The 57,671-nt window shown below is 60.2% G+C and carries 42 protein-coding genes and 1 pseudogene (1 of these 43 running past the window's edge); 11 read left to right on the top strand and 32 right to left on the bottom strand.

What is annotated here, in order from left to right; all coding sequences use genetic code 11:
* From C2E25_RS08255 to C2E25_RS08230, 6 genes are all read right to left on the bottom strand, one after another.
* A protein-coding gene (locus tag C2E25_RS08255; protein WP_158247193.1) for a capsule assembly Wzi family protein crosses the window boundary here: on the bottom strand, positions 1-437 show its beginning. 739 nt of this gene lie to the left of the window's left edge; the window shows 437 of its 1,176 coding nt (coding positions 1-437); it begins with the start codon at positions 435-437; its stop codon lies off the left edge, out of view.
* Between the two features lie 348 nt (positions 438-785).
* Complete coding sequence (locus C2E25_RS08250; protein WP_103115283.1) at positions 786-1,832, bottom strand: glycosyltransferase family 4 protein; 1,047 nt, start codon at positions 1,830-1,832, stop codon at positions 786-788.
* A gap of 164 nt (positions 1,833-1,996) precedes the next feature.
* Positions 1,997-4,198, bottom strand: a complete 2,202-nt coding sequence (locus C2E25_RS08245; protein ID WP_103115282.1) for a hypothetical protein — start codon at positions 4,196-4,198, stop codon at positions 1,997-1,999.
* A 17-nt stretch (positions 4,199-4,215) separates the two neighbouring features.
* Positions 4,216-5,541, bottom strand: a complete 1,326-nt coding sequence (locus C2E25_RS08240) for a multicopper oxidase domain-containing protein (protein ID WP_103115281.1) — start codon at positions 5,539-5,541, stop codon at positions 4,216-4,218.
* Between the two features lie 27 nt (positions 5,542-5,568).
* On the bottom strand, positions 5,569-6,852 hold the full coding sequence (locus C2E25_RS08235) for a multicopper oxidase domain-containing protein (protein WP_103115280.1): 1,284 nt from the start codon (positions 6,850-6,852) through the stop codon (positions 5,569-5,571).
* A gap of 61 nt (positions 6,853-6,913) precedes the next feature.
* Positions 6,914-12,967, bottom strand: coding sequence for a right-handed parallel beta-helix repeat-containing protein (locus C2E25_RS08230; protein ID WP_158247192.1), 6,054 nt, complete (start codon positions 12,965-12,967; stop codon positions 6,914-6,916).
* Between the two features lie 625 nt (positions 12,968-13,592).
* Between C2E25_RS08230 and C2E25_RS08220 the strand changes: the two genes are divergently transcribed.
* Both C2E25_RS08220 and C2E25_RS08215 read left to right on the top strand, forming a co-directional pair.
* Positions 13,593-14,177 (top strand): SCO family protein, encoded by a 585-nt coding sequence (locus tag C2E25_RS08220; RefSeq protein ID WP_199177384.1) that lies wholly within the window; start codon positions 13,593-13,595, stop codon positions 14,175-14,177.
* Positions 14,178-14,179: 2 nt separating this feature from the next.
* Positions 14,180-15,868, top strand: coding sequence for an ABC transporter substrate-binding protein (locus C2E25_RS08215; protein ID WP_103115276.1), 1,689 nt, complete (start codon positions 14,180-14,182; stop codon positions 15,866-15,868).
* Between the two features lie 163 nt (positions 15,869-16,031).
* On the opposite strand, the gene groL is transcribed toward C2E25_RS08215, so the two are convergent.
* From groL to glmU, 9 genes and pseudogenes are all read right to left on the bottom strand, one after another.
* Positions 16,032-17,681, bottom strand: a complete 1,650-nt coding sequence (groL, locus tag C2E25_RS08210; protein WP_103115275.1) for a chaperonin GroEL — start codon at positions 17,679-17,681, stop codon at positions 16,032-16,034.
* A gap of 48 nt (positions 17,682-17,729) precedes the next feature.
* A complete protein-coding gene (gene groES / locus C2E25_RS08205; protein WP_103115274.1) occupies positions 17,730-18,017 on the bottom strand; it encodes a co-chaperone GroES in 288 nt (95 codons plus the stop codon).
* 181 nt (positions 18,018-18,198) lie between these two features.
* Positions 18,199-18,726: a hypothetical protein gene (locus tag C2E25_RS08200; RefSeq protein ID WP_146032930.1), complete on the bottom strand. Its 528-nt coding sequence runs from the start codon at positions 18,724-18,726 to the stop codon at positions 18,199-18,201.
* 29 nt (positions 18,727-18,755) lie between these two features.
* The gene (gene arsS / locus C2E25_RS08195) at positions 18,756-19,712 is read right to left on the bottom strand and encodes an arsenosugar biosynthesis radical SAM (seleno)protein ArsS (protein WP_103115272.1); all 957 of its coding nucleotides are present in this window, start codon (positions 19,710-19,712) and stop codon (positions 18,756-18,758) included.
* 133 nt (positions 19,713-19,845) lie between these two features.
* Positions 19,846-20,163 (bottom strand): annotated as a pseudogene (locus C2E25_RS18105) (response regulator); the annotation flags it as partial.
* Positions 20,164-20,505: 342 nt separating this feature from the next.
* The gene (locus C2E25_RS08185; protein WP_103115271.1) at positions 20,506-22,695 is read right to left on the bottom strand and encodes an ATP-dependent helicase; all 2,190 of its coding nucleotides are present in this window, start codon (positions 22,693-22,695) and stop codon (positions 20,506-20,508) included.
* A complete protein-coding gene (locus C2E25_RS08180; RefSeq protein WP_233189378.1) occupies positions 22,688-24,481 on the bottom strand; it encodes a chloride channel protein in 1,794 nt (597 codons plus the stop codon). The genes C2E25_RS08185 and C2E25_RS08180 overlap by 8 nt, the downstream gene beginning before the upstream one ends.
* Before the next feature lie 8 nt (positions 24,482-24,489).
* A complete protein-coding gene (glmS, locus tag C2E25_RS08175; protein ID WP_103115270.1) occupies positions 24,490-26,319 on the bottom strand; it encodes a glutamine--fructose-6-phosphate transaminase (isomerizing) in 1,830 nt (609 codons plus the stop codon).
* 72 nt (positions 26,320-26,391) lie between these two features.
* Positions 26,392-27,774 (bottom strand): bifunctional UDP-N-acetylglucosamine diphosphorylase/glucosamine-1-phosphate N-acetyltransferase GlmU, encoded by a 1,383-nt coding sequence (glmU, locus tag C2E25_RS08170; RefSeq protein WP_103115269.1) that lies wholly within the window; start codon positions 27,772-27,774, stop codon positions 26,392-26,394.
* Between the two features lie 342 nt (positions 27,775-28,116).
* Between glmU and C2E25_RS08165 the strand changes: the two genes are divergently transcribed.
* From C2E25_RS08165 to C2E25_RS08155, 3 genes are read left to right on the top strand one after another with little or no spacing between them, the layout of a single operon-like run.
* The gene (locus C2E25_RS08165) at positions 28,117-28,653 is read left to right on the top strand and encodes an MXAN_5187 C-terminal domain-containing protein (RefSeq protein ID WP_103115268.1); all 537 of its coding nucleotides are present in this window, start codon (positions 28,117-28,119) and stop codon (positions 28,651-28,653) included.
* Between the two features lie 6 nt (positions 28,654-28,659).
* Positions 28,660-29,820: a patatin-like phospholipase family protein gene (locus C2E25_RS08160; RefSeq protein ID WP_103115267.1), complete on the top strand. Its 1,161-nt coding sequence runs from the start codon at positions 28,660-28,662 to the stop codon at positions 29,818-29,820.
* Entirely contained in the window at positions 29,810-31,699 is a 1,890-nt protein-coding gene (locus tag C2E25_RS08155; RefSeq protein ID WP_103115266.1) for a B12-binding domain-containing radical SAM protein, read from the top strand. Before C2E25_RS08160 ends, C2E25_RS08155 begins: the two co-directional genes overlap by 11 nt.
* On the opposite strand, the gene C2E25_RS08150 is transcribed toward C2E25_RS08155, so the two are convergent.
* The 12 genes from C2E25_RS08150 to pstS all read right to left on the bottom strand — a co-directional run bounded on the left by C2E25_RS08150 (position 31,692) and on the right by pstS (position 45,359).
* On the bottom strand, positions 31,692-33,053 hold the full coding sequence (locus C2E25_RS08150) for a response regulator (RefSeq protein WP_158247191.1): 1,362 nt from the start codon (positions 33,051-33,053) through the stop codon (positions 31,692-31,694). The two genes, C2E25_RS08155 and C2E25_RS08150, sit on opposite strands and share 8 nt — an antisense overlap.
* A gap of 154 nt (positions 33,054-33,207) precedes the next feature.
* Positions 33,208-33,483 (bottom strand): thioredoxin family protein, encoded by a 276-nt coding sequence (locus C2E25_RS08145; protein ID WP_085011710.1) that lies wholly within the window; start codon positions 33,481-33,483, stop codon positions 33,208-33,210.
* A gap of 87 nt (positions 33,484-33,570) precedes the next feature.
* Positions 33,571-34,425: a response regulator gene (locus C2E25_RS08140; RefSeq protein WP_158247190.1), complete on the bottom strand. Its 855-nt coding sequence runs from the start codon at positions 34,423-34,425 to the stop codon at positions 33,571-33,573.
* A 277-nt stretch (positions 34,426-34,702) separates the two neighbouring features.
* On the bottom strand, positions 34,703-37,300 hold the full coding sequence (gene clpB / locus C2E25_RS08135) for an ATP-dependent chaperone ClpB (protein ID WP_103115263.1): 2,598 nt from the start codon (positions 37,298-37,300) through the stop codon (positions 34,703-34,705).
* Positions 37,301-37,420: 120 nt separating this feature from the next.
* Positions 37,421-37,813, bottom strand: a complete 393-nt coding sequence (locus C2E25_RS08130; protein ID WP_103115262.1) for an Hsp20/alpha crystallin family protein — start codon at positions 37,811-37,813, stop codon at positions 37,421-37,423.
* Positions 37,814-37,864: 51 nt separating this feature from the next.
* Positions 37,865-38,314, bottom strand: a complete 450-nt coding sequence (locus C2E25_RS08125; RefSeq protein WP_158247189.1) for an Hsp20/alpha crystallin family protein — start codon at positions 38,312-38,314, stop codon at positions 37,865-37,867.
* Between the two features lie 394 nt (positions 38,315-38,708).
* A complete protein-coding gene (locus C2E25_RS08120; protein WP_233189377.1) occupies positions 38,709-40,088 on the bottom strand; it encodes a sigma-54 interaction domain-containing protein in 1,380 nt (459 codons plus the stop codon).
* A gap of 815 nt (positions 40,089-40,903) precedes the next feature.
* Positions 40,904-41,563 carry a phosphate signaling complex protein PhoU gene (phoU, locus tag C2E25_RS08115; RefSeq protein WP_103115259.1) on the bottom strand — a complete coding sequence of 220 codons (660 nt, stop codon included), beginning with the start codon at positions 41,561-41,563 and terminating at the stop codon, positions 40,904-40,906.
* Between the two features lie 10 nt (positions 41,564-41,573).
* A complete protein-coding gene (gene pstB, locus C2E25_RS08110) occupies positions 41,574-42,368 on the bottom strand; it encodes a phosphate ABC transporter ATP-binding protein PstB (RefSeq protein WP_103115296.1) in 795 nt (264 codons plus the stop codon).
* Between the two features lie 63 nt (positions 42,369-42,431).
* Entirely contained in the window at positions 42,432-43,277 is an 846-nt protein-coding gene (gene pstA, locus C2E25_RS08105) for a phosphate ABC transporter permease PstA (RefSeq protein WP_103115258.1), read from the bottom strand.
* Positions 43,274-44,197, bottom strand: a complete 924-nt coding sequence (gene pstC / locus C2E25_RS08100; RefSeq protein ID WP_103115295.1) for a phosphate ABC transporter permease subunit PstC — start codon at positions 44,195-44,197, stop codon at positions 43,274-43,276. The genes pstA and pstC overlap by 4 nt, the downstream gene beginning before the upstream one ends.
* A gap of 109 nt (positions 44,198-44,306) precedes the next feature.
* Positions 44,307-45,359 carry a phosphate ABC transporter substrate-binding protein PstS gene (pstS, locus tag C2E25_RS08095; RefSeq protein ID WP_420094622.1) on the bottom strand — a complete coding sequence of 351 codons (1,053 nt, stop codon included), beginning with the start codon at positions 45,357-45,359 and terminating at the stop codon, positions 44,307-44,309.
* Between the two features lie 270 nt (positions 45,360-45,629).
* Here pstS and tsaA point away from each other — a divergent pair, with 270 nt between their 5' ends.
* The gene (gene tsaA / locus C2E25_RS08090; RefSeq protein WP_103115256.1) at positions 45,630-46,352 is read left to right on the top strand and encodes a tRNA (N6-threonylcarbamoyladenosine(37)-N6)-methyltransferase TrmO; all 723 of its coding nucleotides are present in this window, start codon (positions 45,630-45,632) and stop codon (positions 46,350-46,352) included.
* A 110-nt stretch (positions 46,353-46,462) separates the two neighbouring features.
* On the opposite strand, the gene C2E25_RS17960 is transcribed toward tsaA, so the two are convergent.
* Complete coding sequence (locus C2E25_RS17960) at positions 46,463-46,729, bottom strand: GSU3128 family (seleno)protein (RefSeq protein ID WP_269845101.1); 267 nt, start codon at positions 46,727-46,729, stop codon at positions 46,463-46,465.
* Between the two features lie 189 nt (positions 46,730-46,918).
* Here C2E25_RS17960 and C2E25_RS08080 point away from each other — a divergent pair, with 189 nt between their 5' ends.
* The 5 genes from C2E25_RS08080 to C2E25_RS08060 all read left to right on the top strand — a co-directional run bounded on the left by C2E25_RS08080 (position 46,919) and on the right by C2E25_RS08060 (position 52,718).
* Positions 46,919-48,598, top strand: a complete 1,680-nt coding sequence (locus C2E25_RS08080) for a sensor histidine kinase (RefSeq protein ID WP_103115254.1) — start codon at positions 46,919-46,921, stop codon at positions 48,596-48,598.
* The gene (btsR, locus tag C2E25_RS08075; RefSeq protein ID WP_103115253.1) at positions 48,595-49,305 is read left to right on the top strand and encodes a two-component system response regulator BtsR; all 711 of its coding nucleotides are present in this window, start codon (positions 48,595-48,597) and stop codon (positions 49,303-49,305) included. The genes C2E25_RS08080 and btsR overlap by 4 nt, the downstream gene beginning before the upstream one ends.
* 210 nt (positions 49,306-49,515) lie before the next feature.
* Positions 49,516-50,937, top strand: coding sequence for a carbon starvation protein A (locus C2E25_RS08070; protein ID WP_103115252.1), 1,422 nt, complete (start codon positions 49,516-49,518; stop codon positions 50,935-50,937).
* 268 nt (positions 50,938-51,205) lie between these two features.
* Complete coding sequence (locus tag C2E25_RS08065; protein WP_103115251.1) at positions 51,206-52,276, top strand: type IV pilus twitching motility protein PilT; 1,071 nt, start codon at positions 51,206-51,208, stop codon at positions 52,274-52,276.
* Positions 52,269-52,718, top strand: a complete 450-nt coding sequence (locus C2E25_RS08060) for a hypothetical protein (protein ID WP_103115250.1) — start codon at positions 52,269-52,271, stop codon at positions 52,716-52,718. Before C2E25_RS08065 ends, C2E25_RS08060 begins: the two co-directional genes overlap by 8 nt.
* A 4-nt stretch (positions 52,719-52,722) precedes the next feature.
* On the opposite strand, the gene C2E25_RS08055 is transcribed toward C2E25_RS08060, so the two are convergent.
* The 4 genes from C2E25_RS08055 to C2E25_RS08040 form a co-directional block, all read right to left on the bottom strand.
* The gene (locus C2E25_RS08055; protein ID WP_103115249.1) at positions 52,723-53,418 is read right to left on the bottom strand and encodes an SDR family oxidoreductase; all 696 of its coding nucleotides are present in this window, start codon (positions 53,416-53,418) and stop codon (positions 52,723-52,725) included.
* Between the two features lie 62 nt (positions 53,419-53,480).
* Positions 53,481-54,563 carry a chorismate synthase gene (gene aroC / locus C2E25_RS08050; protein WP_103115248.1) on the bottom strand — a complete coding sequence of 361 codons (1,083 nt, stop codon included), beginning with the start codon at positions 54,561-54,563 and terminating at the stop codon, positions 53,481-53,483.
* Between the two features lie 238 nt (positions 54,564-54,801).
* Positions 54,802-56,586, bottom strand: a complete 1,785-nt coding sequence (locus tag C2E25_RS08045) for a sensor histidine kinase (RefSeq protein WP_158247188.1) — start codon at positions 56,584-56,586, stop codon at positions 54,802-54,804.
* A complete protein-coding gene (locus tag C2E25_RS08040; RefSeq protein WP_103115246.1) occupies positions 56,576-57,301 on the bottom strand; it encodes a response regulator in 726 nt (241 codons plus the stop codon). Before C2E25_RS08040 ends, C2E25_RS08045 begins: the two co-directional genes overlap by 11 nt.
* Between the last annotated feature and the right edge of the window lie 370 nt (positions 57,302-57,671).

Genomic DNA, 57,671 nt, shown 5'->3' with positions numbered 1-57,671 from the left:
TTCGGACGGAAGCTGAACCGGGCCCCCAGCAACTTGGCATGGGAGACAAACCTGCTGTTTTCCAGGCGCCCCGCAAACCCTTCCAGTTTCCAGGGTCCGAGCCAGTTCAGAATCGGCCACGAGAAGGGCACAGACTGCTTGCGCTGGAAGCTGAATCCGGGAACGGGCCTGGCACTGGTGGACAATATCAGGCTGCCGTCCCAACCGGGCCCCCACCAGCGATCCTGGGCACCGAATGAAAAGATCCAGTTGCCGAATGTTGCCGCGATGTAGGAACCGTCAAAACGTACGGCATTCCCGTCCGCGGGATCATCCAGGGCCTTTACCTCAAGCCGCGCGGCAAATCTTTTCCCCAACCATTCAATTGCGCTGCCGGCCTCGACCCGCTCCCGTGGTGTCGCCTGAAAAGATCGAAAAACAAGGGGGTTGTCTGCCACGGAAAAGAAGCTTTCCCGGGTAGTTATACCGGGACGACGAACCTTCCGAAACTGCTGACGTAGACGCATCGCCGCACTGTCGACCCAGGGCACGTTCGTTTTAATCTCGGCATTCCGGACAGAGGTGAAATCTGCCAGAGAAACCGGCCAGGAATTTAACGGAGCGTTGGTGGCACCTTCATCCGACAGCAGTTGCAGGTCATGCCGAGCCAGAAGGTCACCGGGAGGTTGCCAGGGCGCGGCCAGCAGAGAAGATGAAAAAAAGAAACCCCCACAAAAAAAAAGCAATAAACGCCAGCCAAACATCAAACCTCGCCAGCAGCAGAAGACGCGGGAAAGACGAACAGGTCAACCCTGCATTCTGTCCCACAAAAGAGTTGATTTACTACGGACCCAACCAATGCACAGGTACGAAACAATACACACCGACAAAAAACAGAAGAACAATACATGTTGCGGAAAAGGCGAGAGAAGAGTAGCACAGAGAAGAGCAACCCCGCACCAGAAAAAGGCAATCAGACAGATAACAACAACGGTCAGGGGGTGAGGAATGCCAAAATCCTGAAAAATATAATGCAGGTGCGTACGGTCCGGAGAGAGGGGATTTTTACCCTTTGCAATCCGTCGAAACATGACAACAAGAGTATCAATAATGGGAACTCCGAGAATAATCAGAGGCAAAATTGGTTGAATCGGTTTTCCTCCACACCCCTGGCTCAGAACAACAGCAATGATCCCCAGAGAATAACCCAGGAAAAGCGACCCGCTGTCTCCCATAAAAATCTTCGCGGGATGAATATTGTAGCGAATAAATCCAACCACCCCCCCGCCAACGGCAAGACAATAAATCACAACCGTCTCATTCCCGCACCCTATCCCCAGGACCAGGAAGGCAAACAGGGCAATCAGACCGAAGCCGGCAGCCAGGGCATCCAGGCCATCCAGCATATTGACAGCATTGATGACTCCGACAATGGCAAATACCGTAAAAACCCTGCCGCAATCAGCAGAAAGGAGAACATCCCCGCCACCGAAAAGATTTCCAAGGTTGGCAATATGAATTCCTCCCCAGAAAACGGCGACGGAAACACCCAGAATCTGCCCCATCAGCTTGACCGCCGGACGAATTTCCATCCCGTCATCGATCACGCCGGTCAGCCAGATCAGGAATCCACCTGCCAAAATTGCCACCATCTCCCTGGAGAGAGTACCGACACACAGGATCCCCAGTGAAGCCCCCAGGAAAATCGCGATACCACCCAACCGGGGAACCCCGGTCGAATGCTTTTTACGCCCCCCGGGCTGATCCAGAATCCCTCGGGAATGAGCCCATCGTATAAGGCAGGGGGTCAAAAGAGTACTGGCGATGACTGCTATAAAAAAAGAAAACAACATCAAAAAACAATCCTCCCGGAAAAACTGCACAACGGTAGAAAAATAACACTTATCCCCCGAGTATCAACAGGGGGGAAGAAAAAAAAGCATCGGCGGTCTGCGGAGTCCCGGTCTTTTCAGACCGAGGCTCCGCAGACCTTATCTATTCGGATATGTTTGTGCCGTCAGGGAACAACAATTGTGAAGGGGTTGTCGGACCAGTCGTTACTGATAAAGCTTCCGGCGAAATCCCTGGCATTGACCCGAACCAGCCCCTGGACAGTGGCCGCGGCAGGAACCGTCCAGGTAAAACTGGTGCCGGTGACTCCATTGCGCAGCCATTGCCAGGTCGAACCACCGTCAGTGGAATAACGGAGCAGGTAACTGCTGGCATTGGGCAACGCCTCCCAGGTAATGGTTGTTGTCGTTCCGGCCGTCAGGGTTTCCCCACCATTGGGGGCCAGGATCCTGGCAACCTGCCTGATAGTGAACGGGCCATCCGACTGGTCGCTACTGAGGAGAGTTCCCCCCGCATCCCTGGCCTCGACTTTGACCAGTGCTGCGGCAGTCCCGTTATTGGGAACCGTCACGGAGGATGATGTACCGGTCACTCCGGTCACAATAGACGACCAGGTTGCTCCTCCATCTGTCGACAGGCTGACATCATAACTGCTGGCCGCGGCGACAGCCTCCCACTGGACGGTTTCCTGGGTGCCGCCGAAGACGGTTTCCCCCCCATTGGGAACCAACACCCTGGGGGTCTGCACGATGGTAAAGGTTGCATCGGAAAAATCATTGCCGATGAAATTGCCTGCCGTATTTTTGGCATTCACTCTTATCAGAGCCAGGCCGCTGTCAACATTCGGCACCCGCCAGTCAAAACTGGTTCCCGTGACATTGTTGCGCAGCCACTGCCACGTGCCGCCATTATCCGTCGAGTAACGCAACAGGTAACTGGCCGCTCCGGGATGCGCCTGCCAGCTGATTGTGACAATCGAGCCGCCATTGAGAGTCTCGCCGCCATTGGGAGAAAGAACCTGCGGTGCGCCGACAATGGTAAAGGGAGCATCTGAGAAATCGTTGGCAAAGAAGTTTCCGGCAGAATCCTTGGCATTAACGCGGACCAGCGCCTGAGAACTGGGTTGGTTGGGAACTGTCCAGGTATAACTGGTTCCGGTCACCCCGTTTTGGATCCACGACCAGTTTACGCCATTGTCCAGCGAATACCGCAACAGATAACTGGCTGCACCTGTCTTCGCCGTCCACTGGATGGTCGTGTCCGCCCCACCCAGCAGGCTTTCGCCGCCATTGGGAGAGATGATGGTCATATTGGCGAAACTGACCAGCAGATCCGCCAGCAATCCGCCACCGGCCGCCCCGGTTGCCGAAATCGACATCCGCGAATCATAGAACTTGACGACCGGAGTATTCGGCTTGCTGAGAATGACATCCTTGGTCTTGCCGGGAGTCAATTCCACCGAATACTGCATGTGGGTGTAGGGGGCGAGGAACCCATCCTGCCCCAGCAACCGGATATCCTGTCCCTGGAAGGTCGGAATCTTGGTCTGGTAGCCGGTGTTGACCAGGCGCAGCAGAATATCGTCGGTATTGGAGCCGATGGGGATCTGCTGGGCGCCGAGCGCAACGGGCTGACCGTTGATCAGATAATAGGACGGGTGGTAGTTCATGGTGCTGGTATAGAGCTTGCCGGGGCCATAGTCGTCAGCAGACACCGCGTCGTGCAGCGCCTTGTCGACCTCACTGAAAACGAGGACATGCTCAGTGGTATAGGTCACCTCCGCGGCCGGTACCGTGGCCGTCGGTACATAGGCCTGGCCGGCGGTCGCCGGATGAACAACCAGTACCGCGTAGAGGCCCATCTGCACCTGCAGGGCCTGGTGGGTGGCGCTCTGGATGATGAAGGTGCCGGGACGCAGGCTGCTCCAGGTGTAAGTCTGGCTGCCGCCGCCGTTGCCCGCTTCCCGGTTGAGGGAACGGACCCGCTGCGAGACGCTGGTGCGGGCCCCGCTGCTGCCGTCGGTCCAGACCGGCGACATGGCGTCCTCCCGCAGGCCGGGGATCATCAGCGAGGTCGGCTTGACCAGGCTGGCCGTATCGGCGGGAAGGTTGTTGGTCAGGTTGATGGTCAACGTATCCGGCAGGGTGATATTGAACACCGGGATTTTCCAGTCCCCCGCCACATGGGTCGCATCCGCCGTGTCGCGCAGACCCCACATGGTGATGGTATTGCCATCGGCCATGGTGACGGTCGCCTGCTCGGCGACCAGGTTGAGAGTGAGCCCCAGCGCGGTCCCCGCCCAGCAGATGCTGAACAGCAGCGTGGCAAGAATGAGGCTGAACACCTTGTTCCTCTTGGATTGTTTCATACCGTGTTCCCCCTTTCCTACTGAATGGCCACGCCGGGCGGCTCAACGATCATGAAGGTGAGCATCCCGCCAGGGAAGATATTGTTGTTGGTCAGCTCTTTCTCATTGTGCGAATGCCACATGTAGTAATAGCCGCCATGCTGGTTGAATCCGCCCTCTCCGGGCGGCAGGAAAGCGCCGCCGCCGAGGTAGGGGCTGCCGCTGTAGAAGGGGCTGAAGGTCAGCTCCTGAATACCCGGCAGGGTCACCGGCATCGGCTTTTCATGGTCGGCGACATACTCATAGGTGTTGTCGTCGAACCCGTCAGGACCGGCGGCACCGGTTTCATTATTGACGAGATCGGTCAGGGTGATGTTGTCCGCCGCGGTATGACCGTACATGTCCCAGTCCATCGCGGCGCCGGTCCAGGTGAAGATCCCCTCGTAGGTTTCTCCGGGGTTGACGGTCTGGGTGTAGTCGGAGACCGCCAGGTCGGCACCGTTGCCGGAGCCGCTCGACAACAGCCGGCCATCTTTGGCAATCAGTCTGAAATTGTTGCCGTGAGTATGCAGTGGATGGGCATCGCGACTCGCCCCGACCCAGCGGATCAGGATCTTGTCTCCGGGATGAATCCGCGGCAGACAGTTGTAGGGCTGAGTCGGCAGCCAGCTGACATTGTCGGGAAGCAGTGTGTCAGGACCGTTGCGGCCGTTGAGGAACCAGTAGGTGGCATGGAAATCGTTGAGGTTGATTTCCGCGCTGCGACCGAACTCGACCAGCTCGTTGTAGGTTGAATCCATGTCGGTCTGCAGGAAAAGCACTTCGTAATCATAGGCCGTTGAAGCGTCTCCATAGGCGGTCGGTGCCGCCGGATCAAACCCTGTCGGCCGGACGATAATCGCCCCGACCAGCCCCATGTTCATCTGCAGGGCCGGATTGGTACCGCTTTGATAGAGATAGGTTCCGGGCTGATCGGCGACAAAGGAATAGGTCACAACCCCGCCGGGAGCAGCCTCCCGGGTCAGGATACCCGCCGTTCCCCCGGAAGCGACCGCTTTATGCCCGGGGAAAATGATCGAAGTCGACACCGGCAGGTTGTTGGTCAGGCGGATCGTTATGGTATCTCCCTGGTTGACGATCAGGGTCGGCCCGGGATACTGGGCGCGACTGCCGGCAATGCTGTAGCCGTAAATAAGCAGGCTGTTCCCCTCGCCGGTACTGATATGGTCAGTCTTGGCGGTAAAATCGAAAAAGGTTCCTGAAATTCCCGTCACCTTGGCCTGGGCCGTGCCGGCAACCCACAGCAGCAACAAACCCGCCACCAGCAGCAGCCTGCTCCAGTTTGTTCTTGTTGGTCTATGCATCACATCCTCCAATCGGGCAGTCTGTTATCACTGAATGATGATTTCGGTCATCATGCCGCCGAAATCTTCCTGGTTGTTGCTGAGCTGTTCGAGGTTGCGGGAGTAGACGAAGTAGGTCCCTGGCGCCACCCCGGTGGTGTCAAGAATGACGTCCGTCGCCTCACCGCCGCCCAGACGGATGGAATTGGTCATGTAGAAGAGGTCGGTCCCGGTCGGGTCACCGTTGGTGCGCATGATCTGAGCCCCGTTGCCGACCACCTTCATCGGAATACTGGGAGAAATAACGGTGAAATGCTCGGTGGTTGACAGGCTGGACAAGCGGAGCAGCACCCTGTCTCCGGAAGTCGCCTTGATCAGTGACGGCATCCCTTGGGCAAAGTGACCTTCCTTGTTCAGGATCAGGTCGGGGTCGCCCGGATTGGCGGCCGGAGTGAGTTCATTGACCGTATCCGGGTATCCCCGTCCGTTGAACATCGGGTAGACATCACGCATGGTGGAAAAGGACAGAGGCTGAACGGTTTCATCCTCGGTGTGAAAAACCGGATCGAACGAGTGAATCTGCAGGGGCATCATCACATCGTAACTGGTCTCCCCGTCGATATCGTTGTAGGCGAACTTGTTGTACGTCTTCCCGTTCACGGTAATCGGGGGCCCGTTGTCCTGGATCGGATCGACGTAGAAGTTGCCGAGCATCCCCATCTGCATGTGTTCGGTCGCCTCGACATGGCAATGGTACATGTAGGTGCCGGGCTCGACGAGGTTGTAGAAGTAGGTCATGCTCGACCCCATATTGATGGCAATTGCCGAATCGGGCAGGCCGTCAAAAACAGACGCCACGTTCGGGAACCCGTGATAATGAACCGTATGCGGGTCGAACAGGTCGGGACGAATCAGCATGCCGACATTGTGCAGGGTGAGAAAGACCTTCTGCCCCTGCCTGAAGTGCATGGTCGGCGCCGGGAAATTGGCCCCCAGAACCAGCCCGGGATTGGTCGCGTCACTCCACATGTTGCCGGCATCGGCCGGATCAGGTGCGGTGCCGCTGACGACATCACCCGGGGTGTAGGGGCCACCGAAAGCCGAAAATCCGAAGGTATAGAGATGTCGTCCATCACCCATGACGGCATAGCCATCACCGCCGCCGATCTGGACGCAGATATTGTCATTGTCAACAATGCCGTCACCGTCAGTATCGACCCCGTCGGTATCGGGCGGACACTGCTGGCGATAAACCGCCTGTGAAGACCCCACCCCGACCAGGAGCAGGAGGGCGATCAGCGGCAGGACTGTCAGAAATCGTTTGCAACTCATCTGGAACTCCTTTCAATTGCCCTGCCGGGTTATCCCCGGCAGGGCTCTGCCTTAGTCAGGGTTATTGAATCGTGAAGGTGGCATCGGAGAAGTCATTGCCGATGAATGCTCCGGTCCCGTCTTTCGCGTTCACCCGGAACAGCGCCTGGCTGGTCGTCACGCTGGGAACCGTCCAGTTGTAGCTGGTCCCGACGACGTTATCCTGCACCCAGAGCCAGGTCGTGCCGCCGTCGGTCGAATAGCGCAGCAGGTAACTCGCCGCGGCATCCACCGCCTGCCAGCTCAATGTCACCTGGCTGCCGGCGATCAGAGTCTCGCCACCGTTGGGATAGACCACCAGCGGCGCCTGCCTGATCGTGAAGGTGGCATCGGAGAAGTCATTGCCGATGAAATTCCCTGCAACATCCCGGGCGTTGACACGTATCAAGGCCTGGCTGGTCGCCACATTGGGAACCACCCAATTGAAACTGGTGCCTGTTACATTTTGGAGGAAAGTCCAGGTAACTCCGTTGTCGGTGGAATAGCGCACCAGGTAGTCCACGGCAGCATCCACCGCCTGCCAGCTCAATGTCACCTGGCTGCCGGCTGTCAGGGTCTCGCCACCGTTGGGATAGACCACCAGCGGCGCCTGCCTGATCGTGAAGGTGGCATCGGAGAAGTCATTACCGATAAACGCTCCGGTCCCGTCTTTCGCGTTCACCCGAAACAGCGCCTGACTGGTCGCCACGTTGGGAATCGTCCAGTTGTAGCTGGTCCCGACGACGTTATTCTGCAGCCAGACCCAGGTCGTGCCACCGTCGGTCGAGTAACGCAGCAGGTAGCTCGCCGCGGTAGCCAGAGGGGTCCAACTCACGGTGACAACACTTCCCGCGGCCAACACTTCCCCACCATTCGGTGAAACAACCCTGAAGCTGGAGTTCTCATCCGCTCCGAGATCCTCGGCCGGACCGGTCGGTCTGACATCGCCGTCATAATCAAAAGACAACTCAGTCGGCGTTACCGTCTGCCCCGCATCAACGGCAGGAGAAGTCAGCGTGATGTGATAATCACCCAGCCCGATATTCAGCTCGGCAAACCTTACTGAAATATTGTTGCCGCCCTCATCGAGGGTTGCCGCGCTCTGCAGGGTGTTCTGGTAGGAGAGTACGAACTGCGGGTCGCCGATGATATTGCCACCGGCGCTATAGTCTTCACCGTTGAAACCGGTGGAACTGGTCAACAGCGAACGGGTCGGGTTGAGGGCGCTGGTTCCCGGAACCGCCTCGCCGGTGATGCCGAGGTCCCAGACGCCATCCAGGGTGATGGCTGCGCCGCCGACATTGATCCCCTGGTGGTGATAGGCCCGGTTCTGATAGATGATATTGTTGACCAGTGTCGGGTTGGGAATCGCCGTTCCGGCAGCAGTCGCCAGGGCGCCACTGTGAACATTGGCCTGAATCCCCGCCGGCATCGGCGTGGAGGGATCCAGGTTGCCGGTGGGGAAGGCTGCCAGAGCGGTTGCCGTGCTGTCATTGTTGGCGATGGTGTTGTTACTGATATCAACGTTGATCGCATCCTGCAGCGAAATCCCGCCGCCGCCCATGGCGGCAACATTGTTGACGATCATGTTGTTGTAAATCTTGGCGGTAGCACCGAGATCCGCCGCTGTATTGAGCCCGGAAATGCGGATTCCGCCACCGTAACCGGCCCCTGACATGTTGCTCTGGATCAGGTTGGCATTGATAACCACCGACCCGCTGCCGGTGCCGCCGGTCTCGTTGCCGACAAAGATGCCGCCACCGTCACCACCGCCGGGAGCGAAGTAGAAGACCTCGTTGAGGGCGATGATATTGTCCTGGATCCTGCCGCCACCACTGGTACCGATGTGGCTGATACCGGCGCCGAACCAGCGACTGAAGTTGCCCTCGACCAGGTTGTTGGCGACAAGGTAGTTGGTGGAACCGGAGTAGAGACTGATACCGCCGCCGCCATTGACACCGGAATTCTTCAACACCAGGTTGTCATGGATAAAGACGTCCGGGTTGTTCTTGACCTGCTGCGGGACGCCGACGGTAATACCTCCGCCGTACTGGCCCTGGTTGCCGGTGATCTCATTGTTGCTGATTTCAACCTGGGAACCGCCGTCGATAATGTAAAGGCCGCCACCGACCGTCGACCCTGTCAGGTAGAAACCATCCACCTTGGCATGATCACCGCCGGCGACAAAAGCGTTACCGGTGGCATTGCCCATCACCAGGATAACCGGTACCTCGTTGGCGGCATTGACGTTTCCGCCGAGGCCGGTCAGTTTGTCCCGCCAGTTCTGAATAATCGCCTGCGAGGAGGGCCGGCCATTGATGATGGTCCCCCGACCCGAGCCCTGAAGAGTCACCTCTTTGTAAAGAATCACGTTCTCGTTGTAGGTGCCGGCCGCAACCAGGATCCGATCGCCGGCAACGGTATTGGCATCATCAATGGCCGCCTGGATGGAGCCGAAGGGATTGGCCGAACTGCCGTCAGGAGTAGCACTGCCGGTTTCGGTGACGAAGATGTCTTTGCCGGCGGTGCAGCCGCCGAAAACAACCGATACGGCCAGCCGGTTCTTGTTGCCGTTATCACCACGGGTCACGTAAAGAGGCCCGCCCGGCGTAAGATCGCTCGGGATCGTTGCCGTGATTGTCGAATCGCTCCAGCTGGTAACGGTCAGCGCTACCCCATTGAGGGTTACGCCGCCCTGGGTTGCTCCGAAACCGAAATCACGGGTGATGACCGCCGAGCTGCCGGAGACGGCCGGATCATAATCAGGATTGGGTACCTGCGTCGGACCGGCAGAGGTGATGGTCAGGGTATCGCCGATCGCACAGGCCAGCGCTCCCGGCCCATTGTTGCTGGACACCGCATCGATCACCGGAACACCATCGGCCGGATTGACATCGAGCGAGGTGCTCGGATAGCCGACAAAGGCCGCGGTTGGGACGATCGGCGAGTCGATGTAGCTGGTGCGCCCCGGTTCAAACTGGAACACCCAGGGGGTAATCGCGTAGTTCGGATCGAAGTGCGGGTCACTGATGCGCGGTCCGGTCGGGTTGGCCGGATCCTGCATCAGGGGGTCATTGAGGATGATGTTGAGCATCGACAGGGTCACCCCTGAGGGCGATGCCTGGTCAACGGAATAGGTTCCCGGCGCGAGGAACTCATAGGTGCCGAATTCATCACTGTAGGTATGAGCCACTTCATGCCCGGCCCAGTCCCGCAACGAGACCGGCAGCCAGGATGGCGACATTTTCTCACCGAAGGCGGGACTGGCGGCATTGAATTCAGGTGCCACATCGTTGTTGATGAAGCCGACGCCGCGGGCCGCCTTGGGCACCTCGGTCAAAAGGAAGAAGTTGGCCGCGGCGTTCACCGAAGAGACAACCGCCACCTGTTTGCGATCACAGAGCGGCCGTGTCGTGCCGGCATAAGGAGCGGCAATCAGGTCGGCCGAGTCAACTCCTGGGAGAGCCGTCGTTCCATCTGAGTTGAATGTCAGATAAGTCGGAACCGTGTGCGGGTCACCGACGCAGACCGGGGGAAGAATCTTGATACTGGGAATGTACTGCTCGCCGAAATCAACATTCTTGTTTTCTTCCTTGAGCAACTCATAGCCGGGCGGGGTGGCTGCCTCGACAATATAGGTACCCGAGGTGAGAGGAATGGGAGTATCCGTGCCGAAACCGGCCCCCAGGCTGCGTTCATAATGGTCGAAGAAGGCGTAACCGCCGTCGAAAACGCCGGGACGCACCTGGTTCCAGGTCCCATAGCCGTCATAGCATTCGGCAACCGTCGATCCATGCACCACCGGCAGGCTCTGGTGGATGCAGCCGGTCGGCTTGTTGTCGTTCCAGCTGTCGGTATAGACGATCTGAACGGCGTCACCGAAATCGAAGGTGCCGTTGTTGTTGCGGTCCACATCCTCCGGCCCCCTGGTGTAAGTCGGTCCCGGAGCGACCATGGGGTTCCAGTTGAAGGGGTAGTTGTCGACATCAGCCGGCCGGGGTTGGCCGCCGCCCAGCGCGCAGGTCGGGTCAATGGCGCCCGCGGCGTCGAAACAATCGATAACCTGGTCGCCGTTACTGTCGTCATAGAGAGCAACCTGGACATCCGGAATTCCCGGTTCCCAGATTTCGGCAACAGCGATACGGGGGTCATCCTCGGCACGGGTTACGGCGTAATGGACGATGCCGGCAATGCCGCCGTTCTCATCGTCAGGAGTACCATACTGGCCATCCGGGCCCGGTCCGTAGAGATCCTTGCCCCAGTCGATGACGTTGGTCTGGTTGAGGTAGAGCTGCATCGCCTGGAGCAGCACCGGACCGGTCTCGGTACGGGAAAGGTTGTTGCCGGTGTTGGAATTGACGGTCGCCTGGCTCTGCGGCGCCAACTGGTCAAAGGATGGGATCGTCCACCCGCTGGCAGCCGGAATCGTCCCGCCTTTGTCAACGGCCGTGGTCATGCCGGTCGCCTTGTAGCGCAGGAAATCAATCTCGGTGACCAGCCACTTGAAGAACGGGAAAACCTCGGGGAGGGAATAATCCCCCTCCGGATCGGTCACTGTCGCCTGGTAAATGGTGCCGTCACGGAAACGGATGTTGACCGCCTGGCTCATGATGCCGACTTCGCCGGGATCGCGGAAACCGTTGTGCGCCTTGGCCGGGTTGCTTCCACCATCATCCTTGAAGACGTTGCCGACCAGGGTGCCGAACCAGCGGTTCGACATCCAGGTGCGGTTGATGTCACGTGATCCGTTGACCGGGTCGGGAACCTGCACCGGATGAAAACCGAACAGGGCGTCGAGCGGCTTGTCCCAGGTCACCAGCTGGTAGCTGTTGTCGGGAACATTGTTGATAGCAAAGTTGCTGGTTGCGTCGCAGGGCGCCGCGTAGAGACCCTGTCCGGTGATACCGTCGTTAATACCGACCCAGCAGTCGGCAACCGGCGGACCGATGTCAAATGTCATGTTGTTCGGCGGAGCGGCGTAGTGATTGAAACGGTTCTGCCCGCGAATAACACCGGTTGCGGTCGTGCGATCGACATAATGCGGATCATTGGTATCAGTGATATTCCACGGCAGCTCCGCCGGAACGACAAAACCATAAAACATGTGCCAGGGAGAGGCGGCACCGAACTGCTCGATGAAGAAACGCGGTTCATCGGCCATCACCCAGGCGTCAACCGTCGGCGTCCCCTCGATGGTCGAAGTCAGGATGTACGCCTTGCCGTCATGCGGCGGGTAGACGATAACCCCGTACTTGCCGGGACGCAGGTACTTGATCAGCGCTTCGCCGGGCATAAGGTTCCACGGGTTGAGACTCGGATCAGCCGTAACTGGTGTGTTGGTATCGCAGATGCTCTGTCGTTCGGGCACCGGGGTGGAGTCGACGGCAAACCCCTGGGCCTTGCAGTAGTCGGCCTCGGTCAGGGTCGTAACCGTGCCGGTGCCATAGGCGACCACGATCGGGTTGCCGGCGGTATCGAGCGTCGGTGCGCCGGTCACGGCATCGAACTGGTAGGTGGTGCCGAGCGGATTACCGAAGGCATCCGTCCACAGGGGACCGCCCCAGGCATCGCTGATCACCACCGAAGCTCCGCCGATACCGGGTTCCTGCTGGAGGTTGTCCGGAGCATTGTTGATCGGCCAGTGGTCACGAAACACGAAGACCGAAATCTGGGCGGTCGGCAGAGGCATCTGGTTGACCACCACCGTCACGCTGCCGGCATTCGCCGGCACCTGGGTGCCGCTCAGAGCATATCCCGAGTTCGGCATGACCGAAACATAGTAGCGTTTGGCCGGATCCACATCGATGGCAACCGGACCGGTTGCCATCCCCTGGGCCGGCTGGGCCGGATCGGTATTCTGCAGCATGGCCAGCGGCGCATAGCTGTTGTGGATGGCAAAGGAGGCCTGATTCGCTGTGGGCGTAACCTTATCCACCGTCGGATCTGTATCGAAGGTATTGTCCACTTCGACCAGGTAGCGGAACGGGGTGGTGATGGGGGTTCCGTTGCCGTCAACCACGTTGAGGGTGAAGGCCCCCGCCTGAAGTGCCGCCAGGCCAAGAAGTGCGGCCGTGATGACCAGAGTTCTCGTACTCACTGCACGTCTGAAAAATTGCTGCATCCCCAATGTCCACATATGCTGCCTCCTTGCCTGAGACGCGTTAAGCTGTTTGGCCATCAAGCTGTTGTTTGTTCCGGGATGGCTCGATATTGAGAGCTTGAAACCAAAAAAATCGCGACAAAATCCGCGTTGAGGGAGATATCGAAAACCTGTCGCCCGCTGGTCCTGCCATAGCTGAAAAGATCAGTTCATGCTTGAGAGGATAACCCTGTCTCATGAGAGCCAATCGACAGTTCCGGAAGTGCTTCACCCCGGTTCGAAACTGTGCAAATGCCCACTTGGGGTAGAAAAACTCTAAATTGAAAACCAAAAAGGTCAAGTTTTTTTCCTGTTATTTTTTGCTAACATGCGCAAAGAGAGGACCAGATAAAACGAATGGTCAGAGGAGAGTAAAACGTATCTTCAAGAAAAGTCTATGGGGAGAAATCCCCGTTTTTAAGGTAGGATTTTCCTACCCGACCGCCCCGATCATCGTTCGATTCGTCCGACAATCCTCGGGGAAACTGCTAGTATGTTTCAGACTCGAATCCATCGGTTCATGCCCGCGAACCGGGCAGATGCCGCAGAAACACGACTTAATTCCTTGAACTGGATGAATGCCATGTCTCTCCGACACCCGTCTCCGCCCGGCTTCTTTTTTCTCGTCCTACTGCTCACCTTCGTCAGCGGAACTTCGGCCTCGGCCAAATATGAACGCAGCCTCGAAACCTATCTGGCGCCCGACGTCACCCTGGTCAACCAGGACCGGCAGCCGGTCCCGCTGAGACAACTCCTCAATAGCGGCAAGCCGGTCCTGCTCGATTTCATTTATGCCACCTGCACCACGATCTGCCCGGTCCTCTCCGCCGGATTTTCCAACCTGCAGAAAAAGCTTGGGGATGAAGCCTCCGGAGTCCAGTTTGTCTCGGTTTCCATCGACCCCGAGCATGATCGGCCGGAAATCATGAAAGCCTACCTCACCCGCTACCGTGCCCGGCCCGGCTGGGACTACCTGACCGGGACACGGACCGACATCGACCAGGTCATGCACGCCTTTGACGCCTATGTCTCAGATAAGATGTCTCACTATCCCCTGACCCTGATCAAGGTGCCGGGCAAGGATCAATGGCTGCGCATCTACGGCCTGACCAGTACCCGTGATCTCCTCAGGGAATATCGGCAGCTCTACCCCGGGAAAGCAAAATAGGTATGCGATTGTTCTATAGCTTCCTGCTGTCGGTTTTGTTACTGCTCGGACCCGCGACAACCGGGCAGACGGAAAACCTTGTCGGCGGACTGACGCCGGATCAGGCCCTCAAGGCCGGAGAGCGCATGTACCGCGAAGGAATTCTCCCTTCCGGCAAACCGATGCAGGCCCTGGTGCAGGGCGACATCCCGGTCGACGGGCGCATGTTCACCTGCCGGAACTGCCACCTGCGCAGCGGCCTCGGGACGGCGGAAGGGACAATCATTTCCCTGCCGACCAACGGTCGCAAACTGTTCCGCACTCTGCATCGGGGGGCAGAAATTGAAACCAACCCGCCGCGGCACCTGCTGGCCAAGCCCTTTCAAAGCGAGGATATCCGTCCAACCTACACCGACGAAAGCCTGGCCGATGCCATCTGGACCGGGAGAACACCGAGCGGCCGCGAGCTGGGCGCGGCAATGCCGCGCTACCTGCTCGCCCCACCGGACATGGATATCCTGGTTTATTATCTGAAGCATCTTTCGACCGACTTCTCTCCAGGAGTCGACAAACAGACGCTCTTTTTCGCCACCGTCATCACTGACGAAGTCCCTGCAAAAGATCGTCGCTCCATGCTCGGCGTTCTACAGGCCTACATCCGGGACCACAACGCCCGCTCCCGACATGACGAAAAACGTGCCCGCCACGGCCCTTTCTATCGTCAGGACCGCTTCGCCCCCTACCGACGCTTTGATCTCAGCATCTGGGAACTGCATGGCCCGCCCTCAACCTGGGAAAAACAACTTACGGATTACGCGGCCCGCAAACCGGTCTTTGCCCTGCTGGGAGGAATCTCAACCCGGGACTGGACCCCGATTGACAACTTCTGCAACAAAAATAAAATTCCGTGCATCTTCCCGGTGACCGACCACCCCGGGCTGAACCCCGACAACTGGTACACTCTCTATTTTTCCCGGGGTCTGGTTGAAGAAGCAGAAACTGCGGCCCGCTATCTGGCCAACAACAGAACGGAAACAGTTCCCCCGTTGCTGGTGTACGACAACGATGCACGCAGCCGAACCCTGACTGAAGCATTCATCCGCCAGTGGACGACCTTGGGACAACAGCCGATCCGAACCCTGCAGTTGCCGACCGGCACTCAGGCACGCCTGGCGTTCTGGCAAAGAATCCTCTCGTCAGGACAACAGGCGTCGCTGGTTCTCTGGCTGCAGCGGAACGCGATGAAGGAACTCTTCACCCTGGCCCCGCAACATAGCGCTCTGCAATCCCTGTTGCTCTCCTGGAGGATGCTTGACAGCAGCAGCGCCGGACTGCCGAAAGCCTGGCGCGACAAGATCCGCCTGACCTATCCCTATCGGTTGCCGGGGCAATTGAACAGCCGCCTCAGCTTTGTCAAATCATGGCTCAAGTTGAAAAAACTGCCGATAGAGAATCTGCACATCCAGGCCCAGACCTATTTTCTCGGCTGGGTTCTTACCGGCAGCACGCGAATGATGGGAGATGATTTCTACCGGGACTACTTCCTCGATGTCATCGACATGATGAACGATGAAGTCTATGCCATTGCGACCGTCCCGAGGGCCAGCTTCGGCGCCGGACAGCGTTATGCCGTCAAGGGTTGCTACATTGTCGGGCTGGATGAAAAGGACCCGGCAAAGCTGGTGCCGCTGACGCCCTGGGTGGTTTATTGAGGTGAGATATCACCCCCTCAATCCCCCCTGTAAAACAGGGGGGAAGCATGCGAACAAACAAGGGGGCGCTCCGATAAAGTCAGGCTATTTCCAGCAACAGAAAAAGCCCCCGACCGAAAACCGGTCGGGGGCTTTTTTGCGCGTTAAACGGGATTTAAGCAGCTTACATCATGCCGCCCATGCCGCCCATGCCGCCCATACCGCCCATGTCGGGCATGCCGGGGGCCGCAGCTTCATCCTTCGGCAGGTCGGCGATGCAGGCCTCTGTGGTCAGCATCAGGCCGGCGACCGAAGCGGCGTTCTGCAGCGCCGAACGGGTCACCTTGGTCGGGTCGATGATACCGGCGTCGATCATGTCGCCATACTCGCCGCTGGCGGCATTGAAACCGAAGGCGCCTTTGCCGTTGAGAACCTTGTCGACCACAATGGAGCCTTCAACACCGGCATTGGCGGCAATCTGCCGCAGCGGCTCTTCGAGGGCGCGACGGACGATGGCGACACCGAACTTCTGCTCGCCTTCAGCCTCGACCTTGTCCAGCTCGGCAACGGCACGCAGCAGGGCGACACCGCCGCCGGGGACGATGCCCTCTTCCACCGCGGCACGGGTGGCGTGCAGGGCGTCTTCGACGCGGGCCTTCTTCTCCTTCATTTCGGTCTCGGTGGCGGCACCGACCTTGACCACGGCAACCCCGCCGACCAGCTTGGCGAGACGTTCCTGCAGCTTCTCACGATCGTAGTCGCTGCTGGTCTCCTCGATCTGGGCGCGGATCTGCTTGACGCGGCCCTCGATGTCGGCTTCGCTGCCGGCACCGTCGATGATGGTGGTGTTGTCCTTGTCGATGACGATCCGCTTGGCGGTACCGAGCATGTCAAGGGTAGCGGCCTCGAGGCTGAAACCGACTTCTTCGGAGATCACCCGGCCACCGGTGAGGATGGCGATATCTTCGAGCATCGCCTTACGACGGTCACCGAAACCGGGGGCCTTGACGGCGGCGACATTGAGAGTGCCGCGCAGCTTGTTGACCACCAGGGTCGCCAGCGCCTCGCCCTCAACGTCCTCGGCGATAATCACCAGCGGCCGACCCTGCTTGGCGACCGGCTCAAGGATCGGCAGCAGGTCCTTCATGTTGCTGATCTTCTTGTCGTGGATCAGGATCAGGGCGTCTTCCATCACCGTTTCCATGCGCTCGGCATCAGTGACAAAGTAGGGGGAAAGGTAACCGCGATCGAACTGCATCCCTTCGACGGTCTCCAGGGTGGTCTCCATCGACTTGGCTTCCTCGACGGTGATGACCCCTTCCTTGCCGACCTTCTCCATCGCCTCGGCGAGAATGGTGCCGATGGTCTCGTCAGAGTTGGCCGAGATGGTGCCGACCTGGGCGATCTCGGTGTGATCCTTGATCGGCTTGGAAAGCTCTTTCAGGGACGCGACCGCCACTTCAACCGCCTTGTCGATGCCGCGCTTGATTTCCATCGGGTTGTGCCCGGCGGTCACCAGCTTGACGCCCTCGCGATAGATGCCCTGGGCAAGCACGGTGGCGGTGGTGGTGCCGTCACCGGCGATATCGGACGTCTTGGAAGCAACTTCCTTGACCAGCTGGGCGCCCATGTTCTCGAACTTGTCTTCGAGCTCGATTTCCTTGGCGACGGTCACACCGTCCTTGGTGATCAGCGGAGCACCGAAGGATTTTTCGATCACGACATTGCGGCCCTTGGGACCGAGAGTCACTTTGACGGCATTGGCCAGGCTGTTGACACCGACCAGAATTTTCGCGCGGGCGTCCTGCCCGAATTTGATTTCTTTTGCAGCCATGTTGGTGAATCCTCCTCGTTATGTGTTCGTGCAGCGCGGCGCGCTGTGTTATTCGACGATCCCCATGACGTCGTCTTCACGCATCATCAGGTATTCCTTGCCGTCAACCTTGACTTCGGTGCCCGCGTACTTGCCGAACAGCACCGTGTCACCGGCCTTGACATCAAGCGGCAGAACCTTGCCGTCCTCGGTCTTCTTGCCGTTGCCGACGGCGACAACCTTGCCCTGCTGCGGTTTTTCCTTGGCGGTATCGGGAATGATCAACCCGGAGGCGGTGGTGGTTTCCTCTTCAAGGCGTTCGACGATGATGCGGTCATGCAGTGGTCTGATGTTCATTTTCTACAACTCCTTTCAGTGATAATAAATAGACTGGTCTGCCCAGTAGACTGGTGAGTGAAAGAGTTCCATTGTTAGCACTCGACGACGATGAGTGCTAACAATGGAACAGGGCTAAATATAATCAGCCTTCAGCGATTGTCAAGGTCTTTTTGCCGGGAATTTAAAAGAGGGGAAACGTTCAGGATCCGGCCAGGGATTTCAGCAGTTTCTGCGCCAGGGTGGTGGCGATATCGGTCGCCAGGCGGCGCCGCTGAACAAGGATATTGCTGTAATCGTGTTCGAAGAATATCTCGCGGGGATACTCCATCACCAGGGTCGGTTCAGACTGCCCCGGCTGGAAGAGTTTCAGGCGGCTGCGGGAACGGATGGTGGTGGCGCAGCAACCCGACTCCTCGACATAGGCGAACAGATCACCGGTCAGGTAATAATGGTCGGCCAGCCAGTCTTTATCGATGGTGGACAGGTTCTGTTTGAGGATGACGAATTCGTAACGGTCAACCACGCCCTCGGCGTTCAGGGCATCGACAAACTGGTCGAAAATGCCTTCTTCCACCTCCCGCGGCACCATCACCGTGGTGAAGGGGACAATATAGATCTTTTCGTTCGGCGGCACCACGGAAAAACCTTTTTCGGTATGGACCGCCGGTCGCTGATGACAGGCGCTCAGCAGGACCAGGCACAACAACAGAATCGCAACAGACTTCATGATTTTCATCATCCCCCAACCAGGCATTATCAGGCGACCAGAGCGCCGCCGCAGGAAGAACCGCAGCCGGCGGTACAACCGAAGCAGTGGCTGCCGGTGGCAATGGCACGTCCGTCCAGGCACCCGGCATCGAGATCGTCGATATGCTGCGGCAGTCCATCCTTCAGCCCGAGCCCAAGCACAATGTTGAAGTCACAGTCGGCCAGGGTCCCGTCCCAGGCGACACAGATCTGATGACGACACATCAGGCCGTCCACCGTCATCGGGTTGAAGGAATCCTCCAGCAGGGTGCGATATTCCTCCTCCAGTTCCCGACGCCGCAGATCCTCAAGAAACCGGCCGATGGGCATGTTGGTGATGGTCAGCAGACGGGTGAACTCAACCCCGTGTTCCTGCCGCAGGTAGCTGCGATAGTCGTTTTCCAGTCCTTCCTGACCGGGGGGAAGGCTGGGGCCGCCGGGATTGTAGACCAGGTTCAGCACCAGCTGCGGGTCGCGACCGTAACCGAGCCCGTTGAGCAGCCGCAACGCCTCGATGCTGCGCCGATAGACACCGCTGCCGCGCTGGGCATCGACATTACTGTCAAGATAGCAGGGAAGCGAAGCGACCAGCTGCACCTGCTGGTCGCGGAAGAAGTCCGGGGTCTGCTGCTGACCCTCTTCAAACAGGACGGTCAGATTGGTTCGCACCTGAACCGGATGTCCGCTTTTGCTCAACCCGGCAATAAACGGCTTGAGTCCCGGATTCAGTTCCGGCGCGCCGCCGGTGATATCGACCTGGCTGCCGGGAAAGAGATCGGCCAGACGCTGCACCGACTGCATGGTCCGATCGGTCATGACTTCGGTTCGACGCGGAGATCCCTCGACATGGCAGTGGCGGCAGCTGAGATTGCAGCGCAGACCGACATTGACCTGGATGATGCGGGGGATGTCCGCATGGAGATCCCGACCGGTATTCTTCCGGACGGTACGATCGAACTCGTTCATCGGTTCTCCAGAAAAAGCGCACGGATCGACCGAACGCGTTGAAAAGTGACAGATTCAGTCCCCGGCGGTTCCCGCCGCGGTCAGGGGGCGAGCAGGCGCTTGATTTCCTCCAGCAGCAGGTCCGGCTGAGCGGCTTCTGCAGGAACCCGTCAGCGCCGGGCTGACGGGCGAGGCGTCGCAGCTCATCACGCGGCTTGGTCGAAATCAGCACCACCGGAATCGTCCGGCTCACCTCCCGCGATTTCATGCGCCGAGCCTTGCGGTCACCGGAAACATCCGGCAGGACCACATCCATCAGGATCAGGTCGGGCGGCGGCGACGCTTCTATCAACGGGTTGGCCGACAGCGCGCACTCAGCCGTAACCACTTCAAACCCGGCTTCATCCAGCATATCCCGGGTAATTTCACGTGTCAGACGACAGTCATCAACGACCAGAATCTTCTGCGACATTGCCCCCCCTGGTTGATCACCAAAACACACATGAACAGTGGTTCAAAGCGGAAGAGTTCACTGCTTCAATTGTGGGCATCAATGGTGTAACCATACCACAGCACACGACAATACTGTCAACGCTCGCTCGCCGACAGTAACCCCAGATCCACCGGCTGTTTTGCGGTCCGAGGGTGGCGGGACGGGTGGAGATGCGCGGCGCCGCACCGTTTCGGGCGCAGACGTAGCCGCGCTACGTCGAGCACCGAAGCGGTGACGGCAACAAAGCAGATTCACCCGTAACGACAGCCGAATCCCGAAATTGCCGGTGGATTTGGGGTAACCCGGCTGACCGGAAAAACCTCAGGCAGGCTCCAGACCGGCAAACTTGAGCAGTAGTTTTTTCGCGCCGACAGTATTGAAAAAGACAATCACCTTCTGGTTGTCTCCCCGTCCCTCGATACGCCGGACGGTTCCCAAACCGAACTTGACATGACGCACCCGCAGGCCGATACGCAACCCCTCCTCGGCTTCGGGGACCAGGCGCACCTCCTCCAAACCGGTTGCTGATTCCTCAACCTCCGGGGCCTGAGGCACCTGGGAAAAAACCGAGGCCAGGTTGTGCTCCGCGGGTCTGCGCAGACCGGAATCGGCCGGTTGCGCCAACAGTCGCGGCGGGATTTCATCCAGGAAACGGCTGCGGGCATTGTACTGGTAACTGCCGAACACCCGCCGCCGCCGGGCGTGCGTCAGAAAAAGACGACGCATGGCGCGGGTCATGCCGACATAGCAGAGCCGTCGTTCCTCCTCAACATCCTCCTCATCGCCACTGCGACTGTGCGGAAAGAGCCCTTCTTCCATGCCGGTCATGAAAACGACCGGGAATTCAAGCCCCTTGGCCGCGTGCAGGGTCATCAGCGTCACCCGGTCGAGACTGCGGTCGTAGGAGTCGAGATCCGTCACCAGGGCGACCTGTTCCAGGTAGTCGCCGAGACCGGCCTCGTTGCCGCGGTGCTCTTCCATTCCCTTGAGCAGTTCCTCGAGATTCTGCAGCCGTTCCTTCGCCTCGCGGGTCTTCTCTTCGCGCAGAGCCGGACCGTAACCGGTTTCCTCGATCAGTTCGGCGGTCAGTTGCGGATAAGGCAGCCTTTCCAGGCGCCGCGTGAAGGAGTCCATCATTTCAACAAAGGCTCGTACTCGACGGGCGGCGGCCCCGCCCAGACCGCCCCGCTCAAGGGCAAGGCGGCAGGCCGGGAGAAAACCTCCGGCTTCCGCCTCGAAAGGGTCGATCCGGCCGACGGTGGTCTTGCCGATACCACGCGGAGGAACGTTGATGATCCGTTTCGCTGAAACCGAGTCGGCCGGGTTGACCAGCACTCTCAGGTAGGCGAGCACGTCCTTGATTTCCATGCGGGCGAAGAACTTCAGGCCACCGAACATCGCATAGGGAATGCGCTCGCGAACCAGTGCCTCCTCCAGCACCCGGGACTGGGCATTGGTCCGGTAAAAAACCGCCATGTCGCGCAGATGCAGCCCGTCTCCGCGCAATCGGCCGATCTGACGGGCGACAAACCGCGCTTCTTCAAGGTCATCCGGCAGGGCTTCCAGAACCAGCGGTTCCCCGGCATCGTTTTCGGTCCAGAGGGTTTTGCCCTTACGATCGACATTCCGCGCCACTACCTCGCCGGCCGCTTCGAGGATGGTCCCGGTCGAACGGTAATTCTGTTCCAGACGGATGGTGACGGTGCCGGGATAGTCCCGCTCGAAGCCGAGAATGTTGCCGATCTCGGCCCCGCGCCAGGCATAGATCGACTGGTCGTCATCACCGACCACGCAGAGATTGCGGTGTTCCCGCGCCAACAGATCGACCAGGCGATACTGGACGCCGTTGGTATCCTGGAACTCATCCACCAGCAGGTAATGAAAGCGCTGCCGCCAGCGCTCCAGAATTTCGGGATGTTCGCTGAACAGTCGCACGGTCAGCAGCAGCAAGTCACCGAAATCGACCGCGTTGGCCTGTTGCAGACGCTGCTGGTACAGGGCATAAAGATCGTCGATCAACGTTTCGAGGTAACCGCCTGCCGGCAGCTGTCCCGGTAGCAGGCCGTTGTTCTTGGCCCGGTCGATAGCCGCGGCCAGGGCGTTCGGCCGCAGGGTCTTTTCGCTGATGCCGCGCTCGGCGAGCAGATCCTTGAGCAGCCGTTTCTGGTCCTGATCGTCATAAATGGTGAAGTCACGAGAATAGCCGAGGGCCGCGATCTCCTGCCGCAGAATACGAACACAGGTGGCATGGAAAGTTGCCACCCACGGCAATTCACCCTCACCGAGCAGACGCTCAAGGCGCTCCTTCATCTCCCCGGCGGCCTTGTTGGTGAAGGTCACGGCGAGAATCTGCCAGGGCGGCACGCCGCGCTCTTCAATCAGCCAGGCGACCCGATGAATCAGGGTCCGGGTCTTGCCCGATCCGGCCCCGGCCAGAATCAGCAGCGGACCGTCACCATGGGTCACCGCCTGCCGCTGGGGATCGTTGAGTCCCCGCAGCAGGTTATTCATCGTCATCCCCCAGGGAGCGTGACATCAGCGCCCGGTTGTAGGCCGAGACCATGTCACGACGGGAGATGATGCCGACCAGCTTGCGGTGCGTCTCACGGTCGACCACCGGCAGCTGTTCGATGTTGCGATAACCGATTTTGCGCATGGCGGTATCCAGATCCTCCTCGGCGTGGGCGGTGATGACATTGACGCTGGCCAGTTCCTTGACCACCACCAGGTCCATCAGGTCACGTTCAAAGACCACCCCCATGAAATCCTGCACCGAAATGATCCCGGTCAGCTCGCCGGTCCGGTTGACCAGCGGGAAATTGGTATGCCGGGTACTGGCGATGAACTCGGCGAACTGGCCGAGGGTCATGTTTTCGGGGACCGTCTCCACCTCGCGGGCCATCACCTCGCCGACCTTCAGCGCCTTCATGATATTGCGCTCCTTGCCGGCTTCGAGGTCGATCCCGGCCCGGGAAAGCTCCACGGTTTCGAGACTGTCCTTCTTGAAATGCCGGGCGATGGCGGTGCCGATGACGCAGGTCAACATGATCGGAATGATGACCTGGTAGCTGTCGGTGATCTCGAACAGCAGGAAGATGGCGGTCATCGGCGCGCTGGTCGCCGCGGAGAGGAACGTCCCCATACCGACCAGGGCGTAGGCGCCCGGCGAGAGTCCGGCATCGGGAAAGACCAGCGCCGCCAGGTGACCGAAAGCGCCGCCGGCCACCGCGCCGAGAAACAGGCAGGGAGCAAACATTCCGCCCGGCAAACCGGAACCGAGCGTGATCGAGGTGGCCAACGCCTTGGCCAGCACCAGGCCCGCCAGCAGGGCCAGCGCATGTTCACCGAACAGCACCGTCTCCATGAACTCGTAGCCGTTGCCGAACACCTGCGGCAGGGCGATACCGATCAGCCCGACCAGCAGCCCGCCGAGCACCGGCTTGGCCAGTCGCGGCAGGGGGATCGCGTCAATACGATCCTTGATGAAAAAATGCAGATCGATGAAACCGACCGACAGGATCCCGACAAAAATTCCCAGCAGCAGGTAGAGGCCCATTTCCCAGGGGCTGTTGACAAAATAGGGGGGGGCGGACAATTCGGAGATATTGCCCAGCAGGGCGCGGGAAACGACTGTCGCCATGCCGCTGGCGATGACGATGGAGGTAAAGCTGGCCAGTTCGAAGGAGGAGAGCAGAACGATTTCGGTGGCGAAAAAGACGCCGGCGATCGGCGCGTTGAAGGTTGCCGCCACCCCGGCCGCGGCACCGCAGGCGACCAGCACCTTGAGCCGGTCGCCGCTCATCTTGAACAGCTTGCCGAACTGGCTGCCGATCGTGCCGCCGATAACCGCGATCGGCCCTTCCTGCCCGGCACTGCCGCCGGTGCCGAGAGTGATCGCCGCCCCCAGTCCGCGGGTAAAGAGCGGTCGCAACGGCAGCTTGGCGCCCTGCAGGTTGACCCGAACCAGGAACCCGGCGAACCCCCCTTTCAGGTCCTTGCCGAAAAAGATCCACAACGGCAGAATCAACAGACCGCCGAACGCCGGCAGCAACGCCACCAGAGCACGCTGCGGAGTCCATTGATCAAAGGAAATCTGCAACAGGTCCAGACTCTGTTCAAAAACCAGCTGGTGAACCAGTTCGATGGTCTGACGAAAGAGGTAGTTGCCGAGGCCTCCGAGCAGACCGATGAGGACCGCGAGAATGATCAGGAAGGTGTTTTCACTGATGCGGATACGCGGCAGGGCTCCGGTCAGCAGGCGTTGCAGTTTTTTGAACAGGCGGTTGGCGAAAGACAAGGCAGGAATTACTCCACGGTGACGCTCTTGGCCAGGTTGCGCGGTTGATCAACGTCGGTCCCTTTGATCACCGCCACGTGGTAGGCCAGCAGCTGCAACGGCACCGAGGTCAGAATCGGCATCAGTTCATCGCTGGTTTCCGGCAGTTCGATCAACGCGTCGCACTTGTCGCGCAGACCGGTTTCGGCCCGGGTGGCCACCGCGATCACCCGACCGCCGCGTGCCCGGACCTCCTCCATGTTGGAAATAACCTTTTCGTAAGTTTCATTGTGCGGCACCAGGACCACCACCGGCAGGTTCTCATCGATCAGCGCGATCGGTCCGTGCTTCATCTCTCCGGCGGGATAGCCCTCGGCATGGATGTAGGAAATCTCCTTCAGTTTCAGCGCTCCCTCCAGAGCAATCGGATACTGATTGCCGCGCCCGAGGTAGAGAAAATCCCTCGCATGGGCAAAGGCCTTGGCGATATTTTCGATCGGCACATCCAGCTCCAGGGCGGTTTCAAGCTTGCGCGGCAGACTGACCAGTTCGGCGACCCGCCGCCGACATTCCTCCGCGCTGAGCTGCCCACGCACCCGGCCGAGACGCAGGGCGAAAAGGTAGAGGCCGATCAGCTGGGTGGTGAACGCCTTGGTCGAAGCGACGCCGATTTCCGGCCCGGCATGGGTATAGATGACACCGTCGCTTTCCCGGGCGATGGAAGAGTCGACCACGTTGCAGATGCAGACGGTACGGCCGCCCTTGCCCTTCGCCTCGCGCAATCCGGCCAGGGTATCGGCGGTCTCGCCGCTCTGACTGATCAGCAGGGTCAGGGTCTCCTCATCGACAATCGGATCGCGATAGCGGAATTCGCTGGCAATATCAACCTCGACCGGAATCCGCGCCAGCTTCTCGATATAGAACTTGCCGACCAGGGCCGCATGCCAGGATGTCCCGCAGGCAATGATGAAAACCTTTTTCAGGCTTTGCAACTCCTTGTCGTCAAGACCGAGACTCTCCAGGTGAACATCACCCTCCTCATCCTTGAGTCGGCCGGCAATGGTATCGGCGACCGCCCGCGGCTGCTCATAGATTTCCTTGAGCATGAAATGTCGGTATCCACCCTTCTCGGCCATCATCGGCGACCAGGTGATGGTCTTCGGCGTCTTCTGCAGCGGCGTGCCGGCCAGGGTCGAAACCTGCATCGACAAGCGATTGAAAACCACCAGTTCACCATCTTCGAGAAAAACCATCTCACGGGTATGGGAGAGCATCGCCGGAATGTCCGAGGCGACGAAATATTCTCCCTGGCCCTGACCGACCACCAGCGGTGAACCGAGCTTGGCGGCGATCAGTTTGTCCGGCTCGGCCTCACAGAGAACCGCCACCGCATAAGCGCCCTGAACCTCGCTGAGCGCTGCGCGGACCGCGGCCTCGAAATCGCCGCTGTCGTTGAAATGCTGCTCGATCAGGTGGGCGATAATTTCGGTGTCGGTTTCCGAACGAAAGTTGTGCCCGAGACCGATCAGCCGTTCCTTGAGTTCCAGGTAATTTTCGATGATGCCGTTATGAACCACGACGATGACACCGGCCTGGTGCGGATGGGCATTGGTCTCCGACGGGCGGCCATGGGTGGCCCAGCGGGTGTGTCCGATGCCGACACAGCCGGGAACCGGCTGCTGCCGCAGGAGGGTTTCAAGGTTGACCAGTTTGCCCTCGGCCCGACGGAGTGCAATGCGGCCATCATCCAGGGCCGCGATCCCGGCTGAATCGTAACCACGGTATTCAAGCCTCCGCAACCCCTCGATGACAATGTCTGAAGCCTGCTGCGATCCGATATATCCGACAATTCCACACATTAGATGATCCGTTGGCGCGAAAACCGGGCAGGTTTTTTCCTGCCGCCGGCCCCGCGGCCCGCTCCCCCTCGTCTATTTTTTTGTTTTTCGTCGCCGAACCCAGCCCTCGACCACCTTCTGCTCTGCCCGCGACAGGGCCAGGGACTCGGGTGGCACATCCCGGGTGATGGTCGACCCGGCGCCGATCAGACTGTCGCGACCGATTCTGACCGGGGCCACGAACTGGGTGTCGGAACCGACAAAAACATTATCCTCGATCACCGTGCGGTGCTTGTTGACCCCGTCATAGTTGCAGGTGATGGTGCCGCAGCCAATATTGACGCCGCTGCCGAGTTCACAGTCGCCGAGGTAGGTCAGGTGACTGGCCTTGGAACCGAAACCGATCTCGGCCTTCTTGGTTTCAACGAAATTGCCGATCTTGTTCTCGCCGGCGAGCCGGGTTCCGGGCCGCAGGTGAGCCATCGGTCCGATGTCGGTTCCTGGCCCGATGTCACTTTCAGCAAGAACCGAACCGGCCTTGATATTGACCCGGTCAGCGACACGGCAGGCGTCGATGGTCACATGAGGGCCGATGGCGCAGTCGCTGCCGATGATCGTCGCTCCGCGCAGGATGGTGCCCGGCAGCAGGGTGGTGTCGGCGCCGATCTCCACCCCGGCCTCGATATAGGTCGTTTCCGGATCGAGGATGCTGACCCCGTTACGCAGATGCATGGTGTTGATCCGCCGCCGCATAATGGCTTCGGCGGCCGCCAGCTGGACACGGTCATTGATGCCCATCGCCTCATCGGCATCCCCGGTCGCCAGCGCGCAGACGGTGCGTCCTGCGCGGCGGGCGACAGCCACCACATCGGTGAGATAATATTCCCCCTGGGCGTTGTCGCAGCCGACCCCGGTCAGGGCTTCAAAAACAAAAGGTACCTCGAACAGATAGATACCGGTATTGATCTCACGAATCCGCCGCTGTTCGGCACTGGCATCCTTCTCCTCGACGATCCCCTCGACCTGGTTGCCGACACGCACAATACGACCATAGCCGTACGGGTCGTCAAGTTCAGCGGTCAGGACCGTAACCGCCGCCTGTCGGTCACGGTGCAACTGCAGCAACCGTCGCAGGGTTTCCAGGCGCAGCAGCGGCACATCGCCGCACAACAGCAGCAGTGTTCCCCGAAAATCCTCCAGCACCGGGCGGGCGCAGAGCAGCGCGTGACCGGTCCCCAGCTGCTCCGGCTGGCGAACGAAATCGACCCCGGTCGCGGCAAGGGCCGCCTCGACCTGTTCGGCGCCGTAGCCGGTCACCAGTACCGTCGGCGCGCAGCCGAGCTGCCGAGCGCAGTCCAGCGGCCAGGCCGCCAGCGGCCGACCGGCCAGCGGATGCAGCACCTTGGGACGCTTCGATTTCAAACGGGTACCCTGTCCGGCCGCCAGAACCACCGCGGCCAACTGCGTTTCCATCATTTTTCCTCCCCCTCAGTTTCATGTCCAAGGCGCAAAAACGTCTTATTATACGCCAGCCCCCATGCCAGTCAAGGCATCCCTGCGGTCAGGATGAGCAAAAACACCCATCTGCTGCGTTGGCCTTTCCCCGTTTCAACGACGTACCTTTCGGTACGCCTGATTCCGCTGTGTTACGGACATTTTTGTTCAGCCGGGAAAACATGTTTTTTCAACCCCCTGCAAGAGGTTCTGACAGGCCCCGGAAGGCTATCCGTCGAAGTCCAGTAACTACCTTAAATAACCGCAATTTTCTTTGCATCGAACGACAAGTTAAGTATAGTTTCATCAATGGGAGGTGTTTCCATGGATGAACGCAGGCAGATCGACCGCATTCTCTCTGAGATCGAACAACGGATGCGCCAACTCGAAATTCACTTCGAGCAGTACTTCGGCGGGATCGAAAAACGGGCCCCGATGCAGGAGCGGGAGGACTTGGCACGCTCCCTGCGCCAGTTCGCCAACCGGCATATCATCCAGACCAACCTGCGTTTCCGCTACCAGAACCTGGCGAGCCGTTTTCACAGTTACTGCGGACACTGGGACCGCATTCTGCGGTTGATGGACGAAGGCAAGTTCGAACAAGGCAGCGGCCGCGTCTCCGCCCCGAAAAGTGCCCCGCCGACCGCGGCAGAGTCCGACCGGGTTGCTCAGGTCTATGATGACCTGCGTGCCGCTTATGAGGAAACCGGCAGCGGCAAACCACCCGAGCGCGAGCAGGTCGAGGATTTCCTGGCCCGGCAGGAGGAGAAAATCCGCCGCAAGTTCGGCGACCGCGAAGTGGAGTTCCGGGTTGTCGCTGAAGGGGGTAAGCCAAAGATCAAGGTCCGGGCCAGGAAGTGAGCCAAGGTGACGGCGAAACGCAGACAAAAAACCGCCCTGGTTCTCGCCGGCGGCGGCATCATGGGAGCGGCCTACGAAATAGGCTGTCTGACCGTCCTTGACCAGTTGTTCGAAGACGGCTTCAACGTCAACCGATTCGATCTCTTCGTCGGCGTCAGCGCCGGCTCGGTCATCGCCAGTCTGATAGCCAACAACGTTTCTCCGGCCAGCCTCTTTGCTGCCATCAGCAACGATGAACAGACCGTCTTCAACTGGCGACGACGCGACATCTACCGTCTCGACACCCTGACGATGCTCGGCAGTTGCTGGAAGCTGTTCGCCAACAGCGTCCGCATCTTCCGCAGTTATCGAAGCAATCGTTCAAATTTCAGCCTGCAGGAGCTGCCATACCTCCTGCAGGAACAGTTTCCGGCCGGACTTTTTTCCCTCGGGCCGATGCAGGACTATCTCTGCCGCTCCTTCCGCCAGGAAGGGCTGTGCGACGACTTCCGCGAACTGGAACGTCCCCTGTTCATCCCCAGCTATGACCTCGACAACGGCAAGCGGGTCGTCTTCGGCAGCGACGGCTACCGCAATGTTCATATCTGCCAGGCGATCACCGCCTCCAGCGCCATCCCTTTCTTCTTCCGCCCGCACCGTATCGGCGGCCGCTATTACATCGACGGCAACATCGGTCGCGTCACCCATATTGACATCGCCATCGAACAGGGAGCCAAACTGATCGTGCTGATCAACCCACGAGTACCAATGGTCAACGACCCGGCTCGAATCTGTCTGCCGTCCCTTTCCTACGGCCATTGCACCAGTATTGCCAAACTCGGCATCGGCGTCGCCTGGGAACAGTCGCAACGCATCGAGAGCCGGGAGAAACTGGAGCTGGCAATGGAAACCTACCGACGCGAACATCCGGATGTCGACATCATCCTGATCGAACCGGGGCCGGAAGAATCACTGCTCTTCTTCCAGAGTCCGATGAGCCAAAAGGCCCGCAACCAGACCATGGCCTACGGTTATCAATTGACCCTGGGGCAGCTCAACAATCGCCTTCCGGAACTGGCGCGTATCTTCTCCCGGCATCAGATCAACACCCGGCTGACGCGACTGCAGGACCTCTTCAATAACCCGAACCAGCCCGCCGGGACGGAAGGAGAGAACCATGAGGCATAGCTGCCCGGCCATCACCTTCGCCACCCTGCACGTCCGCCGTTCCGCCCAGGCGGTCAGCCTCGCCGCCGGCTGCCTGGCCGCTGCTCTTCCGCAGAGGATCCGGGCAGGCTGCCGGCTGCTTGATTTTTATCCGGACCAGCCGGTTGCGACCATGGCCGATCGTATCCTGGCTGAACGGGTCGACCTGCTGGCGCTGCCGACCTATCTCTGGAACTACAATATCCTCACGGCTCTCTGTACCGAAATCCGCAACCGCAGTCCACAGACACTGATTGCCTGCGGCGGCCCGGAGGCTACCGCCAGGGCTGCTACAATCCTGGAGCAGAAAACCTGCGACCTGGTGATTCCCGGAGAAGGGGAAAAACACTTCTCCGATCTGGTTCTGGCTCTCGCCGCCGGTGATGACTGGCGGCGACTGCCCGGTATGACCCTGATGGGACCGGGTGGGGTTGTCTCCAACCCTGACAAAACAATGCGCCAGCTCTCCATCCAAGCCGATTCCCCCTGGTTGTGCGGCCTGCTGCAACCGACCACAGAAGGCGGTGTTCTCTGGGAAACCGCCCGCGGCTGTACCTTCGGCTGCGATTTCTGCTTCGATTCCGGCGGACACCACCAGGTCCGCCCCCTGCCGGAAGAACGGCTGGTCGCCGAACTGGAACTGTTTCAACGCCGGGGGGTCAGCCAAGTCTGGGTTCTCGATTCGACCTTCAATTTCCCGCCCGCGCGCGGCAAACAACTGCTGCGACTGCTGGCTGACCACGGCCGGGGCATCCACTTCCATCTCGAAGCCAAGGCTGATTTCCTCGACCGGGAAACCGTCGCGCTGCTGGCCGAGGTCGACTGCTCGGTCCAGGTCGGCCTGCAGTCCGCCCACGCCGAGATCCTGCGCCGGGTTCACCGCCCCTTCGATCCGGAAGTTTTCAGCCGGGCGATAAATCTACTCAACGCCGAAGGCATCACCTTCGGCCTCGACCTGATCTACGGCCTGCCCGGTGACAACCTTGCAGGCTTCTGCCGCAGCCTCGATTTCGCCCTGCAGTTCGCCCCCAACCACCTCGATATTTTTCCGCTGGCGATCCTGCCGGGCACCCAACTTGCGGCACGCGCCACCACCGAGGGCATCCGCCACCAACCCGAACCGCCTTACGAAGTCCTCGCCACTCCGGACCTGCCGCGGGCGAAGCTGGAACGATGCCGCGAACTCGCCGCCGCCGTCGACCTGTTCTACAACACCGGCAGGGCGGTCGGCCTGCTGCCGACCCTGCTGCGCTCGCTGCAGATCGAGGCGGTCAATTTCTTTACCGATTTCGCCAACTGGCTGCAGCAGGACCAGGGGCTCTACCGCGACGCGCTGCTGGCCACCGAAACCTGGAGCAGCGCCGAGGTTCTGGCGATGCAGGAGAGCTTCATCCAGCACCTGCTGCTCAAACGGGGGCATCCCGAACTTCTGCCCGCCGCCCTCGACCTGCTGCGCTACCACTTTCACTACGCCGAGGCCCACCTCGGCGATGAAGTCCTCCCTCCTTCGCGACCATTGCAGAAAGAACAGGCATGGGACACCCCCTGGTCCCTGGCACCGGGGGTCCGACTGGTCCCCTTCCACTACGAAATCGTCGATCTGCTCGACCTTGAAGGGGCCGACCTGAGAGCCATCGGCGAACTGCTGCGGCCGGTCGGCTCGGTGGCGCTCTTCGTCAGGCGACAAAATGAAGTCTGGTGTGAATCGCTGGAGGAGGATTTCCTGAAACTGTTGCAGAACTGTGACGGCCGACGCAGCCCGGCTGAAATCTTCGCCGGCAGCATTGCCCCGCGTGAAGGCATGGAACTGGTCGATTTCGCGGTCGCGGAAGGATTGCTGGAACAGATGCCGCCTACTTGAGCAGCAGGTCCATCATCCCCTGATAGGTTTTGCGCTTGCGTTCGGACTGGCCGTAGAGGGTCGCCGAGAAGAGGGCGGTGGCGGCGTGCTCGGCCATCATCGAGAACAGCTGGTGGTCAACCGGGGCGAAGGATTCCTTCTGCACGAACAGCTGGTAAACCGCCAGCACCCCCATCACTTCATCGTGAATCTTGAGCGGAATGGCGACCAGCGGCCGAAGCGGATCGTCGGAACCGGCGGTCACCACCCCCTCCTGCAGATAGGTTTCCCCACTTTCGAAGGCCCCGCCGACAATCCCCTCGCCGGCGGCGACAGCAGGAAACTCGTCGCTTTCGAACCCTTCGCCGGCCTCGAAAAGCAGGCAATTTTCCTGCTTGTTCCACAACAGCAGGGCGAATTTCTCGGCACCGACGAAATTGATCACCACTTCCTTGATGATCTCGATCACCTGCTCGCGATCGAGTACCGAATGCAGCCGCGAAGAGGCGATATAGAGGTTGGTCAGGTTGTTGTTGACATCCTCGCTCTGGATCAGCTGTTCAGCGAATTCGCGGTTTTCCTCTTCGAGCTCCCTGATCCGCGCCAGCAGGTCGGCGTTCTGCCGACGCAGCTCCTCGACCGACAAGTCGGCCTCGGGTTCTGTCCGCCTGTCCGGCACGTGGGGCGATGGCTGCTCCGCGGCTGACGCCTGCTGCTGAAGATAGCTCTCCAGGGCGGCAATCCCCTGCGGCTCGGGGTGGATGAAATAGATCCCCATGCCGGCCTCGGCGCCGGGCGTGACCCGCTTCACCTTGCCGAGGACCTGCAGCTGGTCACCGGTCGGCAGTTCAAGCAGGATCTCGACCAGACTGCCGATCGCCAGTTCGGTGCGGCTGCGGACATAAATGCCGTTGCGGGAGACATCACCGACGGTGGCACTGAGGCTCTTGTCCCGCTGCTGCAGGCGCACGCGCAACGATGCCGCGACCCGCTCCGCGGTCCGGTGCCGCAACCCGCCGAGCAGGCGCTCGACTTTCTCCAGCAGCTCATTCTTGTTGACCGGCTTGGTGAGATAGTCGTCGCAACCGGCTTCAAGGCAGCGGCGGATCTCCTCCTCCTTGCCGCCGGCGGTGACCATGATCACCGGCAGTCGCTGCCAGCGTTCATCACTGCGCAACCGGCGGCAGAAATCATCACCGTCAAGATCGGGCATGTAGAGATCGAGCAGAATCAGGTCGGGTTCAAGCAGGGGAAGTTCAGTCAGAACCTCGGCGGCGGAGGTCCGGGTCAGGATTTCGTGACCGCTCTCCTGGAGAAAGGATTTTTCGAGTTGCAGAAACAGCTCGACATCATCTATCAGCAGCAAGGTGGCCATCGATCCGTCCGGGCTCCTCTTTCTCTTTCCTTCATTGCCGGGGAGTGGAACGAAATTAACCGAGCGGGCCCCAAAAGTAAAGCCCCCCGGTGTATAGCCGGGGGGCTTTATTCGACGTGTCGGAAACCGGCCGCTGACAGGCGGGCCGGAACGATCAGGCAACATCCGACAGACGCCGCCGGTAACGTGGTCGTTCAATGATCATACTGCGAATTTCAGCCGGTTCAGGCACCCGTCCGGCAATCCGCAGGTTATCGTCGAGAACCAGGGCCGGGGACACGTAGACCCGGTTATCGATCATCTTGCGCCGATCCCGGTAAACGTGAACCTCGGCATTCACGGCCAGGTCCTCAAGAACATGGCGCACATTTTCCAGGGTCCGTTCACAACGCTGGCCACAATCGGGTTTGCAGAGAATATCGATACGCATGAGGATGACACCTCCCTGTCAGATAACTGACTCAGTTGGTCATATTATAGCCGGCCACGAGACAATAGCAATCATTTTCGTCCCGTTTCAGTCCAGGCGCGGCGGCGGGTTGTCGCCGTAGACAAACTTGAGCGCCCGCCGGACACGCGCCTGCAGACGTATCGCATTGATCGGCTTGGCGATGAAATCAAAGTAGCCGAGATCGAGGACCCGCGCCTCTTCTTCGGGGGCACTTTTGGAGGAAAGACCGATCACCGGGATTTTTCGCGTGCGCGGATTGCTCTGCAGACTGCGGAACATGGCATCGCCGCTGAGCTGCGGCATGATGGTGTCGGAAACAATAAGGTGCGGCATTCTGGTCATCGCCACCTTGATCCCCTCAGCACCGTTGTTGGCCTGCAACACCCGGTAGCCGGCCCTTTCCATCGCCGCCGCGATGGCACAACGCACCAGCTCCTGGTCATCCACCACCAGCACCGTCCACCAGGTCTGCAGATCCCTCGGCTGGCGCCCCCGGTAGTGCCGATCGACGGCATCGACAATCTCGCTGCGGGTGGTCACGCAGGGAGCGATGCTCAATCCGGTACGAAAACCGAGCTCATCGATGGTCTGCATGTCAAGGGGATTGACCATCGCCAGATGCAGCTTCCGCCCCTCGACCTTGAGCGGGAAAATCAGTTTCTTCAGTGCCTCATCACCGTCGACCAGGGCGAGAACTTCGCGCGGGAATCGATGGTGACAGATCTCCTTGACCGTCTTCAATCCGAACTGACGAGCCAGGACGATACTGATGTCCCGCTCGGTGACGATCCCGTGTTCCTCCAGGATCTGACCTAGATGGCGACCGCTTTCCCGCTGTCGGGCAAGAGCCGTCTGCAGGGTTTTTTCGCTGAGAATCCCGGCCTCGACCAGAATTTCTCCGAAGCGCTTGCGCTGAGCCATGCACGCTCCCTTCATTCCCCTCCGAAAGCAGAAACCATCAACTGCATCAGCCTACAAACTCCTTATCGACCTGGCAAGACTTTTCTTTAATAAAATCATATATATGGCCATTACCTGAATCAGTGAGTTCCTGTTGGATGGAAAGTGCAAGTGCTTGGCCTGAATGAGATTTTCAAAAATCTGAAGCGCACCCATAGGTTCGCTGGTGATTTTTGGGAAGCTCAGGCAGATCAATGACTTGTGCTGTCCGCCGACAAGGGGCTCACTGATTCAGGCATTATTCAGGCACCACGGTCAGCTCACCGTCTTTGACATCCACCTTGAGACAGGTCCCGGCGGGAAGCTCGCCACGGATCAGCAACCGCCCGATGCGGGTCTCCAGCTGGTGCTGCAGATAGCGTTTGAGGGGGCGCGCGCCGTACTGCGGATCGTAGCCGCGTTCGGCGACCAGGTCATGGGCGGCCTCAGTCAACTGCAGCTGCAGCTGGCGATCGGCCAGCCGAGCGCGCAGCTGCTCGACCAGCAGGTCGATAATCCGGACGATTTCATCACGCTGCAGCGGCTTGAACAGCACCAGGTCATCGACCCGGTTGAGGAATTCGGGCTGGAAGCTGCTGCGCAGCGCCCGCATCACCTGGTTGCGGGTCGCCTCGGGGATCCGCCCTTCGCTGTCGATGCCGGCAATCAGATCCTCGGCGCCGATGTTCGAGGTCATGATGATGACGCTGTTCTTGAAATCAACGGTCCGGCCCTGGCTGTCGGTCACCCGGCCATCATCGAGAATCTGCAGCAGCACGTTGAAGACCTCCGGGTGCGCCTTTTCAATCTCATCGAAGAGGATCACCGTGTAGGGTTTGCGCCGAACCGCCTCGGTCAACTGGCCGCCCTGGTCGTACCCGACATAACCGGGGGGCGCGCCGATCAGCCGGCTGACGGCGTGTTTTTCCATGTACTCGGACATGTCGATGCGCACCAGGTTCTCTTCCGAATCGAACAGCGCCTCGGCCAGGGTGCGTGCCAGTTCGGTCTTGCCGACCCCGGTCGGGCCGAGAAAGATGAAGGAGCCGACCGGCCGTTTCGGGTCCTTGATGCCGGCCCGGGCGCGGATCACCGCGTCGGCTACCAGCTGCACCGCCTCGTCCTGACCGATCACCCGCCGATGCAGAATCTGGTCAAGTTTGAGCAGCTTTTCCCGTTCCCCCTCCATCAGCCGGGTGACCGGAATGCCGGTCCAGCGCGAAACGATATCGGCGATCTCATCATCACTGACCGCTTCGCGCACCAGCCCGCCACTCACCTCGCCCTCATCCTCCAGGCGATGCAGCTCGGCCTCCAGTTGCGGCAGCTGTCCGTGCTTCAGTTCGGCGGCCCGGTTAAGATCGTAATTCCGCTCTGCCCGTTCGATCTCCTGCCGGGTCCGCTCGATCTGCTCGCGCAGTGCCTGCAGCTTCTTGATCGCACCTTTCTCTTTATCCCACTGCGCCTGCAGGGTGTTCCGGCGTTCCTGCAGGTCGGCCAGCTCTCGGCGCAACTGCTCAAGGCGCTGGATACTGGCGGCATCGGTCTCCTTGGTCAGAGCCGCCTCCTCGATCTGCAGCTGCATGCCGCGACGGGTCACCTCATCGAGTTCCTGCGGCAGCGAATCGATCTCGGTGCGGATCATGGCGCAGGCTTCATCGACCAGGTCGATCGCCTTGTCCGGCAGGAAGCGGTCAGAGATATAACGGTCGGACAGAGTCGCCGCGGCGACCAGGGCGTTGTCATGGATACGCACCCCGTGATGCACTTCGAAGCGTTCCTTGAGACCGCGCAGGATACTGACCGTATCCTCGACGCTCGGCGGTTCGACCAGTACCGGCTGGAAGCGGCGTTCGAGAGCGGCATCCTTCTCGATATGCAGGCGATATTCATCGAGGGTGGTGGCACCGATACAGTGCAGTTCGCCACGCGCCAGCAGCGGCTTGAGCATGTTGCCGGCATCCATCGCCCCTTCGGCCTTGCCGGCACCGACAATGGTGTGCAGCTCATCAATGAACAGCAGGATGCGCCCGGCACTCTCGCGGATCTCGGCCAACACCGCCTTGAGCCGCTCTTCGAACTCACCGCGGTACTTGGCCCCGGCGATCAGCGACCCGAGATCGAGGGCGTAGACGGTCTTGTCCTTCAACCCTTCGGGAACGTCACCACGGACGATCCGCTGCGCCAGACCTTCAACGATGGCGGTCTTGCCGACCCCCGGCTCACCGATCAGCACCGGGTTGTTCTTGGTCTTGCGGGAGAGGATGCGGATGGTGCGGCGAATTTCCGCGTCCCGGCCGATGACCGGGTCGAGTTTACCCTTGCGCACCTCGGCCACCAGGTCACGGCCGTACTTCTGCAGCGCCTCGTAGGTTCCCTCGGGATCCTGGCTGGTCACCCGCTGATGGCCGCGCACACCGGTCAAAGCCTGCAGCAGCCGATCACGGTCGATCTTGAATTGTTTCAGAATGCGGCCGGCCGGACTTTTGTCATCTTCGTCGGTAAAGGCCAGCAGCAGGTGTTCGACACTGACGAATTCATCCTTGAGCTGACGGGCCTCCTCTTCGGCCTTGACCAGCAGGCGGTTGAGTCGCTGGGTGACATAGATTTTCCCCACCTCGGCACCCGGCCCGGAAACCTGCGGCAACTTGTCCAACTCCTGTTGCAGCGCGCGCCGCAGGGCGGCCGGGTCAAGCTCCATTTTCTCCAGCAGGCGCACCGCCAGCCCGTCCTCCTGGTCGAGCAGGGCGGCCAGCAGGTGTTCGCCGTCAACCTCGACATGGCCGAAACGCTGCGCCAGGTTCTGGGCGGCCTGCACCGCCTCCTGGCTCTTCTGGGTCAGCTTGTTGAAATCCATAGTCACCTCTTTGAAAAAGTCCTGAAAAGATTACCAAAAAAAAGGGCCGGCGCCATCCGACAACCGGCCTGGCAGCCTGCCGGACCTGCGATCAGACAAGTCCGGCAGGCTGCGGGGAGATCAGTGGATCGTCTTGATCTCGATCCGCTTCGGCCGGGCCGCCTCGACCTTCGGCAGGTGCAGGGTCAGCACCCCCGCTTGGAGTTCGGCCTGCGCCTTGTCACCATCGAGCAGTTCGGGCAGATGGAACTGGCGATAATAGCCGGCCGGAGCGAATTCACTGTAAATCCGTTTACCCGGGGTTTCCGAACCGGCCCTGCCTTCAATGGTCAGGATACCGTTGTTGATGTCAACCCGCAGATCGTCCTTGCTCATGCCCGGCACGTCGGCCATGAAGGTCAATCCTTCATCGGTCTCGAAGATATCAACGGCGGGAGCCACATAGCGCTCACGCAGGTTGTCTCCAGTTGCCAGGCTCTTCTCGTTCTGAACGGTCAGATTTTTATCAGTCATGGCTCTACTCCTTAAAGTATTTTCAGGTTACTGGTCGAAAATTTTCTGCTCTCAGGCGACCTTAATGGCGATCTGCTTCGGCTTGGCCGCCTCGGCTTTCGGCAGAGTGACATCCAGCACACCATTCTTGTAGGTCGCCGAAACCTTGTTGGGATTGACGTCCGCCGGCAGCTCGATGGTGCGCAGGAACTTGCCCGCTCCCCGCTCACGACGATGCCAGGTCGCGTTGACGTCAGCCACCTGCTCGGGCCGCTCGCCGCTCAGGGTCAGGCTGTTGCCGACCACGTTCATCTCCAGCTGTTTCGGATCGACACCCGGCAGCAGGGCGCTGAGGTAGAAGTTGTTCTCATCTTCGAGCAGGTTGAAACGGGGCGTGCGGCGGGCACCGAGACCGGGCAGAAAAGCGGGCTCCAGCAGGCTGCCGAGACCGACGCTGTTGAAGATCTCATCCATTTCCCGACGCATCTGATCCATCTCGCGAAACAGGTTCCAGTTGATCATGACTCTTTCCTCCTTGGGTTGGATTTCGCCTGATCCGTCAGGCTTGTTGGCGTTGTCGCCAGGAGGCATTACAACTGTCATGCCAGGCTTTTAAAAAATGTTTTTACTTTAAATTCGGTATGTTATGGAATTGATGCGGATCAGACGGCCAACTTGCGACAGCAACCGGCTGTCGCGGGCCGCGACAGTTGCGACAACTGCGACGTCGCAAGCCAGGCAGAAACCGGTGGAGAGAAAGGTGAAAACGACAGGAGGATGGAAATCACGTTCCCGAGGCTGGGCAAAAATGCCCAGATGCAAGGCGCCCGCAGCCCTGCAGAATAAGGCGTACCGGAAGGTACGTCGTTGATGCGGGGGAAGGGCAACGCCGCAGATGGGCGTTTAGGCTCAGCCGCTAGCGCTGAATACCGAGTTTTTTCAGGTATCGATAGAGCGTGGCGCGATGGACACCGAGGCGCCGGGCCGCGGCGCTCAGGTTGCCGCGATGATAGTCCAGGGCTTCGCGGATCATTTCACGGGTCAACCCGACCGGGCAGGTGGAACGGGAGTGCCGGTCGCGACTGGAAAGCTCGGCCGGGGCTTCCAGCAGGCGTTCAGTCTGCGGCAGGGGATAGGGGGGGACAATCGGAGCCTCCGACCGCGACTGGCCGCCGGCCGCGAACGCCTGCCGCTCCCGCACCCATTCGGCAAAGGCGCGCGCTCCGATCACCTCGGCCCGGGTCTCGATAAAGACCCGCTCCAGGACGTTGCGCAACTCGCGGATATTGCCCGGCCAGAGATAGGCCTGCAGCAGGGAAATAGCCTCGGGCGTCAAGCGTTCGATACGCCGTCGGTATTTTTTCGAGAAGGACCGCAGGAAATGGTCGACCAGCGGCGGAATATCCTCGATGCGTTCCCGCAACGGCGGCAGGTGGATACGCAGCACCGCCAGCCGATGGTAGAGGTCGGCGCGGAAGCGCCCTTCCCCGACCGCCTGCTCCAGCGGCACGTTGGTGGCACAGACGACACGCACATCGACCCGCTGTTCCCGCTCGGCACCGACCCGCTCAATGCAGCCGGTCTCCAGCACCCGCAACAACTTGGCCTGGATCTCGGCCGGCATATCACCGACCTCATCGAGAAACAGGGTGCCGCCGTCGGCCCGTTCGAAGCGACCGCGATGGCTGCGGATCGCCCCGGTAAACGCACCCTTTTCATGTCCGAACAGTTCCGACTCAAGCAACTCGGAACTGATCGCCGCGCAATTGACCGCCACCAGCGGGCCATCGCACCGCTCACTGGCCCGGTGCAGCGCCGCAGCCACCAGCTCCTTGCCGGTCCCGGTCTCCCCGGTCACCACCACCGCCGCCTCGGTCGGACCATAACGTTCGATCTTGCGCAGCACATCGCGTATCGCCGGGCTGCTTCCGATCAGGCCGAAGGTTTCCCGGTGCGGTTCAGCCTCGTGCTGCTGCAGGAACAGGGCGACCCGGTAACCGCTGTAATCATCACTCAGTCCCAGCGGCTCCAGTGCCAGGTTGACCGTCTCGCCGGCAGGAAGACGCAGGACAACCCCGGAGAGAAGCGCGTCCTTCTCCACCACCTCGCGCAACAGTTCGACCAGTGACGGCTGGCTGCCGGCGAACAGGATCGAGAGATCTCTCCCGCGCAGGGACTCGGGATCACCAGCAAGCTGCCCGGCCAGTCGCGCGGAACAACGTTCAATCCGCCAGCGCGAACCGTTGCCAAGTGCCACCAGGTCGGGCCTGACCGCGGGAAGGTGTTCGATTGTCAAGGGAGGGGTCGATTGCATGACACAGACAATGTAACCGCTCTGCGGCTCGGCTTCAAGGGGGGAGCGTGGCGGGTGCGGCAGGAATTGGCTTGTGGTTTGCGGATGTTACGGGAACAAGTGGAGCCGGCCGCCCCCAGCACCACCGTTCCGAGGCGGTCGAGATTCGTGCAGATGCAAGGCGCCCGAGGGCTGAAACCACAGGCGTAGCGACAGCTACGTCGAGGATTGAAGACCGAGGGCAACGCAGCAGATGTGCGGATATCGGCCGTCCTCGCAGCAAAACCGCGGGGTCGCGGCCCCGCTCGCCGCCTTCCTCTTTTGCTGGCCCAAAAGAGGAAGCAGAAAAGGGCCATCGCCTGCGGCGGGCATGGACACTGCCCCTTGCCAACCCTACAGATGACGAAACCCGCGGTGCTCCCGTAGCCACGCCCGGCAGTGGTGGTACGTGAAGCTGTCTACGCAGGGAGGCAGACAAGCGAGCTACACAGAGGAAGCATTAAAACCAAGAGACGCAGTCCCGTAGCCGTTTTTCTTCAGCAACACTGCTTCAAGGCGGCCGAGACGTATTCGCATGCAAGGCTTGCGAAGGATGAGTCCGCAGGTGTAGCGACAGCTACATTGAGGAGCGAAGACTGAGCATAACGCAGCAGGCGGGTGCGTATCGGCCGCCCAGCACCAAAGTTGAAGGCGGTCGAGATTCGTGCAGATGCAAGGCGTCTCGCAACTGATGGAGTGAGTCGTAGCCTCTGGCTACGTCGCAGCGACTGAAGGTGCGAGCAACGCAGCAGATGTGCGGATATCGGCCGCCCTACCTCTCAAGCTGTGTTGTGGTGTCGGATGATCTTCCCTTCAATCATATACACCACATCCTCCGCCACGTTGGTGGTCAGGTCGGCGATCCGCTCCAGGTAGCGGGAGATCGAGAGATACTGAATCAGGCCGTCCAGTTCCTCCGGCCGGTTGCGGATACGATCCTTGGTTCTGGCGAAGCTGTCACGGTGCAGGCTGTCAACCTCATCGTCAAGATCAAGAACCTCCATGGCGAGATCCTGGTCCATGTTGACCAGGGAATCGAGGGTCTTCTTGAGCATCTTCTCCACCACCTCACTCATCCGCTGCACGGCGAAGGGAGGCTCCAGCTCCGGCTCATTCATCAGCTGCAGGGCGCGTTCGGCAAGATTGCCGGCCAGATCGTTGATCCGTTCGAAATCGTTGTTGATCTTCAGAACCGCGACAATATAGCGCAGATCGACGGCGACCGGCTGATGCAGGGCAAGGATTTTCAGGCACTCTTCCTCCAGGTCGACTTCCAGCTGGTTGACCTGGTCTCCCATCTCAATCACCTTGCGGGCCAGGCCGGCATCTCTTTTCAGCAGGGCGAGAACACCCTGCTGGACACTCTCTTCAACCAGCGCCGCCAGGGCGAGAATCATCTTTTTCAGTTTTTCCATTTCCCGCAGCATGTGCACAGTCATCTTGATCTCCTCAGCCGAAACGGCCGGTAATATAGTCCTCGGTCTGCTTGACCTTCGGCTTGGTGAACATGGTCTCGGTCTCACCGTACTCAACGATCGTTCCCTGGTAGAAGAAGGCGGTGTAGTCGGAAATTCGCGCCGCCTGCTGCATGTTGTGGGTGACGATGACAATCGTGTAGCGACCGCGCAGGGCGCCGATCAGATCCTCGATCTTGGCCGTGGCCACCGGATCGATGGCCGAGGTCGGCTCGTCCATCAGCAGCACCTCGGGCTGCACGGCGATCGCCCGGGCGATGCAGAGGCGCTGTTGCTGACCGCCTGAAAGGGCGGTGCCGGGCTTGTCGAGCTTGTCGTTGACCTCATCCCAGAGCGCGGCGGCCTTGAGCGCTTCCTCAACCCGGTCCCGCATCTCGCTACGGGGCAGAAGATAGTGCTGCTTCAACCCATAAGCGACATTGTCGAACACGCTCATCGGGAAGGGGGTCGGCTTCTGGAAAATCATGCCGATGCGGCGGCGCAACTCCAGAACGTCGACTTTCGAATCGAGAACATTCTCCCCGTCAAGCAGCAGTTGCCCCGTGGCCCGCTGTCCCTTGTAGAGTTCGAAGATCCGGTTGTAGATGCGCAGGTGGGTCGACTTGCCGCAACCGGACGGTCCAATGATGGCGGTCACCTTGCCGCTCAGAATGTCAAGGTCATTGTTGACCAGCGCCTGCTGGTTGCCGTAGTAGAAATTCAACCCGCGTGCGGAAATTTTCACTTCCCCGCGGGGGCGGCTGATGACGTCGGAGTGTGTCCGGTCCATACTGTCGCCGTCCGGGCTGAGAGCCAGGCCGGTCTTGGGAACTGCGGTTGCGATATTCATCGTTTATTTTCTCCTCATCCAGAGGGTGGTGCGGGCCAGCAGGGTGGCACCGAGAACGCCGAGGGTAATCAGCAGCGAGGCGCCCCAGGCCTTGGCCTGCCAGTCGGCATAGGGACTCATCGCGTAATTGAAGATGGTGACGGTCAGGTTGCCGATCGGCTCATTGAGGGTCTCGAACCAGAACGGGCTGTTCAGCGAGGTGAACAACAGCGGCGCGGTTTCACCGCTGACCCGGGCCACGGCCAGCAGAATGCCGGTCACCAGACCGCTGCCGGCGGCCCGGAAAAGGATCTGCAGGGTAGTTTTCCAGCGTGGCGTGCCGAGACCGAGGGCCGCTTCGCGCAGACTGTCGGGAACCAGGTTGAGCATCTCCTCGGTGGTCCGGGCCACCACCGGCAGCATGATGATCGCCAAGGCGACGGCGCCGGCCCAGGCGGAGAAATCACCCAGCGGCACCACGATCAGTCCGTAGACAAAGACACCGACGATGATCGAGGGGGTCCCCATCAGCAGGTTGCTGCAGAAGCGGATGGCTTCGGCCAGACGAGACTGACCGCCGAACTCGGCCAGGTAGACCCCGGTCAGCAGCCCGAGGGGGATGCCGATCAGGCTGGCCAGCACGGTAATCAGCAGGGTGCCGACAATGGCATTGGCCAGCCCGCCGCCCATCATTCCCGGTGGAGCCGGCAGCTCGGTGAAAAACGCCCAGTTGATGGCACCGACGCCCCGCGCCATAATCACGTAGAGAATCCAGCCGAGGATGAAGAGACCGAACAGGGCGGCCAGCAAGGAAACAATCCGTACCAGCAGATCGGTCAACTTGCGCCTCGCCGGCGACCGCTCCCTCACAGCCCACCTCCCATCTTGCGCCGGGTCCGCTTCAGCCACCACTGAGCAAGGATCTGCAGCAGCAGGGTCAGACCGAACAGCACCAGTCCCAGTTCCACCAGCGAACTGAGGTAGAGATCCTCGGAGGCCTCGGTGAACTCGTTGGCCAGGGTCGAAGCGATGCTGTTGCCGGCGGCGAACAGGCTGGCGGATATTTCATGCCGGTTGCCGATGACGAAGGTCACCGCCATGGTTTCACCGATGGCACGCCCGAGACCGAGAAAACAGGCGCCGATGATCCCCTGGATGCCGTACGGAATGGTCACCTTGCGGGTCACCTCCCAGGTGGTCGACCCCATCCCGTAAGCCGATTCCTTGACCACCGCCGGCACCATGCGGAAAATGTCACGGGTCACCGCGGTGATAAAGGGCAGGATCATCAGCGCCAGGATAAACCCGGCACTGAGCATGCCGATGCCCATCGGCGTTCCGGTAAAGAAGGGACCGGGAATATGGGCCAGCAGCGGCTGAACCGTTTCGGACATGAAGGGGGCAAAGACGAACAGGCCCCACATCCCGTAGATGATGCTCGGAATCGCCGCCAGCAATTCGATACCGCCGCCGACCAGGGCCGAAACCCGCGGCGGCGCCAGCTCCACCAGAAACAGGGCGATCGCCAGGCTTAAGGGGACGGCAATCAGCATGGCGATCAGGGTCGAAACCAGGGTTCCGTAAATGGTGCTGGCGGCGCCGAAGGTTTCACTGACCGGATCCCAGGTTTCGGTGACCAGAAAAGACCAGCCGAATTTTTCCAGCGACAGCTGGGAGCCCTGCCAGAGTTCCCAGAAAATGGCGCCCACCACCAGCATCAGGACCAGCCCCCCGCCAAGAGTCAGGACGTGGAAAACGGGATCCCAATCAAAACGTCGATGTGTCTGCATGTATTCAACTCCGAAACCGGACTGCCTATGCACCAAAACCGGCCCCGTCAACGGGGGCCGGTTCTGATCATCAGTTTTCTGCTCCCGCAAGGAGCGTTTCGTCTCGAACCTACTTCCAGACCGGCTTTCCGGAAGCCTTGATTTCCTGGCGCCAGGTTGCTTCCACCATGTCCACGACTTTAGCCGGCATCGGCACATAGTCGAGATTGTTGGCGATCTCGCCGCCATTCTTGTAACACCAGTCGAAGAAGGAAAGAACCGCCCGGGCTGTCTCCGGCTTGACCTGGTTCTTGTACATGAGGATGAAGGACGCACCGGTAATCGGCCAGCTGTTTTCCCCCGGCTGATTGGTCAGCACCATGTAGTAACCCTTGGCGTTGGCCCAATCGGCGCCGGCAGCCGCAGCCTGGAAAGTTTCACTGGTCGGAGCGACGTAGTTGCCGTCACTGTTTTTCAGCAGCACATGGTTCATCTTGTTCTGCAGCGCGTAGGCGTACTCGACATAACCGATGGAACCCTTGACCCGCTGGACATAGGAGGCGACACCTTCATTGCCTTTGCCGCCGACCCCGACCGGCCAGTTGACCGCCTTGTTGTTGCCGATCTCTTTCGCCCAGGAGGACGAAACCTTGGTCAGGTAATTGGTAAAAATCCAGGTGGTCCCTGAACCGTCCGAACGATGCACCACGGTGATCGCCTGGTCGGGAAGGGCAAGCCCCTGGTTGTCGGCCCGGATGCGGGCGTCATTCCATTTACTGATCTTGCCCTGAAAGATGTCGGCCAGCAGCTGCCCGGAAAGCTTCAGCTGCCCCGCGCTGATTCCGGGGACATTGACCACCGGCACCACGCCACCCATGATCATCGGGAACTGCAGCAGCCCGGCGGCTTCGAGATCGGCCGGCTTGAGGGGGGCATCGGAAGCACCGAAATCAACGGTTTTGGCTTTGATCTGGCGGATTCCGCCACCGGAACCGATCGACTGATAGTTGAGCCTGACCTTGGCCACCCGGTAGTACTGATAGGCCCACTGCGAATAGACCGGGAACGGGAAAGTCGCGCCGGCACCATTGATGGTGCGGGATTTGGCCAGGGCCGGAACCGCGCCGACGGCCAGGGTCAGGGCCAGAGCGATCAGCAGGATCCGTTTACATTGCTGCAGCATCTGTTTCATCCTCTCAAGTCTCCTTTTCGGCCCGGGCTCATCCCGGCGCCACGTTTGTTGATCATTCACGCGGTCGATTCTGGAGAGGGCGGGTTAGGATTCTGTTAGCAATCGGTTAAAAGTCTGCAAAAGGCGACCGGAAGCAGGATCTGTTCAAAGGCCGGAAACCGAGTTCAGCATGGTTAGCAAACCATTGTTAGGGCGGTGTTAGGACTTGACGAATAACGGCAGGAAGAGAAGAATGTGGTTCAATCAGGAGGTGTGCCGACGATGTCCGAACCGATCAACCAGCCAGTCGAGCCGAATCTGCAACTGAAGATCATCGCCCGGGCGCGCTCTCCTTTTCGGGAGAAGTTCGCCGCACCAAGGCAACCGGGACTGGTTCCGGCAGCAGAGGGATTCGTTGAACTGCTGCCGCCCTACAACCGCAAAGAGGCGCTGAAGGGCATCGAACAGTACAGCCACATCTGGCTGCTGTTTCTCTTTGACCAGGTTCCGGCCGACAAGCCATGGCAGCCGACGGTGCGGCCGCCACGCCTCGGCGGCAACCGGCGCAGCGGTGTCTTTGCCACCCGCTCCCCTTTTCGTCCCAATCGTATCGGCATGTCGGTGGTCAAACTGAGCGGCGTAGAACAACGGGAAGGAAAGCTGGGCCTGGTCGTGACCGGCCTCGACCTGATCGACCGGACTCCCATCATCGATATCAAGCCCTATCTCCCCTACGTCGACCAGGTGGAGAATGCCTCGGCCGGCACCTTCGCCAAGGCCCCGGCGGCAGAACGCCGGGTGCGATTCAGCGCGGCGGCCCGCAAGGCCCTGGCCGGGCGCCAGGAGTTGGAAACCCTGATTGTCCAGACCCTCGCCCTCGACCCGCGCCCCGGCTACCGGCACGGCGAAGGCACAGGCGAGTTCGGCATGAATCTCTCAGGCGTCAACATCCGCTGGCGCGAGGAGGAAGACGGGCCACTGGTGATCGAAATCGAACCGGCCTGACCCTTTCTAAACAGTAACAAGACGCTTCTTCACTCCCCATGCCCCGGAGAGACAGGATCAGTATCGCCTCTGCAGGGTCTGGACTCGTGCGGACCAAGGAACTGTCATCATCAACCCTCTTCCTCCGGCGAGTCCAACTCCTGCAACATGGCTTTGGCGAAATTTTTCGCCCGGCCGCCGGGGGCCATCATGCCGTAGGCCATCGCCTCGCGGAGTTCATCCTCACTTGCACCGTGCTGCTTCGCGACCGCGAAGTGCTTCTTCAGTCAGTCGGGGCAGTGGACGGCGACCGCGCAGGCGACGCGGATCAGTTCGCGGGTTTTGACGTCCAGCACTTCGCTGTACTCGAAGTCGAAAAACTTGTTGCGGATTTTCATTGATTCCTCTCTTTTTTGTTTCCCCGGCACTGAACCCTGCCGGCTCCAACCGGTCACCAGCGGCAAACAACCGGTGGCCCTCAAAAGCCTTTACCGGTCTCAGGGTTGGTTCTAAGATTGCATCGTCTGCTGCTGACACCACCGGGCATCGCGAAACTCCGGGCAAGGCAACCAAGCAAGGACTTACCCATGACCCTGATCATCGACCTGCTGCAACAGATGTCGGTCTTTGTCGTGATCGCCTACCTGTTTACCAAATCACCAGCCTTTCGCCCCCTGACCTCGGAAGTGCTCCCGTTCCGCCAGAAATTTTTACTTTATCTCATCTTCTCCAGTTTCTCCATTCTCGGGACCTACTTCGGGTTACCGGTCAAGGGAGCCATTGCCAATACCCGTGCCATCGGGCCAGTGTTGGCCGGCATTATCGGCGGTCCCGGCCTAGGACTGGCCACCGGTCTGACCGGCGGCCTGCATCGCTATACCCTGGGTGGATTCACCGCCCTCTCCTGCGGTATTTCGACAACCCTTGAGGGGCTGGTCGGTGGACTGGTCTACCAACACCTGACCCGCCGCAACCTGGCGGACAAACGATTCAGTCCGGCGGTCGTCCTGGCCACAACCTTCGCCGCCGAAACGCTGCAAATGACGGTCATCCTGCTGCTGTCACGTCCATGGCAGGACGCCTTTGCCCTGGTCAGAACCATCGCTCTACCGATGATGCTAACCAATTCGGTCGGCGCGGCGCTGTTCATCAGCATCATCCGTGACCAGAAAAGCGTGCGTGACCGGGTCGGCGTGATCTCCAGCGCCAAGGCCCTGAAGATCGCCGAGAAAACGCTGGACCTGCTGAGCCAGGGATTCAACCGGGAGACCGCCACCCGGATCGCCGAGGTCATTTACCGGGAGACCGGAGTCGGCGCCGTCGCCATCTCCAACGCCGACGAGTTGCTGGCGTTCACCGGTCTGGGAGCCGATCATCACCTGCCGGGATCCCCGGTACAGTCGCCGCTCTGCAAAACGGCCATGCGTGAAAAGAGGGTCGTCTTCGCCGATGGTCATCAGCGAAAATTCATCTGTACCGTAAGTGAAGACTGTCCCCTCGGCTCGGCATTGATTGTCCCCTTGATGTGCGACGACGAAGTGGTGGGCACCATCAAGCTCTATGAGCCGAAACAGAAACTCTTCCTGAATATCAACCGGGCCCTCGGCAAGGGACTGGCCCATCTCTTTTCCAATCAGTTGCTGCGCAGCCGGTTTCAAAGCCAGAAGGACCTGCTGCTGCAATCCGAACTCCGCCTGGCCCAGGCCCAGGTCAACCCCCACTTCCTTTTCAACGCCCTGAACACCATCCGCGCCATCGTGACTCGCGATGCCGAAGAAGCGCGCAGCCTGCTGCTACACCTCTCCACTTTTCTGCGCAAAAACCTTAAACGCACCGGTGATCTCGCCAGCCTCGCCGAAGAGGTGGCCCATGTCCAGTCCTACCTGAAAATTGAGGAGGCGCGCTTCGCCGATCGGCTGCAGGTCAGTTTCGATATCGACCCGGCCCTTGAGCCGCTCCAGATACCCGTCTTCACCCTGCAGCCACTGGTGGAAAATGCCGTCAAGCACGGCATCGCCAACCTGCTGGAAGGCGGACATATCGCCATCAGCGCCCGAGAACGGGAAGATTTCGTGGAAATTGTCATCGAGGACAACGCCGCCAGCTACTGTGAACAGGAACAGCAGAACGGCCTCGGCATCGACCTGGTCGACAAACGCATTCGCAATATCTACGGACCATCCTACGGAGTCCGTCTCAGCTGCCTGCCGGAGCAGTGGACCCGCGCCCGCATAAAACTGCCGAAACCGGGAGGACCAAAACCATGATTCGAGCCCTGCTGGTCGACGATGAAAGAAACGCTCGCGAAGAACTGGCGACGCTGCTGGAAGCCACCGGAGAGTTCGAACTGCTCGCCTCCTGCCCGAACGCCCTCGAGGCACTGCGCAGTATCCGCAAGTTTCACCCCCAGGTCCTGTTCCTCGATATTGACATGCCGGTCATCGACGGCTTCACCCTGCTGAGCATGATCGACAGCGAACTGATGCCGCATGTGGTCTTCGTCACGGCCCATGACGACTATGCCCTGCAGTCCTTCGAAGAAAAGACTCTCGATTACCTGCTCAAGCCCGTCGCCCCGGAACGCCTGGCCAAGACCGTAACCAAGCTCAAGGAACTGCTCGAGAAAAACACGGTGCCCCGTCACCAGCCCCCCGAACTGCAGCGCATCCCCTGTCTGAAAGGTCACCGGATCAAACTGGTTGCGACCGAAGACATCGACCATGTCCATTCTAGTGCGAGCGGCATTCATCTGCACACGGACAACGGCTCCTTCTTTACCGAACTGACCCTCAAGGTCCTGTCCCGTTCACCACTGTTGCTGCAGTGTCACAAGCAATACCTGGTCAACCTCGAGAAAATTGACGAAATCAGCCTGCTCGAGGGCGGCTTCGGCGAAATTCTCACTCGCGCCGGGGCCAGAATCCCGATCAGCAGGCGCTACCTCAGGCAGCTCAAACAGGTACTCGGCCTCTGATCTTCCTGCCCGGATTTTCATGACCTGCCAACAATCCAGGCTTCAGGCGCTTCGCCCGGCATAAGACCCGTCCAGGAGCCACACCCGACAACCGCTTGCGAACGCCCACGAACCGGACGCGGGCTTATCCCGCCGGTTATCATTCCCCATCTTTCAACCATCCGCATCAGAAGCTAGGGTAAAGTCAAACTCATCTTCAGGAGGACGATCATGCTCTACTTCTTCGGTTGCATCGCGGCGCTCTTGCTGGGCTACTTCATTTACGGGAAAACAGTCGACAACATTTTCGGCCCGGACCCGAACCGTCCCACTCCGGCCTGCAGCATGGCCGACGGAGTCGATTATGTCGAAATGTCCCCCAAGAAAATATGGCTCATCCAGCTGCTCAATATCGCCGGACTGGGTCCGATTTTCGGTCCAATCCTGGGCGCCCTGTACGGGCCGTCAGCACTGATCTGGATTGTCATCGGCTGTATCTTCGGCGGCGCGGTACATGACTATTTCTCAGGCATGCTCTCATTGCGACATGAGGGGAAAAGCGTTCCCGACGTCGTCGGGGATCAACTCGGCAGTTTCTTCCGTCAGTTCATGCGGATTTTTTCCATTATCCTGCTGCTGCTGGTCGGGGTGGTCTTCGTTCTCGGCCCCGCCAAACTGCTCGGCAACCTGAGTGGCTGGACGGTCCCCGTCTGGGTGGCGATCATCTTCGCCTACTATTTCCTGGCCACCATCCTGCCGATACAGAAAATCATCGGCCGCATTTATCCGCTGTTCGGGGCGGTATTGATCTTCATGGCGGTCGGACTGACCGTCGCCCTGATCGCCAAAGGCTACCACTTTTTCCCGCAGGCAACCCTGGGCAATATTCATCCCAAGGGACTGCCCCTCTGGCCGCTGATGTTCATCACCATCGCCTGCGGCGCCATCAGTGGCTTCCACGCCACCCAATCCCCCCTGATGGCCCGTTGTGTCGGCAACGAAAAGCATGGTCGGCCGCTTTTTTATGGCGCCATGATCGGTGAGGGGGTCATCGCCCTGATATGGGCAACCCTCGGCATGTCCTTCTACCAGGGAGCCGATGCCCTCAATGCCGCCCTGGCCAAGGGAGGCCCCGCTTTCGTCGTAAACGACATCTCCACCAGCCTGCTGGGCCCGGTCGGTGGACTGCTCGCCATCATCGGCGTGGTCGTCCTGCCGATATCCTCGGGCGACACCGCCTTTCGCAGTGCGCGCCTGATCATTGCCGACTATCTCAAACTGCCGCAGCAGCAGATCAACAAACGCCTGTTGCTGGCAATTCCCATGTTCATTCTCGGCTTTCTGGTTTCTCGTGCCGATTTCGGGCTGATCTGGCGCTACTTCGGGTGGGCCAATCAGACTCTGGCGACTGTCGTCCTCTGGGCCGGCGCCGCCTATCTGATCAAACAGCAGAAGAACCACTGGATCGCCACCATACCGGCCACGTTCATGACTGCCGTATCGGTCACCTATCTGGCCTATGCCAAAATTGGCTTTGCCTTGTCCCTGCCAATAGCAACCTGGGCTGGCATTGCCGCTGCCCTGGGCAGCCTGGCGGTCTTTTTGATCAAATTCCACGGCAAGGAAGCCGAGAGAGTGGCTACTGAGAGCTAAAACCCTCACCTGCAACCGGCAAGGCGGCAGGTTTCTGCCGCCTTGCCCACCCGTTTATTGTCAACCCCCTTCTCCGTCAACCGGGCAACTGTCACAGCAACTCGTCGTCGAGTCAATACCAAGACCAGCCCCTCCCGCAGCCCCGCGGATTAATATTCTCCACCACTGTGCCGATAAGGAAACAGTCCACCCATGAATACCGGGGGCAGCCCGCCTCTTTCAAGGCGATCCACTTCCCCCCGGAGACAAACACCTACCGGGAGTTTCAATGGCCAAAATTGACGGACTGTTCAAAATCCTCCAGGAGAAGGGGGGCTCTGACCTGCACCTTTCACCGCAGAATCCCCCGCTGATGCGCGCCGGCGGACAACTGCAACCGGCACATTCGAAGGTACTGAGCCACCCGCAGTGCCAGGCGCTGCTCTACGAGATCATGAACGAGGCGCAGCGGGATGAATTCGAGCAGCGGCGGGATCTCGATTTCGCCTACGAAGCCCCGGCTCTCAAGGCCCGTTTTCGCGCCAATATCTTCTGGGGGAGACTCGGCATCAGCGCCGTTTTCCGCATCATCCCGACCGAAATCCTCAGCGCCGAGCAGCTCGGTCTGCCGCAAACGGTGCTGCGTTTCACCGAGCACAAAAAAGGGCTGGTGCTGGTCACCGGCCCGACCGGCAGCGGCAAATCGACCACCCTGGCAGCAATGATCGACCATGTCAACCGCACCCGCACCGAGCATATTCTCACCGTCGAGGATCCGATCGAATTCGTCCACCAGAGCCGGAAGAGTCTGATCAATCAGCGCGAGGTCGGCAATCACACCGAAAGTTTCGCCACCGCGCTCAAGGCGGCCCTGCGCGAGGATCCGGACATCATCCTGGTCGGCGAAATGCGTGACCTGGAAACCATCGAACTGGCGATCACCGCTGCTGAAACCGGGCACCTGGTGTTCGGCACCCTGCACACCAGCAGCGCCGCCAAGACCGTCGACCGCATTATCAACGTCTTCCCGACCTCGCAGCAGGAACAGATCCGCACCATGCTCGCCGAATCGCTCAAGGGGGTGGTGGCCCAGCAACTGCCGCGCACTGTCGACGGCAAGCGCTGCGCTGCCCTGGAGATTCTCAGCGTCACCCCGGCGGTGGCCAACCTGATCCGCGAAGGCAAGACCTTCCAGATCCCGTCAGTGATTCAGACCGGCAGGGGAGAGGGGATGCAGCTGATGGACCAGGCGCTGCAGGAGCTGCTCAGGGAAAAAAGAATCAGCGCCGAGGAAGCCCACCGTTTTGCCCACAACAAGGCGCAGTTCGCGCCCATGCTCAAGGCGGTGAACCATGAGTGACCGACGCCTGGCAACCGCGACCCGCAGTGTCCTGCTGGTTCTGAGCGACGGCAGGCAACTGGCGGGAGAAATGTTTCTGCAGCTGGTCAGTCCGCACCACGAAGGCATGCAGCGGGTCGGTGAAGTCCTCAACGACGAAGAGCGTTTTCTGCCGCTGCGCCGGACTGAGGATGTTATCCTGGTTAACCTCGACCAGGTGATCAGTGTCCAGGTCGGACGGAAGGAGGAACTCGATCCGCTGCTGCTGCTCGGCCAACGTCACCTGGTACGACTGGAAACCATTCTCGGCCATCGTTTCAGTGCCGAGATCCACGTCAACCTGTCCGGCAGTCGCGGCCGGGTCAAGGATTTTCTCAACGACGACAAACGCTTTGTCGCCTGCCTGCTACCGGACCAGATTCTCTATCTCAACCCCCGCTTCCTGCTGACCATCGAAGGTTGACATCCTACCAGCCGAGTCGCCGCCCATCCATATGAATCAGGCTGCCGGAGTCGGCCGGGTTCAGGCTGAGCAGCTGCCGGGTCAGACCGGCCGCCGCCTCAGCCGGTTCCAGCGGCGCCTCGGCGCCCCCCATGCGGGTCCGCACCCAGCCGGGATGAAAGGCGACCACGGTGATGCCGCGCGCTTTGAGATCAAACGCCAGGGTGCGCATCAGCATGTGCGCCGCCGCCTTGCTGGTACGATAGATCGGCCAGGCCCCGGAACTGTTGTCACCGATGCAGCCGAGCTGACTGCCCATGATCGCGACCGTTTTACGCCCGGAGCCGGCGACATTTTCGACCAGGGACTCGGTCAGCTTCTGCGGAGCGATCACATTGACCCGAAAGACCTCCAGCCATTGCTCCGGATCGGTGTTACCGAAAGCCTGGTCACGAGGGCCGAAGAGACCGGCGTTGTGAAAGAGGATGTCGATGGGACGACCGGCAAGGGCGGCGGTGAGGGTCGCGATCTGATCCGGCTCGGCAACATCGAGCCGCAGGATCTCAACCTTGCCACTTTCCGCGTCCAGGCGCTGCAGGTCAGCCGCCTGTTCAGGATCGCGGCAGCAGGTCAGCACCTGCCAGCCCCGCGTGAGAAAAGCACACGCCAGTTCGAAACCAATGCCACGATTGGCACCGGTGATGAGGATCGTTTCCGCCATTGGGACCTCCCGCTGAAAGGATTCCCCATCATTCTAGCGCGAAACCGAGGACAGTTCCTGATTCAGAGTTGCCGCGCCTGCTGGCGCAGGGCCAGGTCGACCAGTACCAGGGCGGTCATGGTTTCGACGATCGGCACCGCCCGCGGCACCACGCAGGGATCATGCCTCCCCTTGGCCTCCATGACCGCCGGCTTGCCGTCGAAATCGACCGTCTGCTGGCTCTTGCCGATGGTCGCCACCGGCTTGAAGGCAGTGCGAAAAAGGATCGATTCACCGCTGGAGATCCCGCCGAGCACGCCGCCGGCGTGATTGGTGAGGGTGCCGAGCCGTTTTCCCTTGCGGACAAACAGGTCGTTGTGCTGCGAGCCGAGCAGCTCGGTGCCGGCGAACCCGGAGCCGATCTCGAAGCCCTTGGTGGCCGGCAGCGACAGCATCGCCTGGGCCAGTCTCGCCTCAAGCTTGTCGAACACCGGCTCGCCCCATCCGGCCGGAACCCCGCGACAGACACAGGAGACCACCCCGCCGATCGAATCGGCGGCGTCGCGCACCTCGCGTACCAACTCGGCCATCTGTTCGGCGACGGCGGCATCGGGACAACGGGTGAGGTGAGCGTCGACCTGCTTACGGGTCAGGGTGTCGGCATCAACCGCGCCGCAGCGTACGTTGCCGATGCTGGAAACCCAGGCAACGATCTCGATGCCCCAGTACTGTTTCAGTATCTTTTCGGCAATCGCCCCCGCCGCCACCCGGCCGATGGTCTCGCGGGCGCTGGAACGACCGCCGCCGCTGGCGGCGCGGTTGCCGTACTTGACCTGGTAGGTGTAGTCGGCGTGCGAGGGGCGCGGCACCCGGCTCATTTCGCCGTAGTCGCCGGGACGCTGGTCCTTGTTGCGCACCAGCAGCCCGATGGGCGTGCCGAGGGTTTTGCCGTTTTCCACCCCGGAAAGGATCGATACCCGATCCGCTTCCTGGCGCGGGGTGGTCAGATCGGACTGCCCGGGCCGACGACGGTCGAGCTGGGGCTGGATATCAGCCTCGGAAAGCTCCAGGTTGGCCGGACAGCCGTCAACGACGGCGCCGACACCGATCCCATGGGATTCACCGAAGGTACTGACTTTATACAGGGTTCCGAAACTGCTCGACATAATGGGCTCCTCGGCTGGAAATGAGGCCCATTATAGCCGAAGGGACGGGAAAAGGAAGTCCCAGGGCCGATGAAAAGCGCCCGTCTGCTTCGTTGCCCTCGCCCTCGTCGCTGCAACGTAGCTACCGCTACGCCTCACTCCTCAGACTTTGGGCGCCTCGCATCCGGGCACTTTTGATCGGCCTTGGAATGTTCGCTGGAAGGGCAAGTGTCCTGCTCCGATTCGGCATTGGAGCGCCTCACGACCGGTCAGGGGCGTCGGGCAGGTGGATGGTGAAGCAGCTCCCCTGCCCCGGTTCGCTCTCGACGCTGACCGTGCCACTGTGGGCCTGGACGATGTGCTTGACGATCGCCAGTCCGAGCCCGGTGCCGCCGAGCTTGCGACTGCGGGCCTTGTCGACCCGGTAAAAGCGTTCGAACAGGCGGGAGAGATGCTCGGCGGGAATTCCACAACCCTGATCGCGCACCTCGATGATCGTCTCCCGGTCGAGACGCTCGGCCCGGATCAGCACCTCGGCACCGGCCGGACTGTACTTGACGGCATTGTCGACCAGGTTGGTCACCGCCTGCTCCAGCAGCGGCCCGTTGATGCTCGCCGGCAGCGACTCGGGACATTCGAGGCGGAGAGGAATGGACTCCTGCTCGGCCTGCATACAGCAGGCCTGCAGGGCGCTGCGCAGCAACGGGGTGATATCGCCCGGCTCCAGGGGGATGCCCTCCAGCCCCGCCTCCTGCTCGATGCGGGAGAGCTGCAGCAGGTCCTCGATGATGGCATTGAGCCGCTCGGCCTGCCTGAGAACAATGCCGAGAAAGCGCCGGGCATCCTCCGGCTGTTCGATACCGCCGTCAATCAGAGTTTCGACAAATCCCTTGATGGCGGTTATCGGTGTCTTCAGTTCATGCGAAACATTGGCGACAAAATCACTGCGGACCCGCTCCAGCCGCCGCAACCGGGTGACATCGTTGAGAACGATCAGGGCTCCGAGCTGTTGTCCTCCGGAACCGGCCAGGCGGGTACCATGGGCCTGCAGGTAACAATCCCGGGAACCATGCAGCACCAGGTCATCCTCGACCGGCTCGCTGCTGCCCAGCGCCAGACGGACGAACCGCTGCAGGTCGACCTTGCGCACCACTTCCTGCACCGGCCGGCCGACCGCCCCCTCGGGACTGACGCCGAGCATCTCTGCCGCGGCACGGTTCAGGCGCAACAGCCGCTCGTCGACATCAACCGCCAGAACCCCCTCGACCATACTCGAAAGAACCGCCTCGATTTCGTTGCGCTGCTGCAGCACCGTCCGGATGCGGCCGTGGAGTTCCGCCGCCATGCGGTTCATCGCCTCGGCCAGGCTCCGGGCCTCTTCCGAACCGCCGACCTGTAACCTTGACTCCAGCTCTCCACGGGCAAACCGCTCGGCGCCGCGCTTCATCTCCTCCAGTGGCCGACTGACACGCCGCGCGATCCAGAGACTGACCAGCGCGGCAAAAAACGCCACCAGCACCCCGCCGACGAAAATACGCCAGTGGATATCCTGCAGCGCCGCTTCCACCGCGGTCATCGGCAAAGCGGCGCGAATACTGCCGACCACCTTGTCACCATCAACCGCCGGGACGGCCACGTACATCAGGGGTTTTCCCAGGGTATGACTGAAGCGCACCGCACGACCGATTTTCCTGGAGCGGGTGGCAATGATCTCCGGACGTCCGGCGTGGTTGTCCATCCGCTGCGGATCCTTATCCGAATCACCGAGCACCTTGCCGTCGGCCAGCACCACGGTCAGCCGGGTACCGGTCCGTTTTCCCAATGCCTTGCACTGGCTGTCGATCCACAGGGCATGGCGGAGATCGACCTGACCGCGCAACTGGTAGGCCAGCATCCGCGCCCGCGCCAGCAGATCGGCCTCAGCCTGCTGCATGTGGAACTGGCGCAGGGCGTGGGTCATGTACCAGGTCACGCCGAACAGGGCGACCAGGGTCACCAGCAGGTAAGCGGGAAAAATATGCCAGAGCAGGCGCTTACGGGCCATGGCTGCTCCGGACTTCGGCATCGAGATCCTTGAAGCGATAACCGACCCCGCGCACTGTTTCGATCAGCGCGCCACAGGGCCCGAGTTTCCTTCTCAATCCGACGATCTGCACATCCACCGCCCGGTCGGTCACGGCATAATCCTCACCGCGCACGGCGTTGACAATCTGGTAGCGGGTGAAGACCCAACCGGGCCGACCGGCAAGAAAATGGAGAACTCGGAATTCCGTGAAGGTCAGTTCAACCGGGACGCCCCCCACCTGAACCTCTTTGCGACCCGGATGAATCGTCAGCTCGCCATGGACCAGGACCTCGTCATTGCCGCCTTCGCTCCCCGCCCCGCTCCGTCGCCGCAGCACCGCACGCACCCGGGCAATGAGAATTTTCGGACTGAAGGGCTTGGTGACATAGTCATCGGCACCGAGTTCAAGGCCGGTCACCACGTCACTCTCCTCCCCCCTGGCGGTCATCATGACAATCGGCAGTGCCGCCGTTTCCGCGCCCGAACGCAGACGGCGGCAGACTTCAAGGCCATCCACCCCCGGCAGCATCAGATCGAGCAGCACCAGGTCAGGGCGGTGCTCGGCTACCATCCGCAACCCATCCTCCCCGGACGTAGCGCAGACGACCTGGAAACCGTCACGGGCGAGGTTGTAGTGCACCAGGGCGAGAATGTCCTCTTCGTCCTCGATGATGAGAATTGTTTTGTCGGCCATGGGATAATCCTGTTTTCAGGTATGCAGCGCAGTTTCAGGGAACAGTAATATCATATTGTTGGCATTCTGTTAGGAAAGACGTGAACCGGGCATTACAAACTCTCAATCGACAATTCCATCCCACCGTTCCAAGACGCTGGATTTTTTATCAACCTGAATCAGTGAGTTCCTGTTGGATGGAGAGTCCAAGTGCTTGGCCTGGATGGGAATTCCAAAAATCTGAAGCGCACCCATAGGTTCGCTGGTGATTTTTGGAAAGCTCAGACAGATCAATGACTTGTGCTATCCGCCGACAAGGGATTCACTGATTCAGGGTCAAATCAAGGCGCTGCCTCGATGAGCGCGGAGGCGTAGCGGCAGCTACGTCGCA

The organism is Geothermobacter hydrogeniphilus (assembly GCF_002898515.1).
Classification (GTDB): Bacteria; Desulfobacterota; Desulfuromonadia; order Desulfuromonadales; family Geothermobacteraceae; genus Geothermobacter_A.
Note: the sequence above shows the minus strand (reverse complement) of the source record. Positions and strands in the feature narration are given on the sequence as shown.

Coding starts and splice junctions, on each gene's coding strand:
- C2E25_RS08125 (WP_158247189.1), bottom strand. CDS start 38,314: ATGATCAACTGGAACCTGTTTCGCGAGATGGATCAGATGCGTCGGGAA.
- C2E25_RS08060 (WP_103115250.1), top strand. CDS start 52,269: ATGAGTGACCGACGCCTGGCAACCGCGACCCGCAGTGTCCTGCTGGTT.
- C2E25_RS08245 (WP_103115282.1), bottom strand. CDS start 4,198: ATGAAACAATCCAAGAGGAACAAGGTGTTCAGCCTCATTCTTGCCACG.
- C2E25_RS08130 (WP_103115262.1), bottom strand. CDS start 37,813: ATGACTGATAAAAATCTGACCGTTCAGAACGAGAAGAGCCTGGCAACT.
- C2E25_RS08235 (WP_103115280.1), bottom strand. CDS start 6,852: ATGAGTTGCAAACGATTTCTGACAGTCCTGCCGCTGATCGCCCTCCTG.
- C2E25_RS08185 (WP_103115271.1), bottom strand. CDS start 22,695: ATGAATAACCTGCTGCGGGGACTCAACGATCCCCAGCGGCAGGCGGTG.
- clpB (WP_103115263.1), bottom strand. CDS start 37,300: ATGGATTTCAACAAGCTGACCCAGAAGAGCCAGGAGGCGGTGCAGGCC.
- C2E25_RS08145 (WP_085011710.1), bottom strand. CDS start 33,483: ATGCGTATCGATATTCTCTGCAAACCCGATTGTGGCCAGCGTTGTGAA.
- groES (WP_103115274.1), bottom strand. CDS start 18,017: ATGAACATCAGACCACTGCATGACCGCATCATCGTCGAACGCCTTGAA.
- C2E25_RS08155 (WP_103115266.1), top strand. CDS start 29,810: ATGAGGCATAGCTGCCCGGCCATCACCTTCGCCACCCTGCACGTCCGC.
- pstS (WP_420094622.1), bottom strand. CDS start 45,359: ATGCTGCAGCAATGTAAACGGATCCTGCTGATCGCTCTGGCCCTGACC.
- C2E25_RS08045 (WP_158247188.1), bottom strand. CDS start 56,586: ATGGCCCGTAAGCGCCTGCTCTGGCATATTTTTCCCGCTTACCTGCTG.
- C2E25_RS08150 (WP_158247191.1), bottom strand. CDS start 33,053: ATGGCCACCTTGCTGCTGATAGATGATGTCGAGCTGTTTCTGCAACTC.
- C2E25_RS08200 (WP_146032930.1), bottom strand. CDS start 18,726: ATGAAGTCTGTTGCGATTCTGTTGTTGTGCCTGGTCCTGCTGAGCGCC.
- pstC (WP_103115295.1), bottom strand. CDS start 44,197: ATGCAGACACATCGACGTTTTGATTGGGATCCCGTTTTCCACGTCCTG.
- pstB (WP_103115296.1), bottom strand. CDS start 42,368: ATGGACCGGACACACTCCGACGTCATCAGCCGCCCCCGCGGGGAAGTG.
- arsS (WP_103115272.1), bottom strand. CDS start 19,712: ATGAACGAGTTCGATCGTACCGTCCGGAAGAATACCGGTCGGGATCTC.
- C2E25_RS08140 (WP_158247190.1), bottom strand. CDS start 34,425: ATGGCTCAGCGCAAGCGCTTCGGAGAAATTCTGGTCGAGGCCGGGATT.
- phoU (WP_103115259.1), bottom strand. CDS start 41,563: ATGACTGTGCACATGCTGCGGGAAATGGAAAAACTGAAAAAGATGATT.
- glmS (WP_103115270.1), bottom strand. CDS start 26,319: ATGTGTGGAATTGTCGGATATATCGGATCGCAGCAGGCTTCAGACATT.
- btsR (WP_103115253.1), top strand. CDS start 48,595: ATGATTCGAGCCCTGCTGGTCGACGATGAAAGAAACGCTCGCGAAGAA.
- aroC (WP_103115248.1), bottom strand. CDS start 54,563: ATGTCGAGCAGTTTCGGAACCCTGTATAAAGTCAGTACCTTCGGTGAA.
- tsaA (WP_103115256.1), top strand. CDS start 45,630: ATGTCCGAACCGATCAACCAGCCAGTCGAGCCGAATCTGCAACTGAAG.
- C2E25_RS08040 (WP_103115246.1), bottom strand. CDS start 57,301: ATGGCCGACAAAACAATTCTCATCATCGAGGACGAAGAGGACATTCTC.
- C2E25_RS08240 (WP_103115281.1), bottom strand. CDS start 5,541: ATGCATAGACCAACAAGAACAAACTGGAGCAGGCTGCTGCTGGTGGCG.
- C2E25_RS08080 (WP_103115254.1), top strand. CDS start 46,919: ATGACCCTGATCATCGACCTGCTGCAACAGATGTCGGTCTTTGTCGTG.
- C2E25_RS08220 (WP_199177384.1), top strand. CDS start 13,593: ATGTCTCTCCGACACCCGTCTCCGCCCGGCTTCTTTTTTCTCGTCCTA.
- C2E25_RS08070 (WP_103115252.1), top strand. CDS start 49,516: ATGCTCTACTTCTTCGGTTGCATCGCGGCGCTCTTGCTGGGCTACTTC.
- C2E25_RS08065 (WP_103115251.1), top strand. CDS start 51,206: ATGGCCAAAATTGACGGACTGTTCAAAATCCTCCAGGAGAAGGGGGGC.
- glmU (WP_103115269.1), bottom strand. CDS start 27,774: ATGATGGAAACGCAGTTGGCCGCGGTGGTTCTGGCGGCCGGACAGGGT.
- C2E25_RS08055 (WP_103115249.1), bottom strand. CDS start 53,418: ATGGCGGAAACGATCCTCATCACCGGTGCCAATCGTGGCATTGGTTTC.
- C2E25_RS08165 (WP_103115268.1), top strand. CDS start 28,117: ATGGATGAACGCAGGCAGATCGACCGCATTCTCTCTGAGATCGAACAA.
- groL (WP_103115275.1), bottom strand. CDS start 17,681: ATGGCTGCAAAAGAAATCAAATTCGGGCAGGACGCCCGCGCGAAAATT.
- C2E25_RS08215 (WP_103115276.1), top strand. CDS start 14,180: ATGCGATTGTTCTATAGCTTCCTGCTGTCGGTTTTGTTACTGCTCGGA.
- C2E25_RS08250 (WP_103115283.1), bottom strand. CDS start 1,832: ATGTTGTTTTCTTTTTTTATAGCAGTCATCGCCAGTACTCTTTTGACC.